Origin of the sequence: Acidaminobacter sp., assembly GCF_030247605.1 — a bacterium.
In the GTDB taxonomy this organism is placed as follows: domain Bacteria; phylum Bacillota; class Clostridia; order Peptostreptococcales; family Acidaminobacteraceae; genus Acidaminobacter.
The window spans coordinates 1-57,671 of the sequence record NZ_JAOTSB010000013.1; the positions used below are offsets into that span (position 1 = coordinate 1).

Annotated in this window: 56 protein-coding genes (1 of these 56 running past the window's edge); 18 read left to right on the forward strand and 38 right to left on the reverse strand. The window is 48.2% G+C overall.

The features are described from left to right. Positions 1-139: 139 nt before the first annotated feature. The gene (locus OEL90_RS07670) at positions 140-826 is read left to right on the forward strand and encodes a TetR/AcrR family transcriptional regulator (protein WP_291400046.1); all 687 of its coding nucleotides are present in this window, start codon (positions 140-142) and stop codon (positions 824-826) included. 71 nt (positions 827-897) lie between these two features. Here OEL90_RS07670 and OEL90_RS07675 read toward each other — a convergent pair whose 3' ends face one another. Then, on the reverse strand, positions 898-1,725 hold the full coding sequence (locus tag OEL90_RS07675; RefSeq protein WP_291400044.1) for an endonuclease VIII: 828 nt from the start codon (positions 1,723-1,725) through the stop codon (positions 898-900). A 207-nt stretch (positions 1,726-1,932) separates the two neighbouring features. On the opposite strand from OEL90_RS07675, the gene OEL90_RS07680 reads away from it, so the two are divergent. After that, positions 1,933-2,730, forward strand: coding sequence for a TIGR00266 family protein (locus tag OEL90_RS07680; protein WP_414635019.1), 798 nt, complete (start codon positions 1,933-1,935; stop codon positions 2,728-2,730). 190 nt (positions 2,731-2,920) lie between these two features. On the opposite strand, the gene OEL90_RS07685 is transcribed toward OEL90_RS07680, so the two are convergent. From OEL90_RS07685 to OEL90_RS07700, 4 genes are all read right to left on the reverse strand, one after another. Continuing rightward, a complete protein-coding gene (locus OEL90_RS07685) occupies positions 2,921-3,979 on the reverse strand; it encodes a TRAP transporter substrate-binding protein (protein WP_291400040.1) in 1,059 nt (352 codons plus the stop codon). A gap of 77 nt (positions 3,980-4,056) precedes the next feature. Then, positions 4,057-5,352 (reverse strand): TRAP transporter large permease, encoded by a 1,296-nt coding sequence (locus tag OEL90_RS07690; protein WP_291400037.1) that lies wholly within the window; start codon positions 5,350-5,352, stop codon positions 4,057-4,059. Between the two features lie 2 nt (positions 5,353-5,354). Further along, positions 5,355-5,879, reverse strand: coding sequence for a TRAP transporter small permease (locus OEL90_RS07695; RefSeq protein ID WP_291400035.1), 525 nt, complete (start codon positions 5,877-5,879; stop codon positions 5,355-5,357). 15 nt (positions 5,880-5,894) lie between these two features. Further along, complete coding sequence (locus tag OEL90_RS07700; protein ID WP_300687758.1) at positions 5,895-6,833, reverse strand: alpha/beta hydrolase; 939 nt, start codon at positions 6,831-6,833, stop codon at positions 5,895-5,897. Positions 6,834-7,147: 314 nt separating this feature from the next. Between OEL90_RS07700 and OEL90_RS07705 the strand changes: the two genes are divergently transcribed. Continuing rightward, on the forward strand, positions 7,148-7,774 hold the full coding sequence (locus OEL90_RS07705; protein WP_300687759.1) for a TetR/AcrR family transcriptional regulator: 627 nt from the start codon (positions 7,148-7,150) through the stop codon (positions 7,772-7,774). 180 nt (positions 7,775-7,954) lie between these two features. Further along, a complete protein-coding gene (locus OEL90_RS07710) occupies positions 7,955-8,374 on the forward strand; it encodes a DUF3237 domain-containing protein (protein ID WP_291400030.1) in 420 nt (139 codons plus the stop codon). A gap of 179 nt (positions 8,375-8,553) precedes the next feature. Here OEL90_RS07710 and OEL90_RS07715 read toward each other — a convergent pair whose 3' ends face one another. Further along, on the reverse strand, positions 8,554-9,654 hold the full coding sequence (locus OEL90_RS07715) for an S-layer homology domain-containing protein (RefSeq protein ID WP_291400027.1): 1,101 nt from the start codon (positions 9,652-9,654) through the stop codon (positions 8,554-8,556). Between the two features lie 154 nt (positions 9,655-9,808). Between OEL90_RS07715 and OEL90_RS07720 the strand changes: the two genes are divergently transcribed. Further along, a complete protein-coding gene (locus OEL90_RS07720; protein WP_300687762.1) occupies positions 9,809-11,008 on the forward strand; it encodes a cation diffusion facilitator family transporter in 1,200 nt (399 codons plus the stop codon). Between the two features lie 88 nt (positions 11,009-11,096). On the opposite strand, the gene OEL90_RS07725 is transcribed toward OEL90_RS07720, so the two are convergent. The 4 genes from OEL90_RS07725 to OEL90_RS07740 all read right to left on the reverse strand — a co-directional run bounded on the left by OEL90_RS07725 (position 11,097) and on the right by OEL90_RS07740 (position 14,187). After that, positions 11,097-11,768, reverse strand: coding sequence for a DUF3159 domain-containing protein (locus OEL90_RS07725; protein WP_300687764.1), 672 nt, complete (start codon positions 11,766-11,768; stop codon positions 11,097-11,099). A gap of 84 nt (positions 11,769-11,852) precedes the next feature. Beyond that, positions 11,853-12,206, reverse strand: a complete 354-nt coding sequence (locus OEL90_RS07730) for a DUF1475 family protein (protein ID WP_300687766.1) — start codon at positions 12,204-12,206, stop codon at positions 11,853-11,855. A gap of 15 nt (positions 12,207-12,221) precedes the next feature. Next, entirely contained in the window at positions 12,222-13,442 is a 1,221-nt protein-coding gene (locus OEL90_RS07735; protein ID WP_300687768.1) for a chloride channel protein, read from the reverse strand. A 313-nt stretch (positions 13,443-13,755) separates the two neighbouring features. After that, positions 13,756-14,187, reverse strand: a complete 432-nt coding sequence (locus OEL90_RS07740; protein ID WP_291401991.1) for a universal stress protein — start codon at positions 14,185-14,187, stop codon at positions 13,756-13,758. Between the two features lie 274 nt (positions 14,188-14,461). Here OEL90_RS07740 and OEL90_RS07745 point away from each other — a divergent pair, with 274 nt between their 5' ends. Next, positions 14,462-14,785 (forward strand): thioredoxin family protein, encoded by a 324-nt coding sequence (locus OEL90_RS07745; protein ID WP_291401993.1) that lies wholly within the window; start codon positions 14,462-14,464, stop codon positions 14,783-14,785. 163 nt (positions 14,786-14,948) lie between these two features. On the opposite strand, the gene OEL90_RS07750 is transcribed toward OEL90_RS07745, so the two are convergent. The 3 genes from OEL90_RS07750 to OEL90_RS07760 all read right to left on the reverse strand — a co-directional run bounded on the left by OEL90_RS07750 (position 14,949) and on the right by OEL90_RS07760 (position 17,804). Beyond that, complete coding sequence (locus OEL90_RS07750) at positions 14,949-15,185, reverse strand: DUF2007 domain-containing protein (RefSeq protein WP_291401994.1); 237 nt, start codon at positions 15,183-15,185, stop codon at positions 14,949-14,951. A gap of 20 nt (positions 15,186-15,205) precedes the next feature. Further along, positions 15,206-16,267 carry an XdhC family protein gene (locus OEL90_RS07755; RefSeq protein ID WP_300687770.1) on the reverse strand — a complete coding sequence of 354 codons (1,062 nt, stop codon included), beginning with the start codon at positions 16,265-16,267 and terminating at the stop codon, positions 15,206-15,208. 139 nt (positions 16,268-16,406) lie between these two features. After that, the gene (locus OEL90_RS07760) at positions 16,407-17,804 is read right to left on the reverse strand and encodes an aldehyde dehydrogenase (protein WP_291401998.1); all 1,398 of its coding nucleotides are present in this window, start codon (positions 17,802-17,804) and stop codon (positions 16,407-16,409) included. Positions 17,805-18,097: 293 nt separating this feature from the next. Between OEL90_RS07760 and OEL90_RS07765 the strand changes: the two genes are divergently transcribed. From OEL90_RS07765 to OEL90_RS07790, 6 genes are all read left to right on the forward strand, one after another. After that, positions 18,098-19,267 (forward strand): ABC transporter substrate-binding protein, encoded by a 1,170-nt coding sequence (locus OEL90_RS07765; protein ID WP_330583731.1) that lies wholly within the window; start codon positions 18,098-18,100, stop codon positions 19,265-19,267. 98 nt (positions 19,268-19,365) lie between these two features. Further along, entirely contained in the window at positions 19,366-20,247 is an 882-nt protein-coding gene (locus OEL90_RS07770; protein ID WP_291402000.1) for a branched-chain amino acid ABC transporter permease, read from the forward strand. Continuing rightward, the gene (locus tag OEL90_RS07775) at positions 20,244-21,350 is read left to right on the forward strand and encodes a branched-chain amino acid ABC transporter permease (RefSeq protein WP_291402001.1); all 1,107 of its coding nucleotides are present in this window, start codon (positions 20,244-20,246) and stop codon (positions 21,348-21,350) included. Before OEL90_RS07770 ends, OEL90_RS07775 begins: the two co-directional genes overlap by 4 nt. Next, on the forward strand, positions 21,343-22,185 hold the full coding sequence (locus OEL90_RS07780; protein WP_291402003.1) for an ABC transporter ATP-binding protein: 843 nt from the start codon (positions 21,343-21,345) through the stop codon (positions 22,183-22,185). Before OEL90_RS07775 ends, OEL90_RS07780 begins: the two co-directional genes overlap by 8 nt. After that, entirely contained in the window at positions 22,178-22,900 is a 723-nt protein-coding gene (locus OEL90_RS07785) for an ABC transporter ATP-binding protein (protein WP_291402005.1), read from the forward strand. Before OEL90_RS07780 ends, OEL90_RS07785 begins: the two co-directional genes overlap by 8 nt. 128 nt (positions 22,901-23,028) lie before the next feature. Then, positions 23,029-23,616, forward strand: coding sequence for a LysE family transporter (locus OEL90_RS07790; RefSeq protein ID WP_291402007.1), 588 nt, complete (start codon positions 23,029-23,031; stop codon positions 23,614-23,616). Between the two features lie 133 nt (positions 23,617-23,749). On the opposite strand, the gene rnk is transcribed toward OEL90_RS07790, so the two are convergent. From rnk to OEL90_RS07825, 7 genes are all read right to left on the reverse strand, one after another. Further along, entirely contained in the window at positions 23,750-24,166 is a 417-nt protein-coding gene (gene rnk, locus OEL90_RS07795) for a nucleoside diphosphate kinase regulator (RefSeq protein WP_291402009.1), read from the reverse strand. 134 nt (positions 24,167-24,300) lie between these two features. Next, positions 24,301-24,828: a helix-turn-helix domain-containing protein gene (locus OEL90_RS07800; RefSeq protein WP_291402096.1), complete on the reverse strand. Its 528-nt coding sequence runs from the start codon at positions 24,826-24,828 to the stop codon at positions 24,301-24,303. Between the two features lie 148 nt (positions 24,829-24,976). Beyond that, complete coding sequence (locus OEL90_RS07805; protein ID WP_300687772.1) at positions 24,977-25,741, reverse strand: CPBP family intramembrane glutamic endopeptidase; 765 nt, start codon at positions 25,739-25,741, stop codon at positions 24,977-24,979. A gap of 213 nt (positions 25,742-25,954) precedes the next feature. Then, complete coding sequence (locus OEL90_RS07810) at positions 25,955-28,831, reverse strand: acetate--CoA ligase family protein (protein WP_300687773.1); 2,877 nt, start codon at positions 28,829-28,831, stop codon at positions 25,955-25,957. 102 nt (positions 28,832-28,933) lie between these two features. Further along, entirely contained in the window at positions 28,934-30,316 is a 1,383-nt protein-coding gene (locus tag OEL90_RS07815) for a sodium-dependent transporter (RefSeq protein ID WP_300687774.1), read from the reverse strand. A 48-nt stretch (positions 30,317-30,364) separates the two neighbouring features. Beyond that, a complete protein-coding gene (locus tag OEL90_RS07820) occupies positions 30,365-31,522 on the reverse strand; it encodes a pyridoxal phosphate-dependent aminotransferase (protein WP_300687776.1) in 1,158 nt (385 codons plus the stop codon). An 11-nt stretch (positions 31,523-31,533) separates the two neighbouring features. After that, positions 31,534-32,742, reverse strand: coding sequence for a pyruvate carboxyltransferase (locus OEL90_RS07825; protein ID WP_291402019.1), 1,209 nt, complete (start codon positions 32,740-32,742; stop codon positions 31,534-31,536). 214 nt (positions 32,743-32,956) lie between these two features. Between OEL90_RS07825 and OEL90_RS07830 the strand changes: the two genes are divergently transcribed. Next, positions 32,957-33,805, forward strand: a complete 849-nt coding sequence (locus OEL90_RS07830) for a helix-turn-helix domain-containing protein (RefSeq protein WP_291402021.1) — start codon at positions 32,957-32,959, stop codon at positions 33,803-33,805. A 216-nt stretch (positions 33,806-34,021) separates the two neighbouring features. Here the strand turns inward: OEL90_RS07830 and phoU are convergent, their stop codons facing one another. From phoU to OEL90_RS07855, 5 genes are all read right to left on the reverse strand, one after another. Next, positions 34,022-34,669, reverse strand: a complete 648-nt coding sequence (gene phoU, locus OEL90_RS07835) for a phosphate signaling complex protein PhoU (RefSeq protein ID WP_291402023.1) — start codon at positions 34,667-34,669, stop codon at positions 34,022-34,024. A gap of 67 nt (positions 34,670-34,736) precedes the next feature. Continuing rightward, a complete protein-coding gene (gene pstB / locus OEL90_RS07840; protein WP_291402025.1) occupies positions 34,737-35,516 on the reverse strand; it encodes a phosphate ABC transporter ATP-binding protein PstB in 780 nt (259 codons plus the stop codon). A 16-nt stretch (positions 35,517-35,532) separates the two neighbouring features. Continuing rightward, entirely contained in the window at positions 35,533-36,492 is a 960-nt protein-coding gene (pstA, locus tag OEL90_RS07845; protein WP_330583732.1) for a phosphate ABC transporter permease PstA, read from the reverse strand. Then, positions 36,492-37,415, reverse strand: a complete 924-nt coding sequence (pstC, locus tag OEL90_RS07850; protein ID WP_291402027.1) for a phosphate ABC transporter permease subunit PstC — start codon at positions 37,413-37,415, stop codon at positions 36,492-36,494. The genes pstA and pstC overlap by 1 nt, the downstream gene beginning before the upstream one ends. A 102-nt stretch (positions 37,416-37,517) precedes the next feature. After that, positions 37,518-38,513: a PstS family phosphate ABC transporter substrate-binding protein gene (locus OEL90_RS07855; protein ID WP_300687780.1), complete on the reverse strand. Its 996-nt coding sequence runs from the start codon at positions 38,511-38,513 to the stop codon at positions 37,518-37,520. Between the two features lie 339 nt (positions 38,514-38,852). On the opposite strand from OEL90_RS07855, the gene OEL90_RS07860 reads away from it, so the two are divergent. Together OEL90_RS07860 and OEL90_RS07865 are read left to right on the forward strand one after the other, a co-directional pair. Further along, positions 38,853-39,326 (forward strand): S-ribosylhomocysteine lyase, encoded by a 474-nt coding sequence (locus tag OEL90_RS07860; RefSeq protein WP_300687782.1) that lies wholly within the window; start codon positions 38,853-38,855, stop codon positions 39,324-39,326. 81 nt (positions 39,327-39,407) lie between these two features. Then, on the forward strand, positions 39,408-40,106 hold the full coding sequence (locus OEL90_RS07865) for a 5'-methylthioadenosine/adenosylhomocysteine nucleosidase (RefSeq protein WP_291402032.1): 699 nt from the start codon (positions 39,408-39,410) through the stop codon (positions 40,104-40,106). Between the two features lie 234 nt (positions 40,107-40,340). Here OEL90_RS07865 and sstT read toward each other — a convergent pair whose 3' ends face one another. The 6 genes from sstT to OEL90_RS07895 all read right to left on the reverse strand — a co-directional run bounded on the left by sstT (position 40,341) and on the right by OEL90_RS07895 (position 46,723). Further along, a complete protein-coding gene (sstT, locus tag OEL90_RS07870; protein WP_291402034.1) occupies positions 40,341-41,588 on the reverse strand; it encodes a serine/threonine transporter SstT in 1,248 nt (415 codons plus the stop codon). A 573-nt stretch (positions 41,589-42,161) separates the two neighbouring features. Further along, complete coding sequence (locus tag OEL90_RS07875; protein WP_300687783.1) at positions 42,162-43,841, reverse strand: M20/M25/M40 family metallo-hydrolase; 1,680 nt, start codon at positions 43,839-43,841, stop codon at positions 42,162-42,164. A gap of 164 nt (positions 43,842-44,005) precedes the next feature. Further along, complete coding sequence (locus tag OEL90_RS07880) at positions 44,006-44,353, reverse strand: GIY-YIG nuclease family protein (RefSeq protein ID WP_291402038.1); 348 nt, start codon at positions 44,351-44,353, stop codon at positions 44,006-44,008. A gap of 51 nt (positions 44,354-44,404) precedes the next feature. Beyond that, positions 44,405-45,013, reverse strand: coding sequence for a hypothetical protein (locus OEL90_RS07885; RefSeq protein WP_291402040.1), 609 nt, complete (start codon positions 45,011-45,013; stop codon positions 44,405-44,407). Positions 45,014-45,166: 153 nt separating this feature from the next. Further along, positions 45,167-45,817 carry a hypothetical protein gene (locus OEL90_RS07890; RefSeq protein ID WP_291402042.1) on the reverse strand — a complete coding sequence of 217 codons (651 nt, stop codon included), beginning with the start codon at positions 45,815-45,817 and terminating at the stop codon, positions 45,167-45,169. Then, entirely contained in the window at positions 45,818-46,723 is a 906-nt protein-coding gene (locus OEL90_RS07895; protein ID WP_291402044.1) for a hypothetical protein, read from the reverse strand. Between the two features lie 443 nt (positions 46,724-47,166). Between OEL90_RS07895 and OEL90_RS07900 the strand changes: the two genes are divergently transcribed. Both OEL90_RS07900 and OEL90_RS07905 read left to right on the forward strand, forming a co-directional pair. Then, complete coding sequence (locus OEL90_RS07900) at positions 47,167-47,709, forward strand: cysteine hydrolase family protein (protein ID WP_300687786.1); 543 nt, start codon at positions 47,167-47,169, stop codon at positions 47,707-47,709. A gap of 71 nt (positions 47,710-47,780) precedes the next feature. Next, positions 47,781-48,698 (forward strand): D-2-hydroxyacid dehydrogenase, encoded by a 918-nt coding sequence (locus OEL90_RS07905; protein WP_300687787.1) that lies wholly within the window; start codon positions 47,781-47,783, stop codon positions 48,696-48,698. Positions 48,699-48,837: 139 nt separating this feature from the next. On the opposite strand, the gene OEL90_RS07910 is transcribed toward OEL90_RS07905, so the two are convergent. The 5 genes from OEL90_RS07910 to OEL90_RS07930 all read right to left on the reverse strand — a co-directional run bounded on the left by OEL90_RS07910 (position 48,838) and on the right by OEL90_RS07930 (position 56,247). After that, positions 48,838-49,755, reverse strand: a complete 918-nt coding sequence (locus OEL90_RS07910) for a serine/threonine protein phosphatase (RefSeq protein ID WP_300687789.1) — start codon at positions 49,753-49,755, stop codon at positions 48,838-48,840. A 197-nt stretch (positions 49,756-49,952) separates the two neighbouring features. Then, positions 49,953-52,103 (reverse strand): polyphosphate kinase 1, encoded by a 2,151-nt coding sequence (gene ppk1 / locus OEL90_RS07915; protein ID WP_300687790.1) that lies wholly within the window; start codon positions 52,101-52,103, stop codon positions 49,953-49,955. A gap of 123 nt (positions 52,104-52,226) precedes the next feature. Then, positions 52,227-52,757 (reverse strand): flavodoxin family protein, encoded by a 531-nt coding sequence (locus OEL90_RS07920; RefSeq protein WP_300687792.1) that lies wholly within the window; start codon positions 52,755-52,757, stop codon positions 52,227-52,229. A gap of 208 nt (positions 52,758-52,965) precedes the next feature. Further along, positions 52,966-54,330 (reverse strand): alkaline phosphatase, encoded by a 1,365-nt coding sequence (locus OEL90_RS07925; RefSeq protein WP_300687793.1) that lies wholly within the window; start codon positions 54,328-54,330, stop codon positions 52,966-52,968. A 207-nt stretch (positions 54,331-54,537) separates the two neighbouring features. Continuing rightward, on the reverse strand, positions 54,538-56,247 hold the full coding sequence (locus OEL90_RS07930; RefSeq protein WP_300687794.1) for a phosphodiester glycosidase family protein: 1,710 nt from the start codon (positions 56,245-56,247) through the stop codon (positions 54,538-54,540). A 255-nt stretch (positions 56,248-56,502) separates the two neighbouring features. Between OEL90_RS07930 and OEL90_RS07935 the strand changes: the two genes are divergently transcribed. Beyond that, positions 56,503-56,688, forward strand: coding sequence for a hypothetical protein (locus OEL90_RS07935; protein ID WP_291402059.1), 186 nt, complete (start codon positions 56,503-56,505; stop codon positions 56,686-56,688). A gap of 153 nt (positions 56,689-56,841) precedes the next feature. On the opposite strand, the gene OEL90_RS07940 is transcribed toward OEL90_RS07935, so the two are convergent. Both OEL90_RS07940 and OEL90_RS07945 read right to left on the reverse strand, forming a co-directional pair. Further along, a complete protein-coding gene (locus OEL90_RS07940) occupies positions 56,842-57,222 on the reverse strand; it encodes a metallopeptidase family protein (protein WP_291402061.1) in 381 nt (126 codons plus the stop codon). A gap of 99 nt (positions 57,223-57,321) precedes the next feature. Continuing rightward, on the reverse strand, positions 57,322-57,671 hold the end of the coding sequence (locus tag OEL90_RS07945) for a DMT family transporter (protein WP_291402063.1). 586 nt of this gene lie beyond the right edge of the window; the window shows 350 of its 936 coding nt (coding positions 587-936); the start codon falls outside the window, past its right edge; the stop codon is at positions 57,322-57,324.

Consider the following 57,671-nt stretch of genomic DNA (forward strand, 5'->3'; position numbering starts at 1 on the left):
TTTATATTGTAAATAGATTTATTTGATAATCACGTTTATTTTTTCAGAGGATTCTTTCTATAAACCTATAGCCTTTGTTGAATATTTCCAAGAAGATGTGCTATTATAGTAACAATGATGACTCAAATGAGGTGGAGACATGGCACAAATTGCAATGGCAAAGAAGGATCTCCAAAGGAAGCGCATAATGAAATATTTCATAGAAGCTGCCCATAATTTACTTATAGAAGACGGCATCGAAAATATCACTGCCAGAAAAGTCGCGGACATAGCCGGTTACAACAGCGCGACGCTCTATAACTATTTCAGCAACTTGGATCACCTGATCTGTTATGCCTCTATGAATTATTTAAAAGCCTATTATGCCGAACTGGACGATTATGTGGAAGGCACTGACGTGCCTAGAGAAATTTTTATGAAAACCTGGCAGCTGTTTTCCCGCCATTCTTTTGAAAACCCAAAGATCTTTAAGTTAATCTTTTTTAGTCCCTTTAGGGATGAACTCAAGCAGATGATCGAAACCTACTTTGATATCTTTCCGGAGAACTTTGGGGAGCACCGTGTGGATCTGATCCCAATGCTGAGAGAGGGCGACTTGAAAAAGCGAAATATGGCCATACTCAGCAAAAAGCTGGGTTCCGAGATTCCAGAGGATCAGCTCGAAATGATCAATGAAATCATGATCAATCTGTATCGCGCCAATCTGGATGCCATGATATCGGGAGAATTTGAAACGGTTGACGAGGCTGTTGCCTATACCATGAAGCTGATCGACTTTGCCTTGGATTTGTCCTGTGTAACGAAAAAATCAAAACAAAAGAAATAGAAAAGGAAATTGGTGCTGTCCGGCGTATTGTAGAACGTCGGACAGCACCAATTTCCTTTTGTCTTTTTCTTTTAAAGTTTTTGACACGTCGGGCAATAATAAATACTGCCGCCCATGTAAGCTTCTTTTGTAATGCCGCCGCCACAAACGGGACAACCGTCAGAGGCGTGCAGCTTGCTCAAATGTGTGTAATAACCGCCGCTATGGCCAAAGAGATCTTTTTCGGTATCCCGTCCGCCTTTAGCTGCCATTTCACTGAGCAGCAGCTTAATACTTTGAAATAGAACCTCTCGTTCGTTTAAGTTGAGTGTCTGAATCTTCCTTTTGGGGTGAATATGTGCTGTCCACAGCACATCCTGAAGGACCCCGTTTCCCAATCCAGGAATGCGCTGCTCAGTCGCCAAAAATGCTTTAGTGCTTAGTTTTTGAACGCTATCAAGTTCAATAAGGCTTTGGAAATAGGTTGGATCGAATGCCGGTGTTAAAGGTGATGGCTTTTCCAAGGCAGCTGTTCTATACTCATTTTCGAAAGTACCTTCTTTAAAACACCACAAGCCGCCATACATCTGTACAGAGCCACTCAGTGCCGTTCCATCTGTAAACTCAATCAGCAGCTGATGCTTCTGGGGTCTTGGGTCACTGCTTTCATGAAACCTTAAATTGACACCATCTGAAAAGACTAGTTTTAAGTCATGAGCCACCAATTCCACCATTCCACCATAAGCTGTTGCGGTTTCAAATTTTGCTCCCTGCAGAATAGCCCTATACTTCAAAGGGTCATCTGTGTAAAACGCAAACTTATGCGGGGCGCTGTTCATGGTCACAGACGCGACCTCCCGGCCACAAACCTGATTCTCAAGCTGCACTGCAATCACATAGGCTTCCGGAATTTCCAGCATTTCATTCACCTCCAAAAAATAGCAGTAAAGAGTTTTCACCGATCTATAGATACCCCTCAAATTAATCTCAAAAAGCATTCATGCAATTTGACTATAATGTCGTATTTCAATGCGAAAAATTTATGGTACAAAATAAAGCTGCAGTTGTCCACAACTCGGATTATTGGGTATATTCTGCTTGCATCAACATTCATGGAGGTGTTCGAAATGACGGTCAAATACGAGATCCACGGGGACGATCTGCAGTTTGTGCGTTTTTTGTTGAATCAGGGCGAAAGTCTTGTTGCTGAAGCCGGTGCGCTTCTTTTCATGGATAGTACGCTTGAGATGGAAACCATCTTTGGTGATGGCTCAAACGCGAACCAAGGCGCCGGGCTCATGGGCAAGCTGATGGGCGCAGGAAAACGTGCCATCATGGGCGAAAGTCTGTTTATGACGCTTTTTACCCAGAGCAGTTATGCCGAGGGAGAAATCGCTTTTGCTGCGCCTTATCCCGGTAAAATTATCCCGCTTAGTCTTGCCGACTATCAAGGGACGATCCTCTGCCAAAAAGACGCGTTTTTATGCGCTGAGAAAGGGACCTCACTGGAAATTGCATTTAACCGGAAAATCGGCGTTGGCCTCTTTGGCGGTGAAGGCTTTATCATGCAGAAGCTTCAAGGCAGCGGCATGACCTTCCTGCATGCCGGTGGCGCAATATACAAACGCGAACTTAACGCCAGTGAGACACTCAAAGTCGACACCGGATGTCTTGTGGCACTTACAGGCAGTGTCCATTATGACATTGAAATGGTGTCGAGCATGAAAACCGCGCTGTTCGGCGGCGAAGGCCTTTTCTTTGCCACACTGACCGGTCCTGGCATTGTCTGGCTTCAGTCGCTCCCATTCTCACGTCTTGCGGACAGAATTATGACTTCTTCGAGGCGGGCCGGGCACTCCGGCAAAGGCGAAGGCAGTATGCTGGATGCCCTTGGCGGGCTGGGAAATCTGCTGGATGGCAAGTAAACTAAGCTGAAACGAAAAATAAGGCTGTCTCTCCTTACCCCTCAAGGTTAGGAAAGAGACAGCCTTTACTTATTGTTCTATTGGAAAAAGTTGGGGTGTGATCGAAGGCAAGAGTTCCAGGAGTCTCCAAAAATGAGACGTCTAGACATCAAGCCGGCGGGGAGGAATTCTTGCACAAGTATGCTAAATTTTACTGACCAACCGTTGCCAGCACTTCGTCAATGACTTCATCCCCACAAAGGGCACGCGCTTCATCATAAACCGGCTGAGCGGCTTCTTTCATCTTGGTGAAATCTTCTTCTGTAAACTCAATAACTTCCAGCCCAGCATCCACGAGATTCTTCTCAAAGGCTACCAAGGAAGAGTCCGTTGTCTCACGAACCCACTTTTCAAGATCAACCATTGTCTCAGTGATCAGCGCCTGATATTCCGGCGGCATGCTGTTCCAAATGTCTTTATTGATAGTGTAGGCATTATAAAACATAACGTGATTAGACTTAATAATATATTTCTGTTGCTCATACATTTTACTGTTATAAATTGTGTCTAAAGGATTTTCCTGAGCGTCCACAAGGCCTTGCTGAAGCGCAACATAGAGCTCACTGAACGCAAGCGGTGTTGGATTGGCATCTATCGCCTGCCAGAACATCATGTGGAGTGGATTTTCCATTGTTCTGATTTTTAAACCCTCAAAGTCTTCGATGCTGCGCACAGGTACATTACTGCTCGTTACCCTATAAGTAATCGGCATGATGCTCAAAACTTTTACATTTAGGTTGCCATACTCCTGATCAATCAATGCGCGTGCTTTTGTTCCTTCAGCAACAACGGCCGTCGCTTTATCAATATCACTGTAGAGTGCAGGAAGGTCAAGGAATGCAAGTGCTTTTGATGTAGAACCGCCAGCCGTACCCACTGTCATGGCTATTTGGCCGGATTTTTGATTCTGGATCAACTCAGAGACACTCCCTAATTGAAAACCAGGGTAGGAATCCACAGTGATTTTGCCGCCAGAACGCTCTTCGATGAGCTCTTTGAAATACAGAGTGCCTTTGTGTCCATCAGACTGTTCAGGCGCTCCGTGTGCGAGAACCAAAGCAAAAGTAGGCCCATCTGCCGGCAGTACAGAAGTCGTTTCAGGCGTTTCGACCGCTGGCGTCTCTGCTAAAGGTGCTTCGACGTTGCCACCGCATGCGGTCGCTGATAAGGCAAGGATCAAAATCAGAATCAGGCTTAGTAATTTTTTCATTTTATGACCTCCTCTTAGTTTTCATTCAAACGGCTCTGCCGTCTAAACGTGTTATATTGCCTAAATGCGACACTTGCTTAAAGCAATGTACCAAGTACCAATGAAATTGATGGAATATACGTAATTAAAATTAACGCGATAATGTATACCCCACAAAATGCAAGTGCTTTTTTGCCAAGTACACTAACTGAGACATTTGCCATTGGACTAGCCACAAATAAATTCAGTCCGAATGGTGGCGAGATGAACCCTATAGCCAAGTTAAACACTAAGATGATGCCAAAATGAACCGGATCAATACCAAACTGCGTCAAGACGCCCATCAACATAGGTGATAAGATCGCGACCGCAGGACCTGCATCCATAAACATACCGATGATCAGGACTATGACATTGAAGAGCATCAGAAACATGATGCCACTCGTAAAGGAAGTTGAAAAATAATCCGCTAGAATGGCCGGGGCCTTCAGCAAAGTCAATACTCTAGAGAACGCTATTGCGAATCCAAGCAGAAGTGCTATTGGTGCATAGGACTGAACAGCGCCATCCAGGAAGGAAGGAATTTCTCTCACTTTAACGATCTTATACGCGAAAACACTGACAAGGAGTGCATAGAAGACCGAAAGAACAGCGGCCTCAGTTGGCGTAACAATCCCGGAATAGATTCCGCCTAAAATTATGACTGGTGTTAAAAGTGCCCAAAAGCCTTCTTTCATGATGCCCAGGAACCCTTTCGCTCTGAGCTTTTCATAATTGGCTGCAATCTTTTCCTTATCCTCACCTTTTACTTTGCAGTAGATATAGACATAAGTCATCAGCATTGCAGCAATCAACAGCCCTGGGATAAAGCCTGCTGTAAACAAAGCACCTACTGAGGTGCCGGTCATCATGCCGTACATGATAAACGGAATACTCGGTGGAATAATAATGCCTATGCCACCCGCGGCGGCTACCAATGCCGCGGAGAAAACTCTGTCATAACCCAGCGATACGAGAATTGGGATCGTCATAGCCCCAACCGCCGCAGTTGTCGCCGGGCCAGATCCGCTTATCGCGCCATAAAACACAGCGGTTATAACCACTGCCATTGGAATCCCTGCTGTCCTTTTGCCAACGAGAAAAGCAAACACGTTGAAAAGTCTTTCTGAGATGCCACCCCGCGACATGATAATTCCAGACAGCATAAACAGCGGTATTGCCAGGATAGGCGTGCTGTCAACACCACCCACCATGGATCTTAGCACGTACAGCGAGTCAGCAGGAAAAGAAGGATTAATCAAACCAGGTAAAAAGGTTGTAAAACCAATGGCCATAGCAATTGGGAAGCCTATCACCAGAAACACAACAAAGAGTATGAGAACAATTGACAGCATTTTTATGCTCCTTTCGCGTCTGCAATAGCTTCGACGTCAGAGACTCTTTTAACTTCAGGTTTATCTTTTACAATTTTCACGAGGTATTGAATACTTCTGATCGTTGCAACCGCCATGCCTAAAGTAGCAAATGCGTATACGTAGCCTATTTTGATCTCGAGGCCAGGGCTTAGAGCGTTGGATTCAAAAGCTAACTGTGTGATGATAACAGAATAGTAGGAGGAATAGCCAAAGAATACAACCGTGACAACCCACATCAAGAAATCGAGTCCTTTCTTTAATGGCTTGGGCAAAATATTAAACAGCACATCTATCCGAAACAGCAAATCCCTTTTGATGCAGTATCCTATGCAAAGATAAGCGGATACAACAAAGCAATATCTGGATAACTCTTCTGCCCAGGCTAGTCCACTTCCAAAAACATATCTCATAACGATCTGATACATCAATAAACATGAGATCACAGCCAAAAGAATGACCAGCAGAACACGTTCGAAGTTCTCATCCAACCACTTCAGAATTTTCACTAAAATCCCACCCTTCTACAGCAATCCAAATTCTCGTTTGAAAGTCCTGTATATGGCTTCGCGTATCCAATCTGTCAACGGTGCCGAGATCAAGTCAAATCCATGGGGTACACGCGGCAGCGAGTAGAGCTCGGTTGGGACTGCGAACGCCATTAGTTTTCGAGCATAATCAATACCCTCATCTCTTAAAGGGTCATATTCGTTTACAATCATGCAGGTTGGGGGCAGCTCGGATAAATCTCTCGCCAAGGCTGGCACTGCATAATATGAAGGCAAATCACCCTTAAATCCACCAAGATACAATTTCCAAACCCCTGACAAGCCGTCACCCTGAACTAAAGGTGCATCGTCATAAAACTGAATTGCCGAGGTCGAAGTTGCCAAATAATCTAATGCCGGGAAATTGAGTACTTGAGCGGACACTTTGGGACCATTATGATCTCTTAGGTATAAACACAGGCCTGCAGCAATACAGCCGCCCGCACTGGTTCCAAATATTCCTATTTTTTCGGGGTCGAGATCAAGACCATCGGCATGGGCTAAGGCATACTCCAGCACCGATAAACAATCTTCAAGCTGAGCGGGAAAAATTGCTTTCGGAGCCAGTCTGTAACCGACAGAGATGACGGTACAGCCCACATGCTCTGCAATTTTCGAGGCTCTGATATTGTCATTGTCCAAATCTCCGCTGACAAAGCCTCCACCATGAATATTAAGTACAAGCGGCGCTTTTTTCACAGCAATATTTTTGTAGATTCTGACAGGAATCTCCGGCGCGCCATTGAGGCCAGGAACTAAGAGATTGGTTATTTCAACGCCTTCAGGCGGTTTGAAATCCAACATCAGCTCGCGTATGACCGATGCGTTTTCGACTGGCTCGTCTTGATTCGCCGGTTCGAAATCCATTTTTACATTCCAGAGCGAGTCATAGCCTGGATGTGGCTTATACTTCATGTTTTCCACCTCCTGATTTTTAAGTCGTAATTGACATAAGTAAGAATCAAATTTAATTCCTCACTTCCAAGAGAAATTTTCTTAAAATCCGATCACGATTTGTAATATTCACCTTTCGTACTATTGGTATTTTTCTGAAAGATACTCTCGGTATGTTTTATAATAGACGGATTTCTTCTTCATGTCAACGACTTTCAGTTATGCTAAAAGTATATTTAAATTTTGTCAAAATCTTCAGTTCAAGCCTTGACGAATTTCAAAACATTTGCTCAAATGATAAAAAGGTGACTTTGAAATCTTAAAGGAGACTGCCCATGGATACCCAAACTAAAAAACGCATTCCTCGTGGCGTTCGAACCAAAAAGAAAATTTTTGACGCGGCAATTGAATTAATCAAAGAAAAAGGCTTTCAAAACGTCACTATAGATGAAATATGCGCTAGTTGCAATGTCACCAAAGGCGCTTTTTACTATCACTTTGATTCAAAGGAATCTGTCATTGAGCAAATTCACTTGGATACTGATCAAATTGTCGAAAAAAAAATTGCTCAGTTATTAAAAATGGCTCCGTCACTTAAAATTTTTCAGGATATGTCCTATTTCTATGGTGAAATCACTGTGGAGCGTGGCGTCGAAGTGATGCGCCATAAGCTGCACAGTAATATCGATACCGCTATTGCGAATGGTGGCTATCGTGATTTTTTCGATCCGGAAAAAAGACCAGCTCTAAAGCTGTTTAAATCAATATTCCTGGAGATTCAAAAAAATGGAGAGGTTATAAACAATGTCACCTTTGAGGACTTTTTCCGGCATTTAATAATCGCGTATAATGGCGTGGTATTGGACTGGTGCTGTAATGATGGCTGTTATGACTTACCCTCCGAAATCGAACTGGCTACTAAGCGTTATTTAAAATCTTTCCAGACTAAATATCAAGACTAATCAGGCGCCAGACGATCAGTAACTTGATCGTTGGCGCCACTCTATTTTGTGATGGATGGACTGAAATTCCAAAACGCATAATGACTTTTCAAATCAAATTATCCAGACAGATTTTACTTGTCAAAGTGCATTTCGTGATTTATTATAAACATACTCAGAGTATGTTTAGGAGGATTCCAAATGATGCTTGCTGCTGAATTGATCATGGAACTAAAAGTTGACATAGGCTCACACCAGATTGTAGGCGATACGGCTTTAGGGCACTTAAAGGTAATTCCGATCCTCGGTGGTTCATTTACCGGACCCGGCATACGCGGCAGGATCATTCCTGGCGGCGCAGACTGGAACAGCCTGATGGGTGGAAAAATCAGGCACGTGTTCGCTAAATATACCTTGGAAACAGAAGACGGAGAATTAATTTCCGTAGAAAATGAAGGCTATGGTGAAGACTCTGAGCCAAAGCCTTTTATTCGAACGGTGCCACGCTTTACCGTCCGGGAAGGAAGTACATATACACATCTCAGAAGCGGCGTTTTTGTGGGTAGCCTTAAAAAAGGTGATGGCGAATTCGTAGAAATACAAATTTATAAATTGAAGTAAAATTGCTCAATTTTCGGTTTCTAAAAAACAAAAGGCCGTCTCCCCTCACCCGCACGGATGAAAAGAGACGGCCTTATTAATTAATTATTTCTTATTCAAATCACAGCAGTCCATCCTCTGTTCACCAAATGTGGAGAAAGTGTGGGGATGTGACCATCGGCAAAAAGTACTGGCATCTATCAGGTCGTCCACTCGCCGTTGGCAATACCGACCAGATAATAGTCGCCGGCATAAAACTCGAAGATGAGATAGAGGCTGCGCCAGTCCATGCCACCATAGAGTGGGTTGACACCGTCCAGGTAGAGCTCAACGAAAATGCCGCTGGTGTAAAAAGTCGGAATGTTGTTGATCAGGTTGCCCCGGGAAACCACAGTATTATAAACGGTTTGATCCGGTGTGGTGAAATCCCGGGCATTGACGTAGCGGTCAAAATAGTCCTGTGGTGTTTCGTCAATATTAAAGCCGCTGCCGTCCTGAATGCCCCAAAAATAAACCGTATTATCCGTCAAAAGATTTGGAAGCGCCGCTGCAGAGACGACTTTATGGGTATTATCGATATAGTAATACGGTGAGAATCGTACACCCTGCACAGGGTGAACATGAGTCGCCAGCTGGGTCATATCCTCGTCCTTCAGCAGCTGCGCAATTGTCAGCGCCTTCGCCTGCAGCATGGTTGGCACAACGAACGGTGGGTGGATTGCCTTCGCCACAAAGACGGAAAACTCAGCCCGGGTCATGGCAGCGTCAGGCTTGAAGGTCCCATCCGGGTAGCCCTCTGTAATATAATTGTCCACCAGAGCCATAATGGAGCCAAAGGCCCAATGGCTGGCTGTGACGTCTGAAAACGGCGACGTCGCAGTGCTCTGAGAAAAATTGTACGCAATTGCCAGAACGGACGCAATCTCAGCCCTTGTCATGGCCTGATCCGGCTTGAACGTCCCGTTTGGATAACCGCTCATGGTGCCGTTGGCGACAACCGCACCAATGGCGCCATTTGCCCAGTGGGTCACCGGCACATCCGGAAATGCCGCTGCCTGGGCCGTCAAGCTTAGCTCATTCGCCAGGATCGAAGCTGCCTGAGCCCTGGTAATAGTCTGATTGGGTTTAAATGTGCCATCCGGAAATCCGCTGATCAGGTTCAGTCCCAGCAGATGCTCAATGTGCGCCTGGGCCCAGTGGCCGCTGATATCTGAAAAAGTTGTGGCGGCATACGCTGGTGAGAAAGCGAGTGACAGGACCAGCGTCAAAGTCAGTGTTATGGTTAATAGGCTCTTTTTCATGAGAGTCACCTCCATTTCACTTATACCTCTTTGATGCCCAGTCAAACGCGAACGTTATAACCAAAAATACACACCATATTAATCTCAAATATGGTAGAATGAAAGCCATCTGATGACTTTCCCATCTCTCAGCTTCTGATTTGGAGTGACCCTTATGCAAGAGTTTCTGATTCATAGATTCGTTAAAAATTATGACAACATAAAGAGTCCCGAGGTAAGACAATCCTATGGCACCATGAGCAGCATCATAGGCATTGTGGTCAATTTGCTGTTGTTTACCATAAAATTTGTCGCTGGTACCTTATCCGGAAGCATTGCCATCACCGGTGACGCCGTCAACAATCTGTCGGATGCCGGGTCCTCGGTGATTTCGCTGATCAGTTTTAAGATTTCCAACAAACCTGCAGATCTTGAGCATCCCTTTGGCCATGCGCGCATAGAGTACATAGCGGCATCCACGGTGGCCATCATCATCCTGCTGATTGGTGTGGAGCTGATTCAGTCGTCTATCGGCAAAATCCGTCATCCGTCCCCAGTGGACTTCACTTGGCTGACCGCCGGAATTCTGGTCTTCTCCATTGCTGCCAAGCTGTGGCTGACACGGTTCAACTCCAGCCTTGGCAAGCGCATAGGCTCCACGGTCATGAAAGCCACCGCCGCGGACAGTCTGGCTGACGTCATGGCGACCACAGTGGTTTTGTTCTCTGCAGTCATTAGCCCTTTAATTGGTTTCCAGCTCGACGGCTATATGGGCATTGCTGTAGCACTGTTTATAATGAATTCAGGTCTTGGCATTCTGAAGGAAACCCTGGACAGCATCCTGGGTCAGGGCCCAACCGAAGAGCTCTCGGAACAGATCGAGAATTACATCCACCGCTACCCTGGCATCAGCGGGATCCACGACCTCGTCGCCCATAACTACGGCCCCAACCGCTGGTTCGCGTCCGTCCACGTGGAAGTGGACGCTGCCGTGGATATCCTTATCAGCCACGACCTCATTGATACCATTGAGCGGGACATCATGTCGGAGCTCAGCATTCACCTGGTCATTCACATGGACCCCGTGGTCAAGGATGATCCACTTCTGAATGAATTTTGTTCCCTCACTCAGGGTATCGTTTCTGCCGTGGATGACTCCCTGACGCTGCACGACTTCAGGCTGGTTCGTGGCTCTACCTTCAAGAAGCTGGTTTTCGACGTCAACGTGCCTTATGACTGCAAAAAAGGCGACCAGCAAATTCTGGATGAAATTGAATTCGCGTTAAAAAAGCAGCACATCAACGCCGTGATTACCATTGACCGTTCGTATCTGACCTCCAGCAATTACAAAATAAAGAAGAGCAGAACGCTGTAACCTCTGGAATGAGAGGTGTGAAGAAATATGACCATCGGCAAAATGTCTTTTTAAGGACGTTTTTATGCCGATGGTCATTTAATTTCCATTAAAAACCCCTTGTTTGCCCTTCCCAAGGCGGCGAAGCACCTTCTGTGAATTCACGAACTCCCGGACCGCCCAATTGATGCAGTCTCTTCTGGCCGTACAAATAGCTGACAACCAGCACGCCCAGTGTGACCGGCGTTCCCAGCAGCAGGTTTGCCCAGGCCAGCTGGGCTGCACTGCCTCTCAGGTACAAGAGAACCTGAATGGCAAGGCGCATGACAAACAGACCCGTCCAGAGCCAGGTGACCTCCCGGTAGGCCGGGAGAACGTCCCTCCGCCAGTACCAGTCAACTGGCCAGGCCCGGGATAAATGGCTGGTCCAAGCGGCTAAGGGCTTCCCTGCTATCAGGCTCACAAGGGACAGCACAACCATAAAGGCGCTGCCCAGAATTTTGGGGATAAAATAATTCTCCGCTCGTCCGGCAAAGAGCGCAAAAGCAGATGCCAGCGCGACTCCGCCCAAGCCGCCAAGGGCGTACTTCAAAGGCTGCCTTCTCAACAGACGGATGAGGCTGAGAAGGAGTGCGGTCCCCATGGCCAGTGCAATGGCGGGCCTCAATCCTAGAATACTGTTTGTGACTACAAAAATTAGAGGTGGGATCAACGCGTCAAGGGTTTTACCTGAGACGACCGATTTCAACTCTTCAAGAATTTCAGTGCGGCGATTAGTCACGACGGGCCACCTCGCTTTCATGGTAATTGAAAAGAATTACTGTGAGAAAAGTTGGTGTAATTTGAACTCCTATTAAGGTGTGAGTCACTGCTTAGCCTTTTCCACCAGCCTGGCCTTATGAGGTCCGAGATAAAAATCGAGCCAGCTGCCCTTGCATTTGTATAAGGCCAGTAAAACATAGACGCTCCCGGCAAAGAAACCCAGCACCATCATCAATACAACCCAGACCGCTGAAGTCAGCTTATTGCTTTCCCTAAAGACAATCCACATGGAGAACAGGATAAATCCAGTGTAGAGATCCACCATAGACACGATCCCCCAAGGATTTGACAATAGTAACGATCCATCTTCGAAGAAATTTCCGTTAAAAAAACCATGGTATAAAGCTGCGGTCATGGTTATTACCCCAAGCCATGCAATTATTTTGGCCAGTCTCATTATAATGCCTCCTCGCTAATAATCTATGGTCAAATCTTCATCCAGTAATTTTTCCAGCAAGATCTCATTAAGAGGCCGGTCACCGAATTGTTTCAACAGACCATTCATTAGTATAGCCAACAATAAAATATAGGGAAGCCAGCCAAAATTTCCTGTTAATTCAACTGCCAGCAGCGCGGCGGTAAAGGGCCGCCTGAAAATAGCAGTACAAATCAGCGCAATCCCAAGTACTACATAACTGTTGTAGGCCAGAATTGATTCGCTTAAGTATTCCAGGGAATACAGCGCTGTCACACTTCCCAAAATCCCTCCAATAGCCAAAGTCGGCAGAAATACACCTGCTGGAACACCTGAGCTCAAACAAATTATAGAAAACACAAACTTACCTAATAACAGTATGACCGCGGTTTCAAACAAAATGGAAGCACTCTGATCTTCCATGAAACTGAATAATTCTATGCCGCCCCCTAAGATTTGAGGCAGCCTTGTGCTGAAATAGAATGTCAGCACGAAGGGAAGCAGGATCATTGATTTCCAGACAAACAACTTACCCGTCCAAAGCAGCCCGTATTTGAACATAATTCCAATGGTTAACGCCATTGCGAATAACAGAACCGTCCCTTGCCAACCTGGATAGCGATCCATTGAAAATTGTAATGTCGGTGAAAATCCAAATAACCAAAACCGGATGCCTAAAGCCGCTGACATTACAACTGCTAAACTCAAGAGCTGCTCCAGTTTAAGTTTCATTTGATACTCCTCCACAGAAAAAGCAACGGCTGCAAATGGAATACCATATAAAACCGCAAAAGATGCCATGGCGCAGTTCAGTAAAAAGTCGTTGTCCTTTCTCCCCTTCAAAATTAGCTGTCCTAAATAGGCACCTATCTGGACTGCCGGTCCTGCGCTCCCCACCGACACACCAATGCCATTCATCAGAACCACAGATCCAAATTTCAGAGGCAATTCCGTTTCAGGCCTCATTTCAAGACGATTGATCAGTACGCCTTTCAGCTGTGGGCATCCTGAGCCGCGGATCATAGGATAGCGTTGCTTGAAATATTGCATCATGAGGGCAGACAGCACCAACGCTCCAAAGTATACCAGCGGTTCCCCGGTTGTCAGCCGTTTAAACACGTCCCAATCCAACAACAGCATTTTGAAGAGACTGATGCTCAGGCCAATTAGAATCCCGGCGATCACCCACTGACGCCAAACTGCAAAGGACACTTTCATTCTCTTCACCTCAATTGACAAAGCCTATGAGTCTGAACATTTTTATACCCATTTTTTGCCTCGTACTATCCATTTCAGGTTGCATAACTGAAAATTGTTATCAGCAGCTCTGGCACTAAAATGAAACTCGTCCGCGTCACCAAATAAAAACTCGTCCGCGTCACCAAATAAAAACTCGTCCGCGTCACCAAATTTGAATTGGTGGCGCGGACAAGTTCACAAATTAAAAAAATCCACTGATAGCCGTGCGAGGCCATCAGTGGATTGGGATCCATCTAATTATTCTTTTGAACTGTAAAAATGAAAGACGCACTTACTCTCTAATGACCAGTACCGGCATGCTGGCATGATGGACAACTTTATTGGTCACCGATCCAATTAAAAGCCGCTTAGCTGCACCCATTCCATGCGTACACATCATGATCAGGTGGAAGTCTCCTGATTCAGCAAATTCTACAATGACTTCTGAAGGCTCCCCGGTTAATGTCAGAGTGACGACTGCGTTGATCCCCTCTGATCTCAATTTCTCTTCAAAGTGAGCCAACAATTCTTTTGACGGCGCTTCCAGATCAAGAGGCGCAACATCATAGACACCGCCCGCTTCTTTATTCATCCTTACGCGATCCGAAGAAATGACATTGAGTAAGGTAACTTCATAATCCATGCAAGGCACAAAATCTTTCAAATACGTCAAAACCTTTTCAGGCACGTTCTCTGAATCTATAGGAAGAAGCATTTTCCTCATGGCGATTCGTCCTTTCTTAACAGATGGACCCATCCAATAGACCATTTAGATTTAAAGTATGTTGATGCGCCATTGTATTTTTACCCATTTTCCCCAAAAAAATAGTACGTAGGATTGAAATATCCGCATTTTCTAAGATTACCCCCTAGTATAGGGGGTGGACATTCCCGCCTGTGACATGATATGATGTCGATGATTAGGCGATATTAATTAATTAATTGACTCAAACTTTCAGGCTGATCCAATCGGCCTCAAACTTAAAGGAGAAAACTTCATGCCAAATACCATGATCCCCATTGAATCCAAAGATCAACTCATACAGATTATGGACGCCGAAGAGGTGCTCGTCGTTTACTTCAGCTCAGCGGACTGTAGTGTCTGCCATTCCGTCTCACCCAAGATCGAAGCGCTTCTTGAGGAAGTTCCGGTCAAAATCGTAAAAGTTGAAGCGAGTAAATTTGTCGATATTGCAGGCCAGCACCTGGTGTTCGCCATGCCGACTGTGCTTGTCTTCCAAAACGGCAAGGAAATCTTGAGAGAAAGCCGGTTTATCGATTTCCAGAAGATCGAGCGACTGATGAGCCTTTTGTTTGAGTAGCCCTTGAAAATTGAACCTCAAAAATTGACTCGACAGGCAACAAAAGATTTTCACAAAGCTGTTCATAGAAACGACCATCGGAAAAAAATAAGCCAATGGTCGTTTTTTCATACACAAATTCACTTCACCTTTGCATGGAAGCAGGCGTCGATAGGCATTAGTCTCAGACACCGCTTTCCGCCCTATTTTTTACATAATCATCAAAGTTTTTGCGCAGGACCTCCGCCGCGTCTCTGAATTCTTCCGGCACCTCGACGTGGCCCCAGCCCATGGTCATCTGGAACAAGCCGTCGAAAACCAGGCTGCTGTGATCGACAACGGTATAGGGAATGCCCTCCGCTTCCAGCATTGAGGCGAAGAGATCCGCTTCGAAAGGATTGTTCATGGGGATTTTGTACATTGCAGGTTCCTCCTTTGGGGCTATGTCCTTGCCACCAGCACCTTCATAACGCCGCCGCAGACCATACCTTCGTCCTCAGCCACCTGGCCGGTCATGTCAATGTCCAGATACCTGAAGCGTCCGTCGCGGATTACGTCATAGGCCACCCTAATAGCTTCCCCTTCGCTGCAGCCACCACCTATGCTGCCCAAAGTCCTGCCATCCGACCATACGACCATTTTGGCACCCTCTCTTCGAGGAACCGAACCTTTAGTCGCCACCACGGTCACCAGCGCCCGAGGCCCCTGATCTGCCTTCGCCAATTCACTTAATACCGCGAGATCCAGCTCCGGCCAATTATTGGATTTCCTCGTGGCTTTGTCACCTTTTCGTTTATATTGAATAACCTGCGCCAGAATTGAGATCGCGATTTCCTCTGGCGTCACCGCCCCAATCTCTAGTCCGATTGGTGTGCACACCTGCTCAAGCAGCAACGGATCCTGGCCTTCCGAAATCAGAAGCTCCTTGAGGCCAGCCACTCTCCGCCTGGAGCCAATCATGCCCACGTAGGCGGTTTCATACTTCAGCACGTTTTCCAAGCACACCTTGTCATAACGGTGCCCGCGGGTCACAATGACCACGAAGGCCGCTTTATTGAGATTCAGCGATTCAAAGCTCTTGGCAAAGCTTTCGCAGATCACCTGGTGCGCCGCTGGAAATCTGAAATTATTCGCGAATAACGGACGGTCATCCACTACTGTGACTTTAAATCCTGCCTTCGCGCCAAATTCCACCAGGGGTACGGCAATATGCCCACCGCCCAGAACGATCAGCTGGGCCTCCGGGAAAAAAGGCTCCAGGAGAATCCCTGCTTCATTAGGTCCATTGCCTTGTTCAAAGAAGAACTCCCCACGCACCAGTCCACCTTCTAGTGCTGCGCGCAGTGCTTGATCCTGATCTTCCCAAATCAAATCACGACTGGAGATCACTTTTTTAACTATTGTACCTTGGCCTTCGGATTCAGCCAGTGTCGTTATAAGCGCTGCTCTATGGCCTGATTCGAGTTCCTCCAGTAGTTTTTGATATATCAAAGCGCTATCCATAAAAAGCCTCCATTCTATTTTGGACGGGAACAATCGAAACTGGGTGTCTGACACCGAGTTTCATTTGAAACCGGGTGTCAGACACCCAGTTTCTTCCCCAGTTTCTTCCGATGTTGGTGTCAGACACCTTCTTCCACCTTCACTTCAGCACTTTCCTGAGCAGCTTCAGCTGATGAGAACTATAACCGGGATAAGCTATGGTCACATTAAATCTGCCTTTCTTTAGAACACTCTTACAGTGCGAAAATGTCAAGAAACTTTGTTTGCCATGGTAGCGCCCCATACCCGATTGGCCTACGCCGCCAAAAGGCAGATTAGGATGCGCCACATGCGTGATCGTATCATTTATAGCGACACCTCCAGCGGAGATCGATTTGAGAATCCGTCGCTCGACCTCTTGGTCCGTTGTGAAAAGGTATAGTGCCAAAGGCTTGGAGTGGCTGTTGATTTCAGATATAACTTGATTTAAGCTACTATAAGTCATAATAGGCAGCAAAGGTCCAAAGATCTCCTCTTTCATAACCGCAGTGTCCCTATTTGGTATTTCCAACAATGTTGGCTCAATGTGAAACCGCGCTTCATCATGACGACCTCCCCAGATCACGTGGGATTGATCCTCTTCCATCATGGCCACCAGACGCTTAAAATGTCTTCTGTTGACTATTTTGCCAAAGCCATTCTTCCAATAGTCCTTTTTACCCCACATTTTTTCAATACTGCGCGTCATTTCCCGAACAAGCTCCTCTTTCACCGCTTCGTGCACATAAACATAGTCCGGCGCCACACAAGTTTGCCCGGCATTAATGGTCTTCCCCCACATGATTCTGCGAGCGGCTTCCTTGATATGTGCACTCTGGTCGACTATGACAGGACTTTTTCCCCCAAGTTCGAGGGTGACCGGGGTCAAATGCGCAGCCGCCGCCTCCATTACAATTTTCCCGACTCTCGTACTTCCCGTGAAAAAAATATAATCAAAATTCGAATTGATCAAGGATGAGGTCGTCTCTTGTGTTCCTTGAACGCAGGCAACGTATTGCTTGTCGTAGGCCTCCTCCAGGATCATCTGGATCACACGCGACACACTGGGTGTAAGCTCGGAAGGCTTCACAACCGCGCAGTTCCCTGCCGCCAAAGCGCCAATCAACGGCTCAATAACCAGTTGAAAAGGATAATTAAACGGCCCAATAATGAGCACACTCCCGAAGGGTTCCCTCACGACAAATCCTTTAGAGGGCTGAAGATAAATGGGGGTCTTGACCTTTAGCGGCTTTGCCCACCGGTTGAGATGCCTGATATACTCCGAAAGGCTTTTGTAGATAAAGCCAATTTCCGTAGCGTAGGCTTCCACTGGATTCTTCCCCAAATCCAAAGCCAGCGCTTTTAATAGTTCTTCCTCATGTTTTTGAATAATGGATTTAAGCCTTTTGAGCTGTTGAATTCTAAATGATACTTCTCTGGTTTCCAGCGAATCAAAGTATTGCTTTTGATCTTTCAAAAGCAATTCCGCATCCTGTAATGTCCACTCTTTATGTGTCATAGAAAGTCCTCCCAAAAGTTGTAAGTGGCTGAAATTCTGACGTATTTATCGTCTCTCTTTCTATCACCCATGTCAAGATCTGCCAAGTCGGAAAATTTCGTTAAAATTTTATAGAAATCCCAACACTCTCTTGGATTTGTTTTGCTTCTTGCCGTAGAAAAGTTTCTAAAAAGTTAGAATGTTCAGATTCTGATTGCTAACAGGATTGTAACATTGTATAATTATTCCTGTACATAGAGAAAGGGTTAGGGGAAGATTTTCACACACTATCATTATTTTGGAGGGATTGTCTAATGAAAAAAGCAACGACACTGTTACTCATTTTAGTCATGATTTTGTCGCTCTTTACCGGATGTGCCGGTGAGCCAGCGGCAGAAGCAGAAAAAGTCATCAAGATTGGCGTCTTCGAGCCTCAAACGGGCGAGAATGGCGGCGGCGGATTCCAGGAAGTTCTGGGCATCCGTTACGCAAACACAGTATACCCTACTGTAGACATCAACGGCGAAACTTACAAAGTTGAGCTCGTAGAAGTCGACAACAAATCAGATAAAACTGAAGCTGTTACAGCAGCTCAAAGCCTTGTCAGCGCTGGTGTATCTGCAGTCATCGGTTCTTATGGCTCAGGTGTCTCCATCGCAGCCGGCCCTATCTTTGCTGATGCTCAGATTCCAGCGGTTGCCCCTTCTGCAACAAACCCTCAGGTCACTGAAGGCAATGATTTCTACTTCCGCGTCTGCTTCCTCGATCCGTTCCAAGGTACGGTCATGGCGAACTACGCGATCCAAAACGGCGCTAAGACTGCTGCAGTCATCACTCAGCTTGGCGACGACTACTCCTCCGGTCTTGGCTCATTCTTTGTCACAGCGTTCAACGAGCTCGGCGGCGCAGGCTCTGTCATCTCTGAAGAGCAGTTCCAAACAAACCAAACTGACTTCAAAGCTATTTTGACTAATATCAAAGCTAAAAACCCTGACGTCATTTTCGCCCCTTCTTCTATTACAACGGCTCCACTTCTGATCAAGCAAGCTCGTGAGCTCGGCATCACAGTGCCTATCATGGGCGGCGACACTTGGGAAAATGCTACAATCATTGAGAATGCAGGCGCTGACGCTGAAGGCATCGTCCTCTCTACATTCTTCGACGAAGCTGAACCAGCAACAGACGAAGCTGCTTCTTTCATTACAGGCTTCAAAGAGTACCTCACAGCCAACGGACAAGGCGAGATCATCCCAGCTGTTTCCGCACTTGGCTATGATGCTTACATCACCATTCTCGAAGCTGTCAAAGCTGCTAACTCCACTGAAGGCGCTGCCATCAAGGACGCCCTCAAGGGTGTTGAAGTTGTAGGCGTTACTGGATCCATCACTTTTGACGAAAAAGGCGACGCCAAAAAGAATATGGCATTCATCAAGATCGTTGAGAATGGCCAGTTCAAGTTCCTCAAAACCGTCACTGTAGAATAATAGTCCATCAATGACACAAGTGCTTGAGTGGGGGTTTATACCCCCACTCATTTAATCTTTTTTTTAGGATCAGTCGTACTTAGAGGAGGCATCGCGTCATGGACTTTGCTGTATTTTTGCAACACTGTTTGACCGGAATATCTCTCGGTGGTGCCTACGCGTTAATCGCAGTGGGCTACACCATGGTTTACGGCATCTTGAGACTGATCAACTTCGCCCATGGCGATATCTTCATGATGGCAGGCTATTTCATGGTCTTTGCGTCATCCTCAATGCCTTGGTATTTGGCAACGCCAATTGTCCTCATTGCTACCGTTATCCTCGGTGTGTTAATTGAGCGCGCCGCCTACAAACCGCTTAGGAACGCCCCGAGAATGTCGATCATGATTTCTGCGATCGGCGTTTCGTATTTACTCCAGAATCTCGCTACCTATCTCTTTACTGCACTTCCAAGAGGCTACCCTACGCTCACCGCTCTTAAGAAAATTTTCCAGATTGGGCCTTTATCCGCTTCTCTGGTGACCTTTATTACACCTGTTCTGACGCTGGCGCTCGTTTACGTTTTAATCCTGCTCATCAATCACAGTAAAATCGGGATGGCCATGCGGGCGGTATCGAAAGACTTTGAGACCGCACAGCTGATGGGCATCAAAATTAATAGAGTTATCAGTTTTACTTTTGCAATTGGTTCACTTTTAGCCGCCATCGGCTCAATCCTTTACTTTACGGATCGTATGACAGTCTTCCCATTCAGCGGTGCGCTGCCGGGACTTAAATGCTTTGTCGCAGCGGTTCTAGGCGGTATTGGAAGTATTCCAGGCGCCATGGTTGGCGGATTCATTCTCGGTCTCGGCGAAACTGCGCTGGTCGCTATGGGGTATTCCACCTTCAGTGACGCCTTTACCTTTATTCTATTGATTGTTATGCTTATCTTTCGCCCTACTGGTATTTTTGGCGAGAAAGTGACGGACAAAGTATGATGAAGATGAAGAAGAACACTAAAATCCTTTTATCAGTTCTTATACTGATCGCAGCCGTTGCTGCCTTGTGGTATCTCGACGCCAACAAAAATCAATACAGCTACGCCATTTCAATTCTTCAGCGCAGCGCGATCTATGCCATTGCGGCTGTCGCCATGAACATGCTGACAGGCTTCACAGGACTGTTCTCACTGGGACAGGCTGGATTTATGGCTATAGGCGCCTACACGGTCGCTATACTTACTATCCCGGTCGAAATGCGTGCCAATGTCTACTACATCAACGGCATTGCGGATTTTCTCGCAAATCTGTCCCTGCCTTTCTGGGCGGCATTGATTCTGGGCGGCGTGCTTGCGGCACTGGTTGGCTTCTTTGTAGGCATTCCTGTCCTGAGGCTGAAGAGCGACTATCTGGCCATTGCGACCCTCGGCTTTTCAGAAATTATTCGGGCGATCATTGCTGCGCCTCAACTTGACAGAATTACAAACGGTTCCTACGGACTCAAAAGCATTCCTGCATTTAGTTCCGTTTTTGAGGCCTTCTTTATTGCCGGTATTTGTATCCTGCTGATGATTTTAATCATCAACTCTTCCTATGGCAGAGCTTTCAAAGCCATCAAAGAGGATGAAACCGCAGCTCAGGCTATGGGTATCAATCTCTTCAAACACAAGAGCATGTCCTTTATCATCAGCTGTTTCTTCACAGGAATTGCCGGCGGACTCCTCGCCGTCTTCATGAGATCCATTGACTCCAAAACCTTTCAGATTGCGCTGACCTATGACATCTTGCTGATCGTTGTACTCGGCGGTCTTGGAAGCATCACCGGCAGCGTCATTGGCGCGTTTCTCATGACCGCAGGCAGAGAGTGGCTGAGGTTCTTTGACAATCCGCTGATGATAGGCGGTTTTCAAGTGCCGCTGTTCAGAACCGGTTTCCGTATGGTCATTTTCTCCCTGATCCTCATGGCTGTCGTGCTCTACTACCGCAAAGGGCTGTTTGGTGATAAGGAATTTACTTGGGACAGGATGTATAACTTCTTTATTCGGTTAAGGGATCGAATACGGCGGAAAACGCCTGAAAAGGGGGACAAAGGCAATGTCTGATCAAGTACTCAGCCTGAATGATGTGACGATGCAGTTTGGTGGTGTCGTCGCGGTCAATAACCTCTCCCTGGAAGTCAACAAAGGTGAGATCGTTGCCTTGATTGGGCCGAACGGCGCAGGCAAAACCACCGCGTTCAACGTTATAACAGGTGTCTACGCGCCAACAAACGGCAAGGTGTCGTTTCAAGGAAAACCCATCATCAGCAATTTTCCACAAGGTAAAATGAAAAAGCTCTACTCGGGTGAAAACGCGGGTAAATACACTGAGTTGATCCGTAAAACACCGGATGTCATTACGAAATTAGGGGTAGCGAGAACCTTCCAAAACATTCGTCTCTTTAAGAACCTGACGGTTTTTGACAACGTCTTGATTGCTAAGCACATGAATATTAAATCCAATGTGTTTTCAGCAACTTTAAGGCTGAATCATAAGGAAGAGCAGACCATGCGGAAAGAATCTATGGAGCTTCTTGAAATACTGGGGTTAGCCCATCTCAAGGACGAAATTTCGAGTTCTCTGCCTTACGGTCAGCAGAGAAAGCTTGAGATTGCCCGTGCGTTGGCAACGAAACCTTCCCTGCTGCTTCTGGATGAACCTGCTGCCGGCATGAATCCACATGAGACTCACGATCTGACCGCATTTATAAGAATGCTGAAGGATGATTTTCACCTGACCGTTCTAATGATTGAACACCATATGAACCTGGTCATGGAAATCTCTGATCGCATTTATGTCTTGGATTTTGGAAAGCTGATTGCCTCAGGAACACCTGCTGATATTCAGAGCAATCAGAGGGTAATCGACGCTTATTTGGGGGTAGCTGACGATGAGTAATGACATCCATCTTAAAATTTCCAATTTAAGCGTAGCTTATGGCGGGATTCAAGCAGTCAAAGACATTTCCATTGAAGTCCCTAAAGGAAAAATCGTAACCCTGATTGGTTCCAACGGTGCCGGAAAAAGCACTACGCTTCGTACCATTGCCGGCGTCGTCAAACCAAAGGAAGGCTCAATCCAATTTAACGGGGAAGAGATCCTGGGCAAATCTCCGGACTATATTGTCACGCGGGGCATCACGCTGGTTCCTGAGGGACGCAGGGTCTTTGACAATCTGACGGTTCTCGAAAACCTCAAAATTGGCGCTTATGTCCACAAGCACAGGCTGGAAGAAGACATTGAGCAGGTTTACAGACTGTTCCCCCGCCTCAAAGAGCGCGCCTGGCAATTTGCAGGGACACTTTCAGGCGGCGAGCAGCAGATGCTGGCTGTCGGACGGGCGTTGATGAGCCGTCCGAAAATGATCATGATGGACGAGCCTTCCTTAGGTCTCGCGCCATTGATCATCAAAGACATCTTCAACATCATCAAGACTGTCAACGCCGAGGGAATCACCGTCCTGCTGATTGAGCAGAATGCCAACCTCGCGCTTAAGATCGCGGACCATGCCTATGTCATGGAAACCGGCGTCATTACCCTTGAAGGAACAGGCGCTGCGCTCCTTGCTGATGAAAGCGTCAAGGAAGCCTATCTTGGAAAAAGAAAAGAATAAAGCGACAAATTTTATGAGCCACGAAAGTGGCTCTTGTTTTATAATAAAGCTGTGGGCCAACGAAGACGCCATGACGGATTATCCTCATCCGGTCCTGAGACAGCCCAATCTTACGGGAGGTGAGTCCTTTGCCCAATGTCGCGGCCTTTTTATCTTATGTTTTCATTACAACCTTTACACCCGGCCCCAACAATATCATGTCTATGTCCAACGCCAGCCGCTATGGCTTCTTAAAAAGTCTCCCATTCAATATTGGGATCTTCTTTGGTTTTCTTGTGATTCTGGCGCTGAGCAGCCTGTTCAGCGTCTCTTTGTACAACGTCATTCCAAGCATCAAGCCCGTCATGACGGTCGTTGGCGCTGTCTACATCCTCTGGTTGGCGTGGAAAACCTATCACAGCAAACCTCATGACAGCTCGGGCAGCGGTGAGAAGCAGACCAACACCATAACCGCGGGACTGCTGCTTCAGTTCGTCAACCCTAAGGTTATTTTGTACAGCATCACAACCTTATCGACATTTGTTGTACCCTATTACAGTTCAATTCCCGTGGTTATAGCTTTCGCCGTCTTCCTGGCTTTTGTCGGTTTCGTATCGACGTGCTGCTGGTCGCTGTTTGGGTCCGTTTTCCAAAGGTTTCTGCACAGTCATCAAAAGCTGATCAATTCGGCTATGGCGCTTCTATTGGTTTACTGCGCCGTGTCGCTATTTTTGTAATACTGAAATTGTTTTCAGAAGAGAAGACTCGCGTCCAGAGGGTATGGAAAAATGACCATCGGCAAAAAAAATCAGGGAGCACAGGCGTGCTCCCTTTTTTCTTGCGAATGGAATGGTTCAATTTGTGGCAATCCTAAAGTTCAAAGTGGCCAGAGGCCTCAGGCTGATACAGCACCTTTTCAATTTTGAGCCGGACAGTGCCTTCAGGAACTTGCCAGTCGATCTCGTCGCCTTCATGATAGCCCAGCATGGCGGTTCCAATGGGGGCCATGACTGAAATTTTATTTTCCAGAAAATTCGAATCTTCCGGATAAACGAGGCTATATTCGGTTCTTTCTTCTGAGTTCAGGTGCTTCATGAGAAATTTGGAATTCATTGTGATGGTGCCGGACGGAATTTGCTCTGCCTCAACGACATGTGCCCGTTCCAGCTCGATCTGAAGTGCTTTCAACTCCTTGGATTCTTTTGCTTTTCCAAATTCACTTTCCTCTGCCACCAGTTTTTTCAGTCGTTCCAAATCCTGCGAGGTTAACACGATATTTCGTTTCATGATCTCCAGTTCCTTCCTTTCGGCATAAATACAGAGGAGTCCTTTGCAGGACTCCCTTTTTCTTTAGTATAATGGATATTTCTATTTTTGTAAATGGCTGGGTGTCCCTGAAGTGTACAACAGTTGTTCCGCAGTTATTCCGTTTCGTCCCCAGGGAGTAATGCGAAGGAGAACTTTCTTAGCCTGCCATCAGACTTTTCACTTGTATTCAGATATTTTAACAAGAGTTCGCTGAAATCCTGCAGGAAATTATCACACACCTCATCCGTCATGGTGATGGGATAACTCCTAAAGCCTACTCGATCTTTCGCCATATCATAAGAAGGTGTTGAAATGTATCTTGAAAAATCAACAATCATTGACATGGCAAAGGTATAAAAAAGATCATAGTGCGCATTTCGGTCACCGGAGCTGACAAGTTCTTCAATGGCTTTGAATGGCTCCAATCTGACTTTATAGGTCTTTTCCACGGTGCCGCGAATGGGCGTTTCTGAAACAATTTCAAGGACACCAATTTCCAACAGTTTTTTGATGTGTCTGTATAGACTTGCGACAGGGATCCCGGGAACTGCTTCAATAATTTCTTTAGGCGTCGCTGAACCTTTTTCGGAAATAACTTGGATGACTTTCATCCTGACAGGATTCAATAATTCACTTAGCATTTTCACTTTTGATCCCTCCTCGTCAGATTAATGAGCGCTTATTTACGAAACGTCGAATGGAGATGGCCAGAATGCGGCTCTGGGCAATTAGCTCAAAACGTGCTCTCACAGGCAGGTTCGCGGTAGGCTTGCGGAGGTACCGTTAAGCTCACAATAGCAGCGGCATGAGAACAAGTTGATTGATAATATGAGCCATCATATGCCCCAGCATAGCATAGAGCAGCCCTTTCTTCCAGTACAGCCAGCCAAAGCCGAGCCCGGCAATTCCATTCAAGAGCAATGCTCTGATTACAATTGGCACTGAAAGGCCCATCATTTGAGCTGTAGCAGGTAAATGACCCAGCGCAAACAGGAGTGACGATATGGCGATGGCGATCCAGGCGTGAGAAACACTTATGACTTGTCCATTAGATCCGATTCCATTTTCTTCATGTTTTCTTCTGGAGCCTTTTGCCAGCAACCACAAAATCAAAGTCATGAGTCCAAGTCTCAATAAGACTTCCTCGACAACACCGCCATATAAGACTGCCGCGACCAGATAGAGGGGTGAAAAACTAAAAGTATTAAATCCTTCGGGAAGGTACTTCATGAATATAAATTTCTCAGAGAGCGTAATGATCAGAGAAGAGGCTCCGCCAATAGCGACAGCTGAAATAATCCCATTAGATTCCGGGAATTTGGTTTCTGGGAATATTAATCTTTTTCTCAGTTTATACCCCACAGCTGCAGCGACCGCCGTCAACAGCGCCGTTTGGAGACCGGATACTACGAGGAGCATTTCAATTGAACCAAGCTGCTTGATCACGGCTTCAGATAATCCTGGTGACATGGTGAGAAATTGATAATAGCCTATGAGCGCACCTGCGCACGCGCCTATTGCTGCTAATAGAATAACTTTGTGCAAGGTTTTCACGTTAGATCCACCTTTCGAATTTTAATAAATATTATCACTATAGATATTATTATCACTTGTGATAATATAAAAATAACACCCACGAGATCTATTGTCAATATTTTTGAATAAAAAAGACGACAAAGAGGAAGGCGCGCCTTCCTCTTTGTCGTCTTGATCACTTTGTGGTTTTGATCTATCTTATAATTTGTTCTCTGCCACTCTGTAATTATTTCATTCCACTCTGATTCTGCAATCCACCGCCATAAATCTACCGCTGGAAGCATCCCAGGTGACCGGATTCAGGTCAATTTCCTGTATGCCGGGCAGTTCGCCAACCATGTCGCTGAAGCGCTTCACCATTTCCGCCAATTCTTCAACCGGAACCTTGGCCTTCCCCCTGTATCCGTTTAAAAGCGGATAGGTCTTTAAGCTTTCAATCATACCTGCGGCTTGCTTCTGACACACCGGCATCAGCTTCACAGAGACATCCTGGAACAATTCCACCAGTGTACCACCTGCACCAACCACACAAAGGTGTCCAATCCCCGGCTCAAATTTTCCACCCAAGATCACTTCATGAGTAATCTTCGCTTGCTCCTGGACCAATACAGCTTCTGCACCCTGGAAGGTATTAAATAATTCTTTGACCACCAGCCTCAATGCGGCTTCACTTTCAATGTTCAGGACGACACCGCCGGCATCCGACTTATGCAGCACTTCCGGATGCTCGATCTTTGCCACTACAGGAAAGTTCATGCCCTCAAGCTCCAGGATGTCCGGCGCAGTGATCCAGTGCCATCTTGGGGTTGGTATGCCGTAGAGCTCCAAAAGTTTCATGGCCGCGTCGGAACGCAGATACCCGGTTTCATAGCGGGACTGCATCAGCGGTCTGGCATGACGGCGATTAGCGCTGCCCCTTTCAACCAAAGGACTTCCCAGCTCGAACTCAGATGATGCGCCAACATTAAACCTTCCCTCTTTCACGGACATAGCCTGGAGCACATCCGCAACATTTTCAGGAAACTCAAGGCATGGAATCTGATGCTGATTCAACACCTTCCGAGCCGCAGCGCCCAAAGTCGGCCCAATAAAACAGCAAATTGCCGGCAAATCAAATGCTTTAATGACCGGGACCAAAGCTTCCGCGATCTTTCCTGTATCAATCGTCGCAGGCGGAACACAGATCACTGCAAGCGCATCATACATGCCGCTTTCCGCCATAGTTTCAAGTGCCTTCGCATAATGCTCCGGCGGCGCAGGCGCGACGAGATCTATTGGATTTGCCGTGGAGGCCTCAGGAAATAGAACTCTCGCCAAAGCATCTCGTTTCGTTCCCGGCAGCAGCGGCAGCTCAAAGCCGTGCATTGCCAGCCGGTCTGTAATCAGGATACCGGGTCCGCCCGCATTGGTGACAACCCCCACCCTTTTTCCGGTAAACGTCCTGGACTTGCTCAAGCTCATTGCAGTCAGATAAGCCATTTCGAGGGTTTCAACGCGAATCGCCCCGGCTTTTTCAAGAAGTGCCTCAATAGCCGCGTCACTTCCGGCAATACTGCCGGTGTGGGAACTGGCCGCCGCAGCGCCGGCACTGCTTCGCCCGGATTTGACAACCACCACCGGTTTTGTTTTCGTCAGCTCAGAGACCTGTTTAAAAAAGCTCTGGCCTTCACCAATAGTCTCCAGATACAGCATCACGACTTTGGTATAAGGGTCGTCCCTAAGCTCGCCCAGCAGATCACTGGCGTCAATATCCATTTGATTCCCCAGGGACGCGATCTTGGAAAAGCCCATCCCCAAATTCTCAGCGTAGTCCAGCAGCGCTGCGCCCAGTGCCCCGCTTTGCGTGATAAACGCAATATTCCCAGGCGTCGGCTGATGCTGAAGCATAGTGGCATTTAATGACACGGCGGGATCGGTATTCAAAACGCCCATGCAATTAGGCCCCAAGAGCCTCATATTGTATCGATCTGTAATCGCCTTAAGCTTGCTCTCCTCAACTGCGCCCGCTTCACCGGTTTCCTTAAACCCGGCGCTGATACAGACCACTGTTTTTACGCCGAGCTTTCCGCACGCCTCAACAGCTTCAAGCACCGCGCCCGAAGGCGTTGTCACCACCGCAAGATCCGGTGCCTCAGGCAAAAGTCCAACCCTTTCATAAGCCTTGACCCCTGCCACATCCTCACCGCTGCGGTTTATGGCGTAAAGCCCGCCTGTAAAACCACCGTCCTGAATATTCGACAGAATCGCGTTGCCCAGTCCGCCACGTGCCGAAGCCCCAATAACTACAACACTTTTAGGTGACAGCATTGCCTTTAAATCGCGTCGAAACTTCGGAATGTTTTCTGACCAGCTCTCGACCTTCACGCCTGCCGGAACGGGGTCATCGCAATACAAAACCTGCCCCGCCTCGTCCAATCCAAATTTTCCCTGCGCTATCTCCAGGATTACCCTCGCGCCCAGATGCCGTGAGTGTTCATTGACGGCTTTTAACACCGCTTTGCGCAGCTGCTGGCTCTCCTCTGGTATCGAGTAATCAATCAAATGAGAAGGTGAACGCATGAGGAGCGGCCCGCCGTCAATTTCCGCTGTCGCCAGGTGGGCGCTTGAGCAAATTGTCTCCTGGCGCAAATGAAGGGTGTCACCGACACCATCGGCACCAGCAAAGAGACGGTGGCCATAGGGCGCCACAGACAGATCCGCCGGATGAACGTTGACCATCCAGTAATGGTTCACAATGGCTTCCGTCGTGGCCCACACATAGCCCGCCAGCAGAATCAGATCCGCACCAAAAGGCTCAATCAGCTTCGCGACCTCCTGATCATAGAGCGCGCGCACGCCGAGGTCACTTAAAGGCGCGTCGTGCTCACTGTGAAAAGCACGAAGATCCAGAGAAGCAAAGGCCATGCCGATGGTCTTGGCCATCTCAACCGCCTTCGAGTCCGGCTTGTCCGAAAAGACGCCAACAATCTCAAAGGGACACCCGCCATGGGTCTGCTCCATCTCTTTTTGAAGCTCATAGACTTTCCAAAGGGTATTGCCGCTTCCAGATGCGAAGCCGAGCACCTTTAATTTCCCGTGAACCGGATTGTGAATAAGTTTATTTTTCATGATAGATGACCTCCGTCAGGCACAAAGTTGCGCTTTTACCTATGAAAAGGGCGGGAGTCGTAATGCAGGCCACTCCCGCCGGATTCATGAGTGTTGTTCAGACTAAAGTTTCAGGATACCGAGATTGGAAAGAAAAATCAGAACTACCGTTACCGGTACAACGTATTTCACAACAGGGAACCAAGCTTTAACGATTGTGCCTTTGATCTCGCCATTATTGGAGATTTCAGCAACAGCGTCTTTTTCACCCCAGAACCATCCCACCAGGATCGCTGCGGCTAATCCGCCAAGCGGCAGTGAAATATTTGAGCCGAAGTAGTCAAATAGATCAAAGATCCCTTTGCCAAAGAGGGTGAAGTCACTCCAGATCCCAAAGCTGAAAGAAACTGCGATACCCATGACGTAAGCGATTGCACCGACCAAAAGCGCCGCTTTGGTTCTGGCCATCTTACGCGTTTCAATTAAATAGGAAACTGGCATTTCCAAAATGGAGATGGAGGAAGTCAAGCATGCAATGGCCAAAAGGACGAAGAACATAAAGGAGAAAATTGATCCGAGCGGCATCTGGGCAAAGACAGCCGGCAGCGTGATGAAGACGAGACCCGGTCCGGCACCTGGTTCAAGACCAAAGGAGAATACCGCTGGGAAAATAATCAAGCCCGCAAGCAGCGCTACAGAAGTATCCATCAAAGCAACGATAATGGAAGTCTTAGGCAAATTTTCGTGTTTGCCTAAATAGCTCGCGTATGTCACCATACCGGACATACCAACGCTCATACTGAAGAACACTTGACCGAGGGCTGCAATCCAGACACCGCCTGTAATCTTGGAAAGATCCGGCGTAAGATACCATTTGATGCCTTCCCAGGCGCCAGGCAGTGTCAAGGCGCGAATAACGAGGATAATCAGCAGAACGAACAGCATTGGCATCATAATTTTTGTCGATTTTTCAATGCCTTGTGAGACGCCTTTGATGATGATACCCACTGTCAAGGCCATAAAGATCCCATGGTACATGAGCGGCTTAACAGGATCCGAAATGAAAGCGCCAAAGAAATTGCCGATCTGATCAGGCGCTAACCCATTGAGCCCGAAGAAGGATTGAATGGAGTAGTAAACAGTCCAACCGCTGACAACGGAATAATAAGACAGGAAGATAAACGCTGAGAAGAACCCAAGAAACCCAATCCATTTCGCGCCTTTTCGAATTTTTGCGTAGCTTTCAATAGCATTTGTCTTACCATTTCTGCCAATTGCAAATTCGACTAATAGCAAGCTGGCGCCTACAAAAAGAACACAGATCAAGTATAAAAGTACAAAGGCGCCTCCACCGTTTGTTCCTGTCATATATGGGAATCTCCATATATTCCCCAGTCCGACTGCCGAACCTGCTGCCGCGAAAATAAATCCGAGTTGTGATTTGAACTGATCCCTTGGTTTTTGATCTTGAATTCTTTCTGCTGATACTCTGGATTCCACCGCCATGGTTAGATCCTCCCTAATTGGAATAGTGTGTTTCAAAAAGGAATATTATTATTTCCCCAAAACCGCTTCTATTCTGTCAAACGCCTCTGCCATCTGTTCATTTGGGATAGTACAGGAGATTCGGATAAAATTGTCGCTGTTCGGTCCAAAAGAGATCCCGGGAATCGTGATCACTTTCGCTTCTTCCAATAGCTTCATGCCAAGTGCCATGGAGGTCATTCCTGTTTTTTCTATGTTCGCGAACAGGTAGAAAGCGCCTCTCGGTTTCACGCAGGATAAGCCTTTAATCTGATTGATGCGTTTGTGTGCGTAGTCGACGCGATCCTTGTAGATTTCCACCATTTCTTTGACTTGAGTGTCACAGTTTTTCAGGGCGTAGAGGGCTGCCTTCTGAGAAACGGAATTCATACACATGGTGGTGCCAATATTGATGATCTTCATGGTGTCTATGACCTTTTTCGGCCCTATGGCATACCCTATCCGCCAACCGCACATTGCGTAGGTTTTAGAAAACCCGGCAATTGTAAAGGTACGTTCTTTCATGTCCGGCAGCGTCGCGAAACAGATATGCTCGCCCTCGTAGATAAAGGCTTCATAAATTTCATCCGAGATCAGGATGAGATCGTGTTTCTTGATGACATCACAGATTTTCAAAGCCTCTTCCATCCCTATGACAGCTCCTGTTGGATTGCCCGGTGAATTGAGCATGACAATTTTAGTCTTAGGGGTTATGCAGGACTCAAGCAGTTCGGCAGTCATGTTGAATGCATCTTCTTCTTTTAGCGGTACAGGTACCGGTACACCATAGACATAGTCGATAGCCTGCATGTAAGGTGTAAAGCACGGATCCGGAACAATGACTTCATCTCCGGGATTTATCAGGGCCTGAAGTATCATGTAGATCGCTTGCGTGGCCCCTGCGCCAATGATGACTTCCTCCGGAGAGGATTCCAGTCCGTATTTGTCTCTCCAGTAATCTGAAATGGCTGAGCGAAGATCCTGAAAGCCATTGACTGGCGGATAATGGGTGAAGCCGGCCTTGGCAGCTTCCGCTGCCGCCTCTACAATGCTGGGATGCGTATGGGCGTCAGGTTCGCCTATCCCAAGACTTATAAGGCCTGTATGTTTTGATGCCGCTTCAAACATTTGAAGCATAGGTGATGGCTGGACGGTCTTAAAAAGATTGGACAATGCTATGTCTTTCATGTCACGACCTCCTAAAAGCTTTTTGTCAGCTCAATAAATTCTTCCGGTGTCAAGTCGCGTTTTAAAGACAATGAGAGATCCTTGACTTTGCCGAGCAAATCCTGTTCCTGCTCTTCAGACAGCGCAATGTTGTTTTCCTGGATCCAGGTTTTAATATTGTCTTTGCCGCTTTTCTTGCCAAGATACAGCTTAGGCTCGGATTGACCAGTCATGCTCCAGTGATAAGGGAGCATAGCCAGTGGCTCTTCATTTTTGCAGTTGACCCAGAGACTTGAAGGCATTCCTGTTTCCCAGCCAAAAATTCTATCTCCGACAACAGGTCTGGTAGGCGGTACTGCGAACCTGGTATAGTCGGCGACCGTACTCGACAGTGATTTAAGCTGATCCAGCTCAATGCCGGTGTCATAGCCATACAAGACTTTCAGCGAAAGCGCCAGAGGTTCGAGGGCGACGCTGCCCGAACGCTCTCCAATACCATTGACTGTGACGTGAGCAACCTCAGCACCTGCGGCAAGCCCGGCAATTGTCGAAGCGACACCCAGACCAAAGTCATCATGGAAGTGAACTTCAATTGGAACACTAAATTCGCTTTTTAGCTTTCTCACCGTGTAGGCAGCGCCTTCCGGTGAAAAGCATCCAAAGGTATCCACGAGGGCCAAGGCATCCATATGCCCGCCTTCAGAAATCTGATGCACTGCGTCAATCAGAAAATCCAGGCTCGCTCTGGAGGAGTCCGCCGGGAAAAATGTGACATAGAGACCTTCTTCCCTTGCTGCCTGAGTCGCTTCAATGGCGGCTTTTATAGCTCTTTCTGCCGTCCAGCGTTTGCCGTATTTAAGTAAGTGCTCACTGCCGGGAATCTCTGCCAAGACGTGGGAAACGCCGCACTCTCTGGCCAGCTTCATATCCTCGGGTGTGTTTCTCACAAAGGCAAAGATCTTGGGACCGAGGTTAAGAGAGGCAATTTCTTTAATGGCATCCGCGTCTTCTTTGGAGGCTGCCGGCGTACCTGCCTCAATTCTGTGGACGCCTGCCAAGGCAAGCTTCTTGGCAATTTCGACTTTTTCCTTTCGCGTGAGAATGATGCCTGGCTGTTGCTCACCGTCTCTCAAGGTCGTATCCAGAATTTCAATTTTTTTGGGGAATTCGTAACCTTTTAAGACGTCTGCTGCGAAGTTTGACTGACTGACCCACCATTTTCCGTCTTCCTTGTAGCCCATAATAGCCTCCCTTTTTTCATGCTTGATTAAGTGAAGGGTAACCTTTTTTTCTCAACCTTGTTATGTATGTTGGCAATCTTTCGAAATTAATGTAACACCATTTTATCATCCTTGTCAATAGTTTTTTAATAGTTGGTGTATGCATATTTTTTCTTATCAATTTTCAGTACATTGTTGTATAATACAACTACATAATGAGTGTTGGAGGACTGACATGACAAACAAGTCTGAGAATAATGCCGAACTCTATTTCAGTATCAATGAAGTTGCCAAGCTTTTAAGCGTCGTTCCTGCCACCATCCGCAACTGGGAAAAACAAGGATTTTTCGTTGCAAAGCGCAGCTCGAACGCTTACAGAATCTACAGTTTAGAAGATATTGAGACGTTAAGGAAAATTAAGCAGTACTCCATAGATGATAAAATGGGTTCCAAAGCTATAAAAAGTTTACTCATGACTCAGGCATCTCTTCCTCCGCTGATTGTAGGTACGGATGCTTACGACGCAGCTCCTGCGCCCAGTCGTAAACTCATAGGCGGCAAATGGAAGCTGTATAGAGACAAGCTGAATCTGACTCTCGAGGAAGTCGCCACCCAGGTTGGTATTTCAACCTCCTATCTAAGCAAAATTGAGAATGGGCAGGCGAATATTTCCTACGAGATCCTGGAGCGACTTGCGACTTTCTATGGGGAAAGTGTCCTGCATTTTTTTGAACCGGAAGAAGAGAACAGAACCCTCGTCGAAAAAGGTACCGGTGAACCGGTCCAGGCGGGCATTCCCGGTGTCACACTTGAATCTTTGATTTCGCAGAGGGAACACGTCCTCTTCCCTATGATGTTCTACGTCGAACCCGGTGCCGGCGCGCCGGAGACCCATCAGCATCACGGAGAAGAATTCATTTATGTGGTAAACGGCACCTTTAGAGTCACCCTGAACTATTCGGATGTCTATGATATGAAAACCGGAGACTCCATGTACTTTAAATCCACTGAGTTCCACAACTGGACAAATCCAGGCAAAAAAACATCGCAGATCCTGTGGGTCCACTCCCCTGTGGAACGGTAAAATAACTTCATTCAAGGACAAAAAAGCGTTAAGAAATCCGGACCGTTTACACAAAGGTCCTGAATTCTTAACGCTTATTTTATGCCAGAAGCTGACGCTTATTAAATTTACAAAACGCTTTGACTCAAAACCAGGTGTCCGAAACTGGGTGTCTGACACCCGGTTTCATCATCCACAAAACTCGGTGGAACTCGGTGTCAGACACCCAGTTCCACACTAAAGCTTCACATTCTCCCCAGTCATCATCAGGATCACACGCTCACAGATATTGGTGGCATGGTCCGCAATCCGCTCGAGATAGCGCCCCACCAGAATCAACCCAATAATCTGATCCTCCTGATTCTCCCGGATCTTGATCAGATGAAGCAGTTCTCTGTAAATCTCTTCGTACAGCGTGTCGACTTCATCATCTTTTCGCGCCGTGGCATACGCCAATTCTATATCGTGCTGGAAGTAAGCCCTGAGACTGGCCTCCAGCATCTCCCGCACTTTCTTCTCCATGATGGGGAGCCTTTCGAGCGGCTTGACCAGCTCATATTTTCCAAGGCTGATAACGACTTCCGCAATATTACAGCTGTAATCACCAACACGCTCCAGATCCGTCACAATCTTGATAATGCTGACCATTTGCCTCAAATCAGAGGCCAGCGGGCTCTGGGTAGCAGCGAGAGTTATGCACAAATTCTCAATTTCCTTTTCGAGTTTATTGATTTCAGGGTCCTGAGCCAGAATCTGCTTAGCGATACGCGCGTCCTGCCGGACAAAGGCCTCCATAGCCTGTCCAATGCTCCCTGCCGATAGTCGGCTCATATACTCAACTTTGCTGTGGATCTCCCTGATTCTATCCTCCATTTGCTCTCTCATGAGCGCGTCTTCCTCCTCATTGAACGGGTGGGACTCACCCTCCCTGCGAACCGCTCACGTGCCAGATTTAACCGAACCGACCCGTAATGTAATCCTCTGTGCGCTTGTCCCTCGGATTGGAGAAAATTGCTTCAGTCTTGTCGTATTCGATCAAGTCCCCCATCAGAAAGAACGCGGTCTTGTCAGAAATTCTGGCCGCCTGCTGCATGGAGTGGGTGACAATGGCAATGGTATACTCCTGCTTCAAACTGTCCATCAGTTCCTCAACCTTCAGTGTCGCGATTGGGTCGAGGGCAGAAGTCGGCTCGTCCATCAGGATGACATCCGGCTGGACCGCGATACACCGCGCGATGCAAAGGCGCTGCTGCTGACCGCCCGAAAGCCCGTAAGCATTGTCGTTAAGACGGTCCTTGACCTCATCCCATAGGGCAGCGCTCTTGAGGCTGGCCTCCGCTATTTCCATCAATAGTTTTTTATCCTTGATCCCATGGATTTTGGGGCCATAGACGACGTTTTCAAAGATGGATTTAGGGAACGGATTCGGCTTTTGGAAGACCATGCCGACCTTGGTTCTGAGCTCCTCAACCCGCATGGATTTATCGAAAATATCATTGCCGTGGTAAAGGATTTCGCCGGTGGTGCGGACGATTGGCACATTTTCGATCATTCGGTTCAAAGTCTTGATGAATGTGGACTTGCCACAGCCGGATGGGCCTATGATGGCCGTGATTTTGTTCTTCTCTATTTGCATATTGATGTTCTTAAGAGCCTGGTCGTTGCCGTACCAAAGGTTTAAGCCCCGTACATCAAAGACATTGTTTTCAATTTCAGGGTTTTGAATGTTCAAAAGGATCTCCTCCATATTAGAAGCGCTTCTGGAACTTGTTCCGTATGATGATAGCGACAGAATTCAGGATAAACAGAACTGCCAGGAGAACGACAATGGTTGCCGCGGCAAGGTTCGCGTATTCCGGTGTCAGTACGGTATCCAGCGTCCAGTAGTAAATCTGGATAGGCAGCGCGGTAAAGTCATCCATAACGCTGTCAGGTATTTTCAATATGAGCGTCGGAATGCCCAGGACGACCAGCGGCGCAGTTTCTCCAATAGCTCTGGACATGGCGAGAATGGATCCGGTGAGGATGCCAGGCAGCGCCACCGGCAGAACGACTTTGCGGATCGTCGTCCATTTGTCTGCGCCCATGCCGTAAGAGGCTTCCCGCAGGAATCCCGGAACCGCTTTGATGGCTTCCTGGCTGGCGACCACGACGGTTGGCAGAACCAGGAGGGACATGGTAAGTCCGCCTGCCAGTATGCTGGAGCCCAGGTTCAGCATCCGCCCGAAGACGGCCAGGCCGAGGAGTCCGAAGATCACGGACGGTACGCTGGCAAGGTTGGAAATATTGACTTTGATAAAGCGCTGGATGCGCCCTTTCGCAGCATATTCCTCAAGATAGATGGCTGTTGACACACCGAGAATCAAGGTTACCGGCACGACAATGAGCATGAGGTAAACGGTTCCGAGGATCGCGCCATATATGCCCGCCTTATCAGCGAACCTTGAGAGATTGGAGGTCAGGAACTGAAGATCCAGCCAGCCGGCACTTTGAACACCTATTCGATATAAGAGGATGGCTAAAACGACGAGGGCAAACACGGTTGACAGTGAGAACAAATGCTTGAGGCCGTTGTTGAGTCTGACACGACGCTCAATGCGGCCGCTGTCAATTTTCACTTTATAGCGCTCGAAAGCGTGCGTTTGATCTGTCTCAAGCATGGTGTCTTCCCTGCCTTCTCTGAGGAATTCTAGTTTAGCTGCGCTCATCAATATTCCTCCCTGTATTTATGAGAAATATGCTGGGCAATGAGGTTCATGACTAAGGTAAACAAGAACAGAATGAGACCGACGGCATAAAGGCTGTAATAGCCCACTGTGCCGCTGCCGGCGTCACCGCTGGTAAACTCGACAATATATGCCGTCATGGTCTGCATGGACTGAGTGATGTCCAGAGTGAAATTCTTGGAGCTGCCGCTGGCAATGGTGACAATCATGGTTTCGCCAATCGCACGTGAAACCGCCAAAACAATAGAGGACATAATACCTGAAATTGCCGCTGGAATGACGACCTTAAAGGTCACTTCCAGCCGGGTGGAACCCAGTCCCAGTGCGCCTTCCCGCATGATATTAGGGACGGCGTTCATGGCGTCCTCGGATAGAGAGGCTACCAACGGAATGATCATGATGCCCATGACGAGTCCGGGGCTTAACGCGTTCTTGGCGCCCAGCGTTGGAATCAGTTTCATTAACAAAGGTGTCACAAAGGAATAGGCAAAGAAGCCATAGACTATGGTCGGGATACCGGCGAGGACTTCCATGATGGGCTTAAGGGTGCGGCGCGTTCTCTCCGAGGCGAACTGACTCAGGTAGATCGCAGCGGTCAGTCCTACCGGCACCGCGACGAGCATGGCGATCATGGAGGTAATGATGGTCCCGGTGATCAGCGGCAAAATGCCAAAGGACGGCTCAGCAGCGAGCGGCGCGAGCTTAGTACTGAAAACCTGAGCGACCGGCACCTGGCTGAAAAACTTTGCTGCGTCCGTGACCAGGGTTATTATAATGCCAAAGGTGGTGAACACCGAAACGAAGGCCATGACGAAAAAGAATTTTGGCATAAAGCGGTCAGAGATGTGCTTTTTATTCAGGATGTTGGTTTGAATCAATTGTCGAACGTGCGTATCTTGACTCATCTTTTTCACTCCATTGTTTGTTCAGACAAAACTTCAAGATGGGCAGCCCCCGCCCCCACCTTGAAGTCTGAATTGTTGATTCGAATTTCAGCTTCCGGTCGATTATTGAATCGCTTCGAGCTGAGTCAGGTACTCTGCGTAAGTCGCTTCCGGAAGCGGTGCGAAGCCGTTCTCGCCAGCGAGTCTTGCTGCGCCTTCAGGTGACACGACATATTTCGCGTAGTCGAGAACCTGCGGCTTTTCTTTTGCGTAGTTGAGGTTCAGGTAAGTGTAGACGAGCCTTGTGAAGCCACCGTACGGAAGCTCTTCGCCGATGGTCTCAAGAGTAGGCTCCACCGGGCCATTGCCAAAGTCGACTTTTACAGCGACCAGTTTATCTGTGTTGGTTGTATAGTAACCGAAGCCAAAGAACGCGATGGCATTTTTATCTTGAGAGACGAGGTCAACCAGCGTGGAATACTCTTGTTGGAGGTTGGCGGTTGCGACCATCGGCTGCTTATCCAGGATCGTTTCAGCGAAGAATTCGTAGGTGCCGTGGTTCTCATTCGGACCGTAGAATTTGATTTCTTCTGCAGGCCAGTCAGCTCTGATGTCAGACCAGAGGACTTTGTCGTCTGCTTTGTAGCTGCCGGAGAGGAACATTTTGACGATTTCTTCTTGAGTCATTTCGGTTGCCCAGGTGTTCTCCGGATTGATGACCATAGTCAGGCCATCATAGGCAAGTTTAATTTCCATGACGTTGTCGCCCATTTTGAGGCCCTTTTCTTCGAGCTGCGCGATTTCTTCGTCTTTAATCTTTCTGGAAGCGTCGGAGAAGTCCGTATCACCTGGGATGAATTTCTTAAAGCCGGCGGAAGAACCTGCGCGGCCGACCTGGACGCTGACTTCGTTCTGCTCGTTAACCATGTATTCTTCAGCGATGTGAGCCATGAGTGGATAAACCGTACCGGAACCGTCGACGATGACGTCGCCGCTGAGTGCTTCAACTTGCTCAGCAGGTTCTGCTGCCGGAGCTTCAGCCGCAGGTTGGGAGCATGCTGCCAGCGAACCGACAATCCCAAGGGTCAACATCAGTACGAGTGCTTTTTTCTTTAACATTTACAAGTCCTCCTAGTAGTCTCTTATTGGTTGTTTTTTGTTTTTTCGTTGATTGACTGGTTGAGGGCTTTCCTCGCGGGGCGTTTTGTCTTGCCTCAACCTTACAAACTGAGTTTAGCACGGAAAATTGGTCCTTGTGTTTTGTCAAAGTTAAGCGATTGTTAAATCCATGTTGAATCTTGCGTGGTAAAATATGGATGATAAGCATAGTTAGGAAGGCGGTGTCAGACACTGCCTTCCTGATATGATAAGTGGAAAAAGGTACGTCGCACCTTTTTCCCCCTTCAAAGATGTGATATTCTGGAGATAGTATTTTAACGAAAAGGAGTCTGATCCCCCTTGAAAAAAATTGAAAGCTTTACAGTAGACCACTTACGTCTAAATCTGGGCGTCTACGTCTCCAGAGTCGATCAAATCGGCGCTGAAACCGTGACGACCTTTGACCTTCGCATGAAGTACCCAAATAAAGAGCGTCTGGACAACGGCGCCATCCACACCCTGGAGCACTTGATCGCGACCTTTGTGAGGAATGATGAGGAATTTGCCTCCAGGATCCTCTATTTCGGACCTATGGGCTGTCTGACAGGGATGTACTTGCTGGTCCACGGGGTGTACACCTCTGAGGAAATCCTGCCGCTGCTGAAGCGCGCCTTCGCCTTTGCGGCTGATTATAATGGCGAGCTCCCAGGCGTCAGCGCTATAGAATGCGGCAACTATGAGCTTCATAATCTGGAAGGCGCTAAACTTGAGGCTGCAGCTTATTTGGAAGTGCTCAGCCATGCAGGACCGGAAAACTTGAATTATCCGCAGTAGTGCACGTCCCTGCAAAAGGCATCCCTGAGTCATATCAAATTGAAGTCTAGGATATCATGAGCTTATTGAGAGGAGTCCCTTATGACAAAAATTGCGATTATAGGCGCCATGGATTTGGAAACGGAACAGCTGAAGGCGCTGATGACCATCGGCAAAAAAAAGGTAGTGGCTGGCATTACCTTCTTCGACGGAAAACTTAAGGAACAGGATGTCATTGTGGCGACCTGCGGCGTAGGCAAAGTGAACGCTGCGGTGTGCACCCAAATTATGATTTCGGAGTTTGGCGCTGGCACCGTGATCAACACGGGCGTTTCCGGTGCAATCCACCACAGCCTGAATGTGGGAGATATAGTCATTTCAACGGATTGCCTTCAGCATGACGTGGATTGTACGGCCTTTGGCTATTCCCACGGCATGATCCCGCGCATGGAGACTTCCGTATTTCCAGCGGATGCTGCTTTGGTCGAGCTTGCCTACGCGGTCAGCCAGGCGCACATTAAGGATCACCAGGTATTTAAAGGCCGGATCGTCTCCGGGGACCAGTTTGTCGCGTCGCCTGACCGGAAGGATTTTATTGAGAAGGTCTTCAGCGCTTACACTACCGAAATGGAAGGCGCTTCTATTGCCCACGTTTGTCACTTGAATCAAGTGCCGTTTGTGATCATCAGGGCTATGTCCGACAAAGCGGATGGTTCGGCCCATGTCAATTTTGACGAATTCGCGGTTATGGCAGCTGAGAATTCCAACCGCATTGTTCTGGGAATGCTGGACAAAATATAAGAAAGTTTTCGTTTTGAAACATAAAGATCAATGAGATCAAGTAAGGGACGCAGACAGAATCAATTTCTGTCCGCGTCCCTGTTTTGTTTGTCACAGTAAGTTTGGTGCCCTGCAAATTCTTAAACTGCAACATACTATAGGCCGCGACACCACTCTTAACGCCTGAACGTAAAAAAACGCACCAGCCAAAGCCGATGCGTTTTTACATTCAAATTTTTATAAGCTTCTTACTGATTACTCGACGTCAACCGCTCTATTTTCAAAGACAATAGGCTCGCCTGCTTTACGCTTCTTAGCGTACTCTGCAGTCGCTGTAAAGAGAACGTCTGTAGATGAGTTCAGCGCTGTTTCGCAAGAATCCTGAAGGACGCCGACGATAAAGCCAACGCCGACAACCTGCATAGCGACGTCATTTGGAATACCGAACAAGCTTGCAGCAAGCGGGATGAGGAGGAGTGAACCACCTGCAACGCCGGAAGCGCCGCATGCGCTGACTGCTGACAGGACGCTGAGGATAACCGCTGTAGGCAGATCGACAGGAATGCCTAGTGTATGAACCGCAGCAAGTGTCAATACTGAAATGGTAACCGCAGCGCCAGCCATATTGATCGTTGCGCCGAGCGGAATGGATACAGAATAAGTGTCTTTGTCGAGATTAAGGCTTTCGCAAAGTCTCATGTTGACTGGGATATTCGCAGCGGAGCTTCTTGTAAAGAACGCAGTCAAGCCGCTCTCTTTAAGGCATCTGAATACAAGCGGGAACGGGTTTTTGCGGATGTTGAACCATACGATCAGCGGATTGACAACGAGTGCAATAAAGAACATTGTACCAATCAGAACCGCGAGCAACTGTCCATAACCAAGCAATGTGCCGAGGCCACTAGTCGCAATGGAGTCAAATACCAGACCCATGATGCCGAGCGGCGCGAAGCCAATGACCCAGCGAACCATTTGGGAAAGTGCGTCAGCGAAGTTGGTGATCATTGTCTTTGTCGTATCAGGAGCATGTCTGAGCGCCAATCCAAGTACGACTGCCCATGAAAGAACGCCAATGTAGTTTGCGTTCATCAAAGCACGGACCGGGTTGTCAACGATATTGAGAAGAAGCGCTTTAAGAACTTCTGTGACACCACCAGGTGCCGCAATGCCTTCTACGCCAGTTGTAAGTACCAAAGTAACAGGGAACATGAAGCTGACAATAACCGCGACAAGACCAGCTACAAAAGTACCGAGCAAGTAAAGGGCAATGATCCCTTTCATGTTGGTTTGCTGACCGTGCTTATGCTGGGAGATCGCGCCCATGACGAGGAAGAATACCAAAACCGGCGCAATAGCTTTCAACGCGCCAACAAAAAGTGAGCCAAAGATCGTGATTGGCTTTGCAGCCTCAGGAAGTGCAACTGCTAAAATAATACCAATAATAAGACCGATTAAAATACGCTTGACAAGACTTAAATGATTCCACTTATGAAGTAATTGCATAAAGTATGAGTCCTCCTTAATTCGCTTCGGGAACATAATGTTGTTCCTCAGTGGTGTCGGCATTTCAAATTCGCTGTCAACATCACCAATTCTAACTCAAAATACCGAATAAGGGAAGAGAAAAATGTTATTATTTTTTAATTTTTTAGTCGAATTAACTGAAAATTGCATACTTTTAGTTAATTCTGAATTTTAATAATATTAGTCAGATCACGGTTTATCCAGTCAATTTAATCACAGAAATAACGGTTTACATAATATCCAAACCTCAACACCCGTACCAATTCCCTCTCGAAAAAGTGATATTAACTATAAAAATATAAGTTTACATAACACAAGCGCACCCTTCACAGGGTGCGCCGACAAAATAATCTATAAATAACCTAAACCGCCTTCCAATGCCGCGATTTGATATTCCAAAGCAGACACGAATGCCCAGCGCCCCCGCTTTAAGCGCCTTTACCCCTTTTAGCGACAATCGCAGAGTGAAAAAACATTAAAAGCATTAATCCGCCGATGGTCAGCATTCCCCAAAATATGCCCGATCTGATCAGCGACTAAATAAGCGCTCTGTTAGATTGCTGAAGACTCACGCTCTTCCAAAAGAGCCAGCAGCGTCTCATAAACCAGCTGCGGTGCCACATTAAAGGAATAGTCCCGCTGAATCCGCTCTGTGAACTGGTGGGCGTCCTTGCCATAAGGACCTATATTGACCACGGGAAGACTCAACTTTTGCATGTCCTCAATAGGGAGCTTGTATCTGGATCCATAGGCGGGCATGTTGTTCTGAAGGGCGACAATGCGCTCGTTCTTAGGCGCTGATACAAAACTAAGATCCGAAATATAGGGATAGAACTTCCGGCTCAACACCTTGCGTGCGCTCCCCTGAGCCTGGATCGCATGTTCCACCGCTTCCAGAAGACGCACGTCCTTGGCCCAGTTGCCCTTGACGTAGTTATGCGGATAATACGGCGGCGAAAAGTACACAATGACTATAGGATCCTTGAAGGACCACAGACTGTGAACCGCTTCAACGATCCTCTGCCCGAAGAGGCGCTCGTCAATAGACGGATCCTTAAGCATCTCCGCTTTCAAGGCCTCAATATGAGCTTTCAGGACCGCTTCCCCACGCTCCTCCTTGACCGCTTCATAGAGGGCCTGATAGGAGATGACTCTGGCGCGCCACGGAAGCAGTCTGTGTTCCATTCGGCTGGCTTTGCAGTAAATGTCATAGCGCTCATTCAGGACGTTGACTACGTCGGAGAATGCCTCGTGAGCCGCACGGATCATCTTGGACATGACCTCGTCCGGAGTGCTCTTGTGTGTCGCGTAGTTGAAGTAAAGATTTGTCGCTCTTGCGATCTGGACGGAGTATTCTTCTTTCTGGTCGCGCTGCTGGAGCGTGATTGGCGGAAGGGACACCTCACCATCCGCTACGTCCGAGAAAGCGACATTTTTATTGATTTTATGAATGATGGCGCCGGCAATCTGGTTGGGGTCAAGGCCCTTAAACGGATCCCCCACGTGGGTTTCCTTGCCAATGACATAAAACGACGGCATCAGCTTTCCCACTGTCCCAATATAGATATAGCGGTCCTCGTCCCCCTCATAGCGCGGGGCCATGTAATCAGTATCCAAGACGGCCAGGTACTCATAGCCCTCCTTTTCCTGAAGGCGAACCAGCTCCGGCACCACTGAAAGCATGCCGCCGGAATTGCCCTCTTCATCCCCCACTGCAGCGAAGACAATATTTCCGGAGAGATTTTCCACATCCTCGGACAACAGCTCCAGCAAGCTGATGATGATGGCCACACCACATTTCATGTCGAGGATCCCCCTGCCAAACAGCCATTCGCCGGAATCCAGGTCCGCTTTGGCTTCCTCGGACAACGTCACGGTCTTCAACGCTTCAATCAGCGCCTCCGGCTTTGTGGCAAGGGACTTGAAATCCCCATAATCGCTGATGCCAACCGTATCTGTGTGACCAATCGTTATGACCGTCTTTTTTGACGCGTCCTTTTGACCCTCCAACCTGGCCACCACACTGAAACGGCCGAGAGGATCGTTGATAAACGGCTGCTTGACCAGAAGCTGAGGGTTTTGCTTCCAGTACGGCAGATCAGACAGCACTTTATAGACCAGTTCGCTCATGGCGAGTTCATCTGAGGTGGCTACGACACTGCGGCAATTGACGAGTTCCAGTGTCAGCCGCTCTATCCTTTGAGCAAGCGCTTCCTTCTCCATCTTCTCCATTGCATTTTCCTCCATATAACTGCATTATTATAGGCGATTTAACATCTATTACATTCTATTATAGTCAATTTCGCACCAAATGCACTATCCAAATTGGATAATTTCCCTATGTGGAGGATAAAGTTTTTTTATGCTCGTTCGTGGTTTTTTACACACCCACCCCATTAATAAAAATAAGCGTCGTGTAACTTTTCCATCCAAAATTCTTTGAGGACTTCAAGGTCTTCCGCGAAAGCTTCCCCGGTCTGAGTCTCACTTTTCTCCAGGGACTCCAGAACCTCAAACTCGAAGGCCTCTGCCCCGAGGTGCGTCCAATCTCTCTGCAGCTTAAGATTCAGCCCGGCGCCCGTTTTCTTCGCAAATTCAAATCGATTCCGGCTGCCTTTCAGATCCCCCGTTGCTTCGAGGAGAATCTGCCCGCTGTGAGTGTTGCGAATGACAAACACACCGCCGATGATGGTGCGTTCTTCATATTGTGCCCTGAGTTCCTTTTTGGTTTTCCTATCTTTCATGAGATCTCCTCCTGGTAATTGAATGAATGGTATTGACAATAAGACCCCCAGTTACTTAATTTCCACTTCGGTCACATATAATATCTCGCAGGCGCGATTCCCGGAATCTGTCCGCGTGAGGCTCGACGTCCAGTCCGGCAGCTGCGGATCAAAGGTCACGCTCACGAGATAGCCTTCCAGCCGAATGAGGTCATGCTTGTCAATTTTCTTGATTTGCTTCAGGATGTCTTCATCTTTAGGGATCAAGTGCGTGTTCGCAGACTGGATTTGCACATCATAAACACTCACCGGAGCGTTGGGAGAAAGCCGGTAGTAATACCAACGACCAGACTGGGTGTAGTCAATGGTGTCGTCAATGGCCCTCTGATTCAGATTGCCCCAGGCCAGGGCCAGATCTACCGGCGAAACGGCTGCCGAAGCGTCGCTGGTGTAGTTTTTGCGGCCTTTGACCACGGCCGTGATCTCATACTCCGCCAGCAGCTCAAGGGTCACTGGTCCGTTCTTCCCCTCGAACTCAATAGTCTCTGGGGCGCTCAGCTGACGCTGTACGGGTTCGGGGATCTGATCCGGGTAGTTTGGCGTTCGGTTGAGTACCCCTGCGGCGGTTGCGGATACAATGAGGAGGATCAGAAGCAGTATGAATTTTTCCATGGTGTTCATCTCGGGTTCGCCCCCTTGGTGCTGCGTGTTTTGGGTTAAGGGACCATCGGCAAAGCACTGCCGCCTTTGGCCTCTTTAACGTGGCTCTATTATAGCAAAAAAATGAGGACGCAGGTGGGTGCGCCCTCAACAAACTTGAATTATTGTGGTTTTTCATGGCGCGCTGGGCGCCTGGGACGGCCGGCTGTCTGAAGCGGGCTTCAGACCGTAAACCAGCAGGATGAACCAGATTCTGAGCGCCAGCATGGCAATGCCGTAGGCGACGCTGGACTCGAGCATTCCCAGCGCCAACCCGGCAATGCCTATGATCGAGGCGCTGACGAGAAGCACGAGATAGAGGCGAAGTCTTTTAAGATAAAATACTTTTCGTTCAGGGTTGCCCTGGATTTCCAGCAGGCAGGCCGCGCCCGTCAGCAAACAGTAAGCGAGAGCCAGGTCCAGGAGCGCGCCAAGGCCGAAGTTCAGCAGCATGGCCAGTGGATGCTGTGCAAGGAGCTGACTGTAAAAGGCAGTCGCGACCCTTGGCACGGCGACTAAAGCACTGATCAGGGCCAGTGTCGCCGCACGCTTGAAGTAATGGGTTGGAGGATGGACTGTGTCAGTGGAGGTCTCCTCTATGATTGGTTTCGGATGCGCTTCTTCAACTTCAGTGGGAGGGGGTTCATTTATGAGCTGTTTGATGCCAGACCGAACCATGAGATACGCAGCGAACGCCGGCAGCGGCAGGCCCTCAAATCCGCCGAGGTTGATGTGAAACGTCACAAAGCAGAGACCCCAGAAGATCCGGTTGAAGCCTTCATGCATTTAGATGACCCCCCTTGCTCGCAGATAGCGGACCAAGTCTAGAAAGTTTTCAGGCCTGTAGACAGTCTGATTCTCGATTATGCTCATCAGACGCTGGCTGTAAATCTCGCCCTCTGTCGTCCTATAGGTCAAGACCGGCGTCAGATCATAAACCGTGAATTGCTGTGTGATCTCCCAAGGCCCTTTTGGGACGGCAGTCGTATGGACTGAATCCCCTTCTGAAAGTTTGGCGCCTTTCAGCTTAGCTGCGCTTTCGCCGTTGATTTTGATTTCGAACAGCGCCTCAAGCTTAGACATCAAAGGTGACTTGACCTCAAGGACCTCCATGGGGATCTCGACTAAAAAGTTGGACTCATAGGCATGGTCCGAAGATCCACCGCTGCTTCGGTGCTCAAAATGCCCCTCTGGCAGCTCGACTCCGGAAAGATAGATTTCACCAATTTCAACCGTTTCCCTCTCGCCATTTGCATAGTAGAGCTCCGCACAGGTCAATTTAACCGGTCCGAAGGGCTCTGCCTCCAGTAAGTCTATGGAGACCATAAGGGTATTGAAATTATAGCGCCCAATGGTCGTTTTCCCGACAGGCGTCCCCATGAAGCTGGTCAGGCCAGCCCCCGGCTCATAATAGATCCTGGTCTGATCCTCAGGCCAGGGTGCTTCCGGGAAGATCACGCGCTCAATCACGCGCTCGTCCGTCACATCCATCAGAAACGGCATTGGCAGCATCACTTGTTGGAAGGCCGGATAGCCCTCAGGTGTTGTTCTGACAATGCTGGTGTTTTCCCGAAACTGCTCGAAGAAAACCGGTCCTTCTAATTTTACAGACCACCAGAAGCTCAGCGCGGCCAGGGTCGACAATGAGATCAAGATTAAACCGGTGATGAACAGGCGTCGATTCGTCTTCAACTGAATTCCTCCCTTTGCTTGGCGTTACTGCAGATTCCATCGCTGCAAATTCCATTGATGATGAAAATATTTTTTGCCGATGGTCGTTATCCTTTTACAATATTGTATCATACTGGTAAAGGCGGAGCGAGGCGCATGACGGTTTTAAAATGAGCATTTCCTAAAATATTGCAATTACTAAGTGAAAGGAGTGTCTGACACCGAGTTGCACTGAGTGTCAGACACCGAGTTGTACTGAGTGTCTGACACCGGGTTGAAATGAGTGTCTGACACCAAGTTGAACTGAGTGTCTGACACCAAGTTAAAAAGAGTGCCAGAGCTCACTTTTTTTATGTACAAAAGTTGTTTTTTTTCATAATTAGGTATCTATATCAATACAAGAAAACTTCACATTGCATGAGCATAAGAATCTGAGCATTAAATTTGCCGAAAGGATGGTCAATTTGTCAAAAGCTTTGTTGGTCATAGATGTCCAAAATGAGTATTTTACCGGAAAACTCCCTATTCATGATCGTGACGACAGCTTGAAAAATATCCTTAAAGCCATTGAACACGCAAATGCCACTGGTATTAAGGTGGTCCTGATCAAACATACCATCCCGAGTCCGGATGCACCCGTATTCGCCGTTGAATCCTTTGGGGCAGAAATTAAACAGGAAATAACGCAGCAACCCCATAATCTGATTATCGAGAAACACCTCCCAGGCAGTTTTACCGGCACGCCGCTTGAAGAATGGCTCAGATCCAATCAAATCGAAACTGTGGCAATCTGCGGATACATGACCCACATGTGCTGCGACACGACCTCCAGGCAAGCGGTCCATCTCGGATTTAAAGTAGAATTTCTGTCCGACGCCACCGGAACACTGGACTTATCCAATAAAGCCGGGTCCGTAGATGCAAAAACCCTTCACGAAACCATCCTTGTAGTCCAGGCAGCTCGATTTGCAGATGTCTTAACGACTGCGGCGTGGTGTCAGCTCTGATCAATCAAGTTAAATTGCATACAACTTAATTCACTTTCTTATCACACCAACCTGAATAGGAGGACCTCAACATGCTAAAAATACTGGCAAATGATGGTTTGGACTCCATAGCATCCGACTGTTTATCAGAAAAAGGCCACTCTATCGACACTACCCATTTTGATCCCGAGCCTCTCAAAGAGGTCATAGGCGATTATGATGTCATTATTGTCAGATCCGCCACAACGTTGGATCGAAATATACTCGATGCGGCCGCACAGCCGGGCTCCAAGCTAAAACTGATCATCCGTGCCGGCGTTGGACTTGATAACATCGATGTCGATTACGCCACTGCGAAAGGCTTTGGCGTCCGCAACACGCCGAATTCCAGCAGCACCTCCGTCGCGGAGCTGGCTCTGGGGCACATGTTCAACCTTGCGCGCCACATCCACCTATCCAATATCACGATTCGCAAGGGTGAATGGAACAAAAAGCATTACAATGGCATCCAGCTCTACGGAAGAACCTTAGGCATCATAGGTTTTGGCCGCATTGGACAGGAAATCGCCGCCAAAGCCCACGCCCTCGGCATGAATATCCTCTATTACCAACGCAGCGGCCCAAAAGGCAGCCATGAAGACTTCAAATTTGTCGATCTTGAAACGCTCCTCAAAGAGTCAGATTTCATTACCCTCCACACGCCGTCCAATCCGGATGGCCGCGCTATCCTGGATGCTGAAACCATTCAAAAAATAAAAAAAGGCGCCTATGTCATCAACACCGCCAGAGGCAGTCTGATTGACTACGACGCCCTTCTCGATGCCCTCGACAGCGGCCACCTCTCCGGCGCTGGACTGGATGTCTATACGGAAGAACCGCCGCTCAATCCAAGATTGACGCAGCATCCAAAGATCTCTATGACACCGCATATTGGCGCTTCCACCGAGGAAGCACAGCGTGGCATTGGCGCTGAGGTGTGCGATGTAATCACTCAGTATTTTACGCCATAACAACAATGGAGGGGGAAGGCGCCGGGGCGCCTTCCCCCCTTCCGCTGTTTCAAGCAGAAGAAGCCGGCGGCGCGAGGAAAGCTGGGAGTCAGCTTTCTTCGGGGCGGCGGCTTCTTTCCTTTTCTCCTTGAACTTCACGTCATACCACTTCATTAAACTGATACTTTTTCAAGTCGTATTTTGAAACAAATTGCGGTCCTCTGAGCACCTGTCTCTCCACCCTCAGTAGTCCCTGCTGATCTGTGCGAATACGCCATTCCACCAGCATGACAGTATTGTTTACAATCTCTATGCCAGTGACACCTTTGGTATGCACCCCGCAGCCGGAATTGAAATAGGGGAGCTCTCCGTGCTTTGGAAACTTTGGCCGGTGGGTATGCCCGCAAATCAGCATCATCCGGTGTTTATAAATCCATTTGTTGTAGTTGCGCTCAATCTTATGCATCTTATGTACGTTTTTCGCCGGACTCGCCGGATTTCTGAATCCTATCATGTGCATGAACCGCCAGAAATAGCGCAGCGACAGCATTGAAAATCGCCACATCTGGTCATTCATGAAATCGCCCTGGTGGCCGTGCAGCGCCAAAATCTCCTGGCCCGTTTCCTTATGCTTAAGGAGCAGCGCTTCATGCGCCGTCATGCCTTCAAAGAGCTCACAATTTTCTTCGTTGTACTCGTCGAAAAAGTGATAAAAATTGTGCTGCAGATAAGCCTGATCTTTCAAATACATATTATGATTCCCATAGAGCAAAATCATTCTATTGTCATCATGAAACCTCTTAAGCATGTCATAGACGTCGCTGTGTGCAAAACGGATATGCTTGAACTTTGAGTGTTCCCATAGTTCTTCGCCATCTCCGGTTTCGACGAAGGTAAAGCCTTCGTTGTAATAATAGTCGAGGGCACTCAGGAACGTGTTCTGATTTCTTGCAAATTCATCAGAGAGACTATTGTCACCGCGGTGGGCGTCGCTAAAAAAGACATAACGTGAATTTTCATCGAAGAGCTCGACACGGGCGTCGGTGTAGGCCTCGGTCAGCCTTTGGTCTGTGAACATGGTCATCGCCTCGATTGTGGGGTTATACTCGGCATCTGGGATTGGATGCCTTGTTGGAAAACCATCGGCAAAAACAGGTTCTGTATGAGGTGCTCATAGTGTGAACCTGTCTTTTTCATTAGAATCTATACCCGTTTCCAGAGCCCATGTCTCTATTTTCTAAAATTTTTCGATCGATACGCAGGTCAACCTTCACATCACTTTTTGAACCTTGCCACGACATCCTCGAGCCAGCGCTTCAGGGATTTGTTGTCAGCTGTGTACACAGCGACTCTTCGAACAGCCTGGGCCATCATCTGTTCCTGGCAGTCAACCACTGCTTGCGACTCAGTCATCACGGGAATATAAGTGCCCTCGGCGGTTATGGTTCGGGCCTTTACGTTATCCCGAAGCTGTAGATCAAGCATTTCAAGGAGGCGCTTTTTAATGGTCATGTCCTGGATAGGACATGCGATTTCAATGCGTTTGACCGTATTGCGCGTCATGAGATCCGCTGAGGAGATATAGAGTTTCAGGTCCTGAATGCTGTCCTCCGGATCGCCAAAGCAGAATACTCTGGCATGCTCCAGATATCTGCCGACGATGCTCCGAATCCACACATGATCCGTCTTTCCCGGAACCCCGGGCAATAGGCAGCATATGCTTCGAATGATCAGCCGGACCGGCACCCCTGCCTGGGACGCTTCAGCCAGGGCATCGATAACCTCCCTGTCTGAGAGGGAATTCAATTTCATAAGAATGCCGCTGCCCTTACCATTCCTTGCTTTTTCAGTCTCGTTTTCAATGAGCTTCAGGATGGGATCTTTGAGTTCAAATGGCGACACGAGGAGCTCTGAGTACTCGCCTTCAAGATTTGAAATCAGGATTCGCTTGAAAAACAGACTAGCGTCGGTCCCAATAGCCTCATCTGCCGTTAAGAGCGACAAATCCGTGTAGAGCTTAGCCGTTTTTTCATTGAAATTGCCGGTGCCAATATGGGTGATGTAGCTCAGTTTATTCTTATCACGACGCGTGATCAGGCAGATCTTTGAGTGAATCTTAAACTTCTCAAAGCCGTAAATGACCTTGCAGCCAGCCTCTTCCAGCCGCTCCGCCCACTCGATGTTGTTGATTTCATCAAAACGCGCCCGAAGTTCCATTATGACGATGACTTCTTTCTTGTTTTCCACAGCGTCGATCAGGTATTCAGCCAGCTTTGACTTTCTGTCAATCCTGTAAAGGGTAATTTTAATACTGATCACTGTAGGATCTATGGAAGCCTCACGAATTAGATTTATAACGGGATCCATGGCGTCATATGGGTAGTGGAGCAGCAAATCCTTTTTCATGATCTGCCGGATTATACTTTCGGACGGATTGACTTCAGCGCTGTTCTGAGGCTCAAAAGGCTGGTAGGTGAGATGGTGCCGGGCTACGGCCGTCAGTCGGCTTTCCAGTTCAAAAACATAGGTCATATCAAGCGGCGTTTTGCTGTAATAAACTTGAGTGAGGTCGAGATTCAAACGACTACATATAAAACTTGAGAATTCAACGCTCAGCTTGTTCTGCAGCTCCAGGCGAACCGGGGCTAACCGGGCCCTGAGTTTCACTATTTTCTTCATGTGGCTTCTGAAATTTTCATCCACTTCAAAAGCCTCATCGTCAGGCTGGATGTCCGCGTTTCGGGTGACGCTGATCACCGTTTTTTCGAGGATCTCGTACATTTCAAAGACATCAGGGGCATATTGGAGGATCAGATCTTCAATCAGAATATAACGGAGTGATTTACCCGGCAGATAAACCACTCTTGGCAATGACCTGGGTACGGGGATCAGACCGTATTGCGTTAACTCTTTGGATTTCAGCATCACCGCAATGGTCAGCGCCTTATTCTCAAGATGCGGGAACGGATGGTGCGGGCTGATCACCTGAGGTGACAGCACTGGCATCACCTGGGTCTTGAAATAGGTTTGGATCACCTTCCTGTCCTTGCCTTCAAGTTCTGTCACCTTCAGCCGTTCGATTTCGTATTGCCCCAGAAACATCTCAACATTTTGAATAGTTTTATCCCTGTGCGCGTACAGCGGCTTGACGGCTTTGTAAATTGCCTTCAGCTGTTCTGCCGGCGTCATGCCGGATTTGTTGTCAATCATGGTCTTTTGGAGCATGGACAGGTCTAGCAGGCTCCCCACCCGGATCATGAAAAATTCATCCAGATTGCTGGAAAAAATGGACACGAACTTTAGCCGTTCCATAATAGGAACGGCCGGATCATTGGCCTCGTTTAGGACCCGTTCATTAAATTTCAGCCAGGACAGATCCCGGTTCTGCGTATAGGTGTAATCAATATAGTCCTTGGGCTTTTGCATAGTCGTTCTCCTGTCCGCTAATGGTGATAGGTTGTGTAAACGTGTCTCAAATGGAACATAAACGCGCACCTGTTTAATTGCAGTCCACGAAAATTTCAGGCCAAATTCACGTTAAATCTCAAGCTATTCAAGAATCCGGTTATTTCTCAGCCACGCTGTGAGGGCTTCCCGGAACATTTCAGGAGACAACACCTGACTAGCTCGCTGCTCATCTCCCACAGTCGCCAACATCTTTGAGGTGAAGCCGATGGTATCCACCACCACGCCCCCCTTTTCTTCAACACGCCTGCGCACAGAATCCATGACCTTTTGCGACGGCACATTGTCTGCCATCGTCATGAAGATCCAAACTTTTTTGTTTTTAAAATTCCCACGCTTTAAGAAAGCGTTGATCGCCGGCGTCGAATTTCCTGCCCAAACCTGGATCCCCAGAAATAGATTGTCATAGTTATTAATCAAGACCGGCAGTGGCTTAATGGCGCTTTTCAAATGAAACCAGGCACCCATAGCCGCCATTGGAAGGCTGCCGAAAGGTCTTGGTTTCATCTCTTCGATCCGTTCAAGGGCAAACCCGGTCTGCGCGTGGAGCTCCCGGGCGACTGCGGCTGTATTGCCCGTCCAGGAATAATACACTATTAGACTTTGGCCTTCCATGCCAAACACTTCCTTTCCTGAAAATCCTATACCCATTCCGGAGGCTTGAATATCACAAATGCAATGGAAAGCAGGGATAGTTGGCAATAGTCACAGACACCCTCTTGCTTCAAATAAAAAAGCCCGCCATGAAGCGGACTTTCCTTTGATCCTATAATCTGATGGAAGGCGGTGTCTGACACCCGCTTCCCTCGACCCCGCCTTTCCGCTAATTCAATAGGGCTCTGATCGCTAAGACAAGCTCCGTATTATCGATATAAGCACCTCTGACCGGATCCTGTTGGTCTGCCAGTTTCTTGAAGAGTTCAGCGCCCGCGCCTTTCGCGAATAATGGAATCAATTGGTTGGTGTGGTTGCCGCTGTTCCAAGCCATAGTCGGCATGACACCCTTCCCTTGATTAACCACGTCATCATTGACACCTGCCGTCCCTGTCAAATAGCCCGTTTCATGGTCGCCCGTGACAATGACCAGCGTCTCACTCCAGCTGCTGTTGTTTTCAACCCAATCACAGACGGCGTCAACAGCGTTGTTGAAGTCTGTCTGCTCTTCAATCAATCGGCCGCTTTGATTCGCGTGGCCGGCCCAGTCAATGGCGCCGCCTTCAACCATGAGGAAGAAGCCTTCTTCATTGTTGTCCAGAACGTTGAGGGCGACATTGGTCATGACTTCGAGGGTTGGGACGTAAGCATTGAACGGTACCTCATAGGCATTCGCTTTGCCATCGCCCCCACGGCTCTGCTGGAGCGTCGTCGCGACTTGTGGAATGCCGAGCAATCGATTTGGAGCATCGCCGGTTTGCAGCTCTTCAAATTCGGTTTTCAGCTGGATCAGTTCCCAAGGGTCTGAGTTCCCGTCACCATCGGCATCCGCAGTTGTTAGAGTACCATCCAGCAGTGCATTCCAAGTGCCTGCCCCTCCGACATATTTGTAATTTGCGGAGGTTTTGAAAGCGCCGTTGTCATCATAAAACGGGTGACCCGCGCCAAGGATGACGTCTGTCGCGCTTTCCATCAGCATTTCATTGGCGATCGCACTGTAATTGTTTCTGCTGGCGTTGTGCGCCACAAAACTTGCCGGTGTCGCGTGGCTGAACTGGACGGAGGAAACAACGCCTGTGGCTCTGCCGATGGTTTCAAAATCAGAAGCAATATGGATCAGGTCTTCTTGCTCAAGATCAACACCGATCGCTGCGTCATAGGTTTTTACGCCTGTCGACATAGCGGTTCCGGCTGCTGCAGAGTCCGTAGGCTTTTCTTTAACAGCATCGAAACTGGCCCAAATCGTTTCCGGAGTGTAAGAACCTACTGAAAAAGTACTCATTGCCACCTTGGTCGGGAACTTTTCATAGCGCTGGGTGCCGGCCTTGCCCTCGTTATAATAGTCCGCTGCGAGAATTTGATTGTAGCCCCAACCGTCAGAGATTAATAAAATGACATTTTTGACGTCCTTGCCATTGCCAGTGATTTTGTCTGAAACGACTGGTGCTGCTGCAGCTGGGACGACCATCGCGGCGGCCATGGATGCCATAAGCAAAGCTGAAACTGCCGTCTTGTTGAAATTTCCTAGTTTCAAATTATTCTCCTCCTTTTTCAAAACCATCCGTTTTTGTCTCTTGTGCACAAGATGAGCATAACGCGGCAATGTTAAAGAGGGATTGACTCTTTGAAAGCATTGGGTAAAGTCATGTTAAGTTTAGGGTGAACCACAGGTACACTTTAAATGGAACACTGAAATCGGTGTCTGACACCGAGTTTCAAGACACCGAGTTTCATCACAAATTCAATTCTCCACTATCACAATTGCGTTGCTGATGGCCCGTCCGGGTGTCCGGATCATTTTTCCGTTGTAATACATGCCGCTTGAAGCCCCGCCGTCCAGGTTCGTCGCGGTTTTGGCGCCCAGCTGGATCATGATGTCCGCCAGCTCATGGAGGGTGGCGGTGGTGGTGATGAAGATCAGGCGACCATCGGCAGAAATCCCTGCAGCGCTTCGGGCTGCTGAATTCGTGGTAATCTTGGCCTCATAGAAGGCCTCCTTCCCCAAATCGATGGCTTTCACGCCATCCCGCACCAGCAGGGGACCTGCGCCCACCACGGATTCTGCCTTGGCCCAGAAGTCCCCGCCCAGCTCAGCCGTAAACGCGGGCTGCATGCCAAAGCGGCTGCCCTCGGCAAATTTGGCGTAAGAGGTATAGACATAGCCGGCGTTTTGGTTGATCAACGCGCCGGTGGCAGCCAGGAGATTCGTATCCTTGCCGGGGTAACTGTGGGCCGCCGGAAACACAACGGTGTAATCCGCGGTGTTGGACAGGGTGCCTGCCCAAGGCTTGGCCTTCGAAATGATGCCGCCGCTGACGGTGAAAACCGTGCCCGCAAAGGTTGCATTCAGAGCGATCTGGCTCTTATACTGCTTGTCGAAGATCACGATGCGCTGATCCGTGGCGTGGATCAGCGGCGTATTGAGGGAAAAGCCCTTCCAGGCGCCGCTGTACCAGGAGACCTTATCGAAGACGCCGCCGGTGTTTTCGCCATTGACCGTCGAGGACACCCGGTCGATCCGGGCTTCAGTCCCGGCGATCCCAAGTGAGCCATAGTGTCCGCCCGTGGTCAGCAGTTTTCCGCCCACGACCAGGGTGTTGCTTGGCGTGCCATAGCCGTTGTAAGCGTCAAAGAAGGTGCCGTTGATGGCGAAGACGGCGTTTTCGCGCTTGGCCGCCGCCTCCAGCGTGTTGGTCTCCCCTACCCGCGATCCGGCGAGGACGGCTCTGGCCTTCAGTTTGCCGCTTTTCAGGTCAGCGGTGACAACGCTGACGGGGATGGATCTGGTCCCGACTTTTATGGTTTTTTCAGCGAAAGTCAAGGCGCTTGAACCCCCTGCCGGTGCTGTGGATGGGGCTGGGCTGGAAGGCAGTGCAGGTTCAGCCGATGGTCCCGAAACCAACCCCTGTGCCGGTCCGCTGGCATTGATCACTCCCGAATTGATGACAAGCCCGCCCGACTGGCTGAATTGATAATCCCAGCCGAACATATCCTTGGCAAACCGCCATGTCAAAGGGAAATAGGTGATATCCCGGAAATTGAGAATTGGATAAGTTTCTTTGGCATTGTCTATGCGCTGTCCACCCACTATGACGGGATAAGTGACAATTTTTGCGGAATACGTGGTGTTCAGTCGGTTGCTGCCAGCGACATCCTGCTTGACAGTCTCCTGGCTGGCAGCCTTTTGAATGTCGAGCCCTGTCTCTGCTGAGAATTTCAGGGTGAGGCCGAGGGACCGCGATAAATTCCAGGTCATGGGGAAATAAGTGATGCCTTTATAGAGCACCAGTGGGTATTTGGCGCTTGTCGACTCAAAGCTGACCCCATTCAGAGTGACTTTGAAGGCCGGAAGGGTAACACCTGCATCAGCGGCGTAGGAACGGTTGGCGACAGGTGGAAGAATTGCGGTCAGTGCCAGGATTAAACTGAGCAGAATTATGAATTTCTTCATTGGATGCGACCTCCAAACTATATGTTATTCATAGAATAGCACTTTGTGCCTTCTTTGGAATGTTACAAATATATTTCGGTGTCTGGCACCAAGTTGAGGTTGGTGACAGGCACCAAGTTGAAAACCGTCCGCGTCACCAAAACAAATTTTACCTCACCATAATTTCTCCACAACTCCATGGCATACTGTCCTCAGGGTCACAGATAACCCAAACCAAACTAAAAACCAATCATTCCTATAGGAGGACAATTTAAAATGAAAAAGACAATCGCCGCCAGTATCCTTTCCTTACTGCTCATCACTTACGGTTCCCAGGCTTTCGCTTCCAACGCGGTCTCCAATATGGCCACGAACAATGGCGGCCTCAGCGTCGCAGAGTGTGCCAAAACCATGGATCGCGGCGTCTCCGTGTGCGCTCAGCACGACGCGTGCTTAAAGTAATCAGTGAACTACCCCCCTTTTACTGAAAGTTTGAACATATGAAAAAGACAGGCCTCGCAGGGAAGTTTCAGCGCGTAATCCCCTCCTGCAAGTGCCTGTCTTTTTTCTTGTTTTTTGAATACCTCACAATGACGAACATCATCCCATGACGTCTCAAGTCCGCCGCACCTTCCGGCTGAGATAACGGTTCATGTCCCGCTCGTCCTGCTTTTCCAACCCGCGTTCCCCTGCCAGCGATTCCAGGTGATGTGTAAACTCATGCTTCAGGGTTTCCTCAAGCCGCCGTTTGATCACGCTGCGGTCTGCCTGCCCATACACCTGCGCGAACGAGCCGTAATAAATCACAATATACCGCCCCTGACTGCCGCCCCGGTGGTATTCGCCCATGATAAACAGGTCATCCCCAATGCTTTTCGGATGCATCCGGCTTTCCGGCAGCAGCAAAATCCCACCGTTCAGCTCCTTGTAAAACACCTCCGGCAGCCCCTCGGCGACCTCGTTCAAAATCTCTTCCATTTCCTCTATTGTCAGCACAGCCACCACCACTTTTCTGCTCGCGTCTTCACTCTATTCTTTCCCATAAAGCTTAAAGACCAAACATCTGCCGATGGTCACCTTTCCCAACCCCCAACCCTAAGACTCACTGATCCAGATAGCCCCCAATATGGCCGCCGCACCAATCGCCATTTTTGTCGTAAAGGAATCCCCCAGCAGAGCCACGGACAGCAGGCTTCCAAATACCGCCTCCATACTCAGAATGATGGAAGTCACCGACGGCTTCAGATACTTTTGACACACCGTCTGAAGGTAGTAAGCCACAATGGAGCCAAACACCGCCAAATGCAGCACTGCCAGCATACCCAGGTTAAACACCTGAGGCGCGGGACTGAAAAGCAGTCCTAAAGTCATGGCCAGAACAGCACCGACGCCAAACTGGACTGCCGTAAACACCGCCGCATCTTCCTTATGAGCAAAAAATCCAG

Excerpts from the sequence above, each read along its gene's own strand:
- OEL90_RS07670 (WP_291400046.1), top strand. The coding sequence starts at position 140 with ATGGCACAAATTGCAATGGCAAAGAAGGATCTCCAAAGGAAGCGCATA.
- OEL90_RS07675 (WP_291400044.1), bottom strand. The coding sequence starts at position 1,725 with ATGCTGGAAATTCCGGAAGCCTATGTGATTGCAGTGCAGCTTGAGAAT.
- OEL90_RS07680 (WP_414635019.1), top strand. The coding sequence starts at position 1,933 with ATGACGGTCAAATACGAGATCCACGGGGACGATCTGCAGTTTGTGCGT.
- OEL90_RS07685 (WP_291400040.1), bottom strand. The coding sequence starts at position 3,979 with ATGAAAAAATTACTAAGCCTGATTCTGATTTTGATCCTTGCCTTATCA.
- OEL90_RS07690 (WP_291400037.1), bottom strand. The coding sequence starts at position 5,352 with ATGCTGTCAATTGTTCTCATACTCTTTGTTGTGTTTCTGGTGATAGGC.
- OEL90_RS07700 (WP_300687758.1), bottom strand. The coding sequence starts at position 6,833 with ATGAAGTATAAGCCACATCCAGGCTATGACTCGCTCTGGAATGTAAAA.
- OEL90_RS07705 (WP_300687759.1), top strand. The coding sequence starts at position 7,148 with ATGGATACCCAAACTAAAAAACGCATTCCTCGTGGCGTTCGAACCAAA.
- OEL90_RS07710 (WP_291400030.1), top strand. The coding sequence starts at position 7,955 with ATGATGCTTGCTGCTGAATTGATCATGGAACTAAAAGTTGACATAGGC.
- OEL90_RS07715 (WP_291400027.1), bottom strand. The coding sequence starts at position 9,654 with ATGAAAAAGAGCCTATTAACCATAACACTGACTTTGACGCTGGTCCTG.
- OEL90_RS07720 (WP_300687762.1), top strand. The coding sequence starts at position 9,809 with ATGCAAGAGTTTCTGATTCATAGATTCGTTAAAAATTATGACAACATA.
- OEL90_RS07730 (WP_300687766.1), bottom strand. The coding sequence starts at position 12,206 with ATGAGACTGGCCAAAATAATTGCATGGCTTGGGGTAATAACCATGACC.
- OEL90_RS07735 (WP_300687768.1), bottom strand. The coding sequence starts at position 13,442 with ATGAAAGTGTCCTTTGCAGTTTGGCGTCAGTGGGTGATCGCCGGGATT.
- OEL90_RS07740 (WP_291401991.1), bottom strand. The coding sequence starts at position 14,187 with ATGAGGAAAATGCTTCTTCCTATAGATTCAGAGAACGTGCCTGAAAAG.
- OEL90_RS07745 (WP_291401993.1), top strand. The coding sequence starts at position 14,462 with ATGCCAAATACCATGATCCCCATTGAATCCAAAGATCAACTCATACAG.
- OEL90_RS07750 (WP_291401994.1), bottom strand. The coding sequence starts at position 15,185 with ATGTACAAAATCCCCATGAACAATCCTTTCGAAGCGGATCTCTTCGCC.
- OEL90_RS07755 (WP_300687770.1), bottom strand. The coding sequence starts at position 16,267 with ATGGATAGCGCTTTGATATATCAAAAACTACTGGAGGAACTCGAATCA.
- OEL90_RS07760 (WP_291401998.1), bottom strand. The coding sequence starts at position 17,804 with ATGACACATAAAGAGTGGACATTACAGGATGCGGAATTGCTTTTGAAA.
- OEL90_RS07765 (WP_330583731.1), top strand. The coding sequence starts at position 18,098 with ATGAAAAAAGCAACGACACTGTTACTCATTTTAGTCATGATTTTGTCG.
- OEL90_RS07770 (WP_291402000.1), top strand. The coding sequence starts at position 19,366 with ATGGACTTTGCTGTATTTTTGCAACACTGTTTGACCGGAATATCTCTC.
- OEL90_RS07775 (WP_291402001.1), top strand. The coding sequence starts at position 20,244 with ATGATGAAGATGAAGAAGAACACTAAAATCCTTTTATCAGTTCTTATA.
- OEL90_RS07780 (WP_291402003.1), top strand. The coding sequence starts at position 21,343 with ATGTCTGATCAAGTACTCAGCCTGAATGATGTGACGATGCAGTTTGGT.
- OEL90_RS07785 (WP_291402005.1), top strand. The coding sequence starts at position 22,178 with ATGAGTAATGACATCCATCTTAAAATTTCCAATTTAAGCGTAGCTTAT.
- rnk (WP_291402009.1), bottom strand. The coding sequence starts at position 24,166 with ATGAAACGAAATATCGTGTTAACCTCGCAGGATTTGGAACGACTGAAA.
- OEL90_RS07800 (WP_291402096.1), bottom strand. The coding sequence starts at position 24,828 with ATGCTAAGTGAATTATTGAATCCTGTCAGGATGAAAGTCATCCAAGTT.
- OEL90_RS07810 (WP_300687773.1), bottom strand. The coding sequence starts at position 28,831 with ATGAAAAATAAACTTATTCACAATCCGGTTCACGGGAAATTAAAGGTG.
- OEL90_RS07815 (WP_300687774.1), bottom strand. The coding sequence starts at position 30,316 with ATGGCGGTGGAATCCAGAGTATCAGCAGAAAGAATTCAAGATCAAAAA.
- OEL90_RS07820 (WP_300687776.1), bottom strand. The coding sequence starts at position 31,522 with ATGAAAGACATAGCATTGTCCAATCTTTTTAAGACCGTCCAGCCATCA.
- OEL90_RS07825 (WP_291402019.1), bottom strand. The coding sequence starts at position 32,742 with ATGGGCTACAAGGAAGACGGAAAATGGTGGGTCAGTCAGTCAAACTTC.
- OEL90_RS07830 (WP_291402021.1), top strand. The coding sequence starts at position 32,957 with ATGACAAACAAGTCTGAGAATAATGCCGAACTCTATTTCAGTATCAAT.
- phoU (WP_291402023.1), bottom strand. The coding sequence starts at position 34,669 with ATGAGAGAGCAAATGGAGGATAGAATCAGGGAGATCCACAGCAAAGTT.
- pstA (WP_330583732.1), bottom strand. The coding sequence starts at position 36,492 with ATGAGCGCAGCTAAACTAGAATTCCTCAGAGAAGGCAGGGAAGACACC.
- pstC (WP_291402027.1), bottom strand. The coding sequence starts at position 37,415 with ATGAGTCAAGATACGCACGTTCGACAATTGATTCAAACCAACATCCTG.
- OEL90_RS07855 (WP_300687780.1), bottom strand. The coding sequence starts at position 38,513 with ATGTTAAAGAAAAAAGCACTCGTACTGATGTTGACCCTTGGGATTGTC.
- OEL90_RS07865 (WP_291402032.1), top strand. The coding sequence starts at position 39,408 with ATGACAAAAATTGCGATTATAGGCGCCATGGATTTGGAAACGGAACAG.
- sstT (WP_291402034.1), bottom strand. The coding sequence starts at position 41,588 with ATGCAATTACTTCATAAGTGGAATCATTTAAGTCTTGTCAAGCGTATT.
- OEL90_RS07875 (WP_300687783.1), bottom strand. The coding sequence starts at position 43,841 with ATGGAGAAGATGGAGAAGGAAGCGCTTGCTCAAAGGATAGAGCGGCTG.
- OEL90_RS07880 (WP_291402038.1), bottom strand. The coding sequence starts at position 44,353 with ATGAAAGATAGGAAAACCAAAAAGGAACTCAGGGCACAATATGAAGAA.
- OEL90_RS07885 (WP_291402040.1), bottom strand. The coding sequence starts at position 45,013 with ATGAACACCATGGAAAAATTCATACTGCTTCTGATCCTCCTCATTGTA.
- OEL90_RS07890 (WP_291402042.1), bottom strand. The coding sequence starts at position 45,817 with ATGCATGAAGGCTTCAACCGGATCTTCTGGGGTCTCTGCTTTGTGACG.
- OEL90_RS07905 (WP_300687787.1), top strand. The coding sequence starts at position 47,781 with ATGCTAAAAATACTGGCAAATGATGGTTTGGACTCCATAGCATCCGAC.
- OEL90_RS07910 (WP_300687789.1), bottom strand. The coding sequence starts at position 49,755 with ATGTTCACAGACCAAAGGCTGACCGAGGCCTACACCGACGCCCGTGTC.
- ppk1 (WP_300687790.1), bottom strand. The coding sequence starts at position 52,103 with ATGCAAAAGCCCAAGGACTATATTGATTACACCTATACGCAGAACCGG.
- OEL90_RS07920 (WP_300687792.1), bottom strand. The coding sequence starts at position 52,757 with ATGGAAGGCCAAAGTCTAATAGTGTATTATTCCTGGACGGGCAATACA.
- OEL90_RS07930 (WP_300687794.1), bottom strand. The coding sequence starts at position 56,247 with ATGAAGAAATTCATAATTCTGCTCAGTTTAATCCTGGCACTGACCGCA.
- OEL90_RS07935 (WP_291402059.1), top strand. The coding sequence starts at position 56,503 with ATGAAAAAGACAATCGCCGCCAGTATCCTTTCCTTACTGCTCATCACT.